The organism is Pseudopontixanthobacter vadosimaris (genome assembly GCF_012979275.1).
GTDB lineage: Bacteria > Pseudomonadota > Alphaproteobacteria > Sphingomonadales > Sphingomonadaceae > Pseudopontixanthobacter > Pseudopontixanthobacter vadosimaris.
In genome coordinates, this window is the sequence record NZ_JABASZ010000010.1 from 1 (window position 1) to 44,843 (window position 44,843).

A 44,843-nucleotide genomic window follows, 5' to 3' on the forward strand; every position below is an offset into this window, starting at 1 on the left:
GCTGTTCAACAAGCTGAAGAACTGGCGCCGGGTCGCCACTCGCTACGACAAAACCAAAGAATCCTACCTTGGCTTCGTCGCCCTCGCTTCAATCAAACTCTGGATACCCTTTGTCCACGAAACCTAGGGAGTCTCCGACGGCAGCCGGCATTCGGCATGGCCGGGCATGAGGGGCGGGGTGCGCGGGATCTCTGCAGGCGGGCAGACAGGCTCGCCGCGTGCCTGGCAGGCTTCGGAATCGGCCCGGACCTTCGCCGCGACCATCGCTTCCGCACGTTCCGCGGCAGCCCTTTTCTCAAGATATTCGGCGGAACAGACGGGGCGGCGGCGAACCTGTCCGATCACCAGCAAATCGCCTGCGCCGCACCGGACGGCATGGGCCGGAGGCGCCGCGATACGTTCGGGCGCGGAACAGCCCATCCCCTGCATGACGATGTCCGCCTCGCCGATGCGGATGCTTTCTCTCGCCGAATTGGCGGCATTGCCAAAGGCAAGATAGCCGGCACCGTCGCGGAACAGGTCCGGGGCAATCGTCGCGATCCCGAATTCATGTTCAGGCCAGTCGCCCTGCGGCTGAAACCGCAGACAGCCATTCTTCAGCACCAGCCGGCCCTGATATCGTGGCGGCATCTCGAGCGTGCAGGTCACCACGCCGTCCGCATCGGCCCTGCGCGGGATCACCACCCGTGGCAGCGACAGGACGGCAGAATCCGGTCCCGCGCTCAAGGGTGCAATACCGGTATCGGCATCGTCAGCGGGCGGATGATCCATCGGCAGGATGCGGGCAGGCGCTTCGAGCAGGGTGGCCCTTCCATCGGGCGCGTAGGTGACCCCTTGCAGCGGCAGATGCGCCACGGATGGCCTGCCCGCATCGTCGTCGAAGAAATATCTGTTCTCTGCAAGATCGGACCCGCGATCGGAGAGGAGGTAGAATACAGCGGGAAGGGCGCAGAATGCCAGCAGCAGGGCGATCGCGAGCGGCGGGATGCGCGCTGGCTGGCGTGGTTGTATCTGCGGCGACGCGGATCGCCGAACGGGCCGCCGTTCAGGCCGCTGCGGTGGTCGCATCGATCCAGCCGCCGCCGATAACCCGTTCCCCGGCATAGATCACCGCCGCCTGTCCGGGCGCGACGCTGAATTCGGGCCGGGCGAAATGCAGCCTTATCGCATTCCCGTCACCCATTTCGCCGTCGATGGTGACAGGTACGGGCCGGGACAGGGAGCGCACCTTGGCGGTTAACGGAGCGTAAGGCAGTGGGCCGATACGGTTCGTCTCGATAATCGATGCGCTGTTCACGGCCAGCATCGCCTTGGGCCCGACGCGGACCTGCGCCGCATCGGCATCAAGCCCGATCACATAGAGCGGCTCCGGCTGGCCGCCGATCTCCAGCCCGCGCCGCTGTCCGACGGTGAAATGGACGATCCCTTCATGCCGTCCCAGCACCTCGCCCGTTCCGGCATGTACGATTGCGCCGGGACGCGCGCCTTCCGGCCGCAGTTTCTTCACCACTGCGGCGTAATCGCCATCGGGCACGAAACAGATGTCCTGACTGTCGGGCTTCGCGGCGTTGCGCAGCCCGGCATCGTCGGCCAATGCGCGAACCTCCGTCTTGGGCAATCCGCCCAGCGGGAAGCGCAGGAAAGCCAGCTGGTCCTCCGTCGTGCCGTAAAGGAAATAGGACTGGTCGCGCGCCGGATCGCAGGCGCGGTGCAATTCGGGTCCGGCGGCACCGACGATGCGGCGCACGTAATGGCCGGTGGCAAGGCAGTCCGCGCCCAGTTCACGCGCCATGCGGAACAGATCGGTGAATTTCGGGCCCATGTTGCAGCGGATGCAGGGCACGGGCGTGCGGCCCTTCAGATAATCATCCGCGAAATTGTCGACCACCTCGTCGCGAAAGGCGCTCTCGTGATCGAACACGTAATGTGCAATCCCCAGCCGGTCCGCGACAGCGCGCGCATCGGCAATGTCGTCTCCGGCACAGCAGGCACCCTTGCGCCCGGTGGCGGCGCCATAGTCGAACAGTTGCAGGGTGATGCCGATCACCTCGGCACCGCTCCTCGCGGCAAGTGCCGCCACGACCGAGGAATCGACGCCGCCCGACATCGCGACGACGATACGGCAATCGGCGGGCGGGCGCGGCAGATCGAACAGGGCCGCGGGGTCTTCCATCCGGTCGCAGCCGGGATCCAGCGCCGGAAACGCGGCATCCGTCGTGAAAGGGGGTGCGTTCATGCAGGCGCTCATACACGCGCAGCGGCTGCAGCGAAAGGTGGGAGGCGTGCAGGGTCCGGCAAGCGAATGGGTCGCGCCGATCTCAGGGAAAGACCGGCTTTTACGGGTTGTTGACCATGTGGTCGCTAAGTGGATGCCATGTTGGAAACCAGAACCATCGAGCGGGCCGGCTTCGAACCGGCACAGCCCGCTAATCAGACCGGCACTTCGCCGGAATTGCGGCAGCTTGGCTGGGCTGAAATCATTGCACGGCTCGCCGCTGCCCGCGATCTGCGTCTTCTGCTGCGGGCTGCGGCAGAGGATCGCGATGACGAATCTGACTGTTCAGGCGCGGAACTGAAGCCTTCAGACCAAAAGTAAACCGCCCGTTAACCATTTCGCTTTAGAGCATGGCAAACCACGATGATGCAATGCTCAGTCACCGGTACGAGCGGACCGTGGCCACCGAGAGATACAATGATCGAAAATCAAGACATCAGACCGGCGCAGGTTATTGGCCCACTAGGCGAGCCGCTTACCGTGGCCGATCTGCCGCCGCCATCCACGAAACGCTGGGTCGTGCGCCGCAAGGCGGAAGTGGTGGCCGCCGTCAATGGCGGGCTGCTGACGATGGACGAGGTGCTGGAGCGTTACGACCTCACGCTGGAGGAATTCGCATCGTGGCAGCGCGCGGTCGACCGGTCGGGCATGCAGGGTCTGCGGGTCACCCGCATCCAGCATTACCGCGACCTGTACGAACGCCAGCTGAAATATTGATCCGGGCGAGGACGAAGCCGGGGCCTTCCGACCCGGCGGCATTCGTCGCGCTGAACAAATCATCCGGGAACCTTACAGCGCTGCCGATGGTTTGTCCTTCCGATGTCAAAAAATTGACGTGCAGGAGGAAGTAATGGGCTGGATCGCAACTATAATCATCGGTGGCATCGCTGGCTGGCTGGCCAGCCTCGTGATGAACCGTGATGCCTCTATGGGCATCTTCTGGAATATTGTCGTCGGAATTATCGGCGGAGTCATCGGTAGCGCGATCGGCGATGCCATCGGATTCCTTTCGGACGATGCCGGATGGTTTCTTTACCTGATTACCGCTTTTGTCGGCGCAGTAGTGCTGCTGGCAATCGTCAATCTCGTGACGCGGAAGCGGGTTCGCTAGTAACCGGTTAAGTCGCTGAAATTCGGGCGGGTGCGGCATGGCTGCACCCGCCTTTCTCTATTCTGAAACGGCAATCGGCACACCGGGATGTTGGTTCGTCGGCGCGTCAGGTCGTCCGTCGACCAGTCGATTGCGCTGACCACTGTGCCGGTATATGGAAGCGCGCAGATACGCGCCGTTTCCGTGCCTGCCACCCGAAGCTCTTGTCGACAGGTGCATTAGGCGTATAACACACCGCAATCTAGCGAAGGCGGGCTGATGAATTACGAGACGACGATCGAACCAGGCGCTGCGCGCAGGCGGGATCTGGAAATGCATGACAGTGGCTCCACCGGCCTGTCGGCACCCTTGCGCGCCGAGGGTCTGGGGCATGACGATCTGAGTGGTGACGAGTATCACGACGGCGATGTGGCAGTCGCGAAGAAACGCGCACGCAAGCGGTGGGTCATCTTCGCCATCATCGCCGCGCTGGTTCTGGCCGCAGTCGCCTATTTCCTGATGGCCGGGGAAGAGGAAGTCGCTCCCGAGGTGGAGCAGGTTCCCGTCGTCAGTGTCGTTTCGCCGGGCAATGCTACCATCGAAGGCTCCATTTCCGCGACCGGTACTCTCGCCGCGCGTCGTACCCTGCCGGTCGGCGTTGCGGGCGAGGGCGGGCGGGTCGTCGCCGTTCCCGTCGATGCCGGGGACTGGGTAAGCGAAGGCCAGACACTGGCGATCATCGACCGCTCGGTTCAGAACCAGCAGGCCGCAGGCGCATCGGCACAGGTGCAGGTGGCGCAGGCCGATGCCGATCTGGCCCAGTCCAATCTCGACCGTGCGCTACAACTGGTGGAGCGCGGCTTCATCTCCAAGGCCGATGTCGACCGCCTGACCGCGACGCGCGACGCCGCCGTCGCCCGCGTTCGCGTCGCCCGCGCACAGGCCGCCGAATTGCGGGCGCGCAACGAACGCCTCAACGTCACTGCGCCTGCCTCGGGCCTCGTGCTCGAACGCAATGTCGAACCCGGCCAGATCGTCGGTGCCGGTTCGGGCGCGCTTTTCGTCATCGCGCGCGGGGGCGAGATGGAACTGATGGCGCGCGTGGGCGAAGACGATCTGTCGCGTCTGTCGGTGGGCGCGTCCGCGCAGGTGACGCCTGTCGGCAGCGAGCAGACCCTCACCGGTCAGATCTGGCAATTGGCCCCGACGATCGACGAACAGACCCGCCAGGGTACCGCGCGCATCGCCCTGTCCTACGATCCGGCGCTGCGTCCGGGCGGTTTCGCCAGTGCCGTAATCAACAGCGGCACCGTGGTGGCGCCGGTATTGCCGGAAAGCGCGATCCTTTCGGACGAACAGGGCAGCTACGTGCTGATCGTCGGCGAAGGCAACCGCCTGGTGCGGCGCGCGGTTACGACCGGCAGCGTCACCGGGCAGGGCATTACCGTCACCGGCGGCCTGTCGGGCCGCGAACGCATCGTACTGCGCGCAGGCGGTTTCTACAGCGAGGGCGATGTCATCGACCCTCAACAGGTGAGGCAGGGGTCGTAAGGGCCTGATTTCATGAATCTGCGTAATATTTCCGCCTGGTCGATCCGCAATCCGATCATCCCCATCATCCTGTTCATCGGGTTGATGATCGCTGGCCTGCTGTCCTTCTCCGGCATGCAGGTGAACAACAATCCGGACATCGATTTTCCCGCCGTCAATGTGACCGTGGCCCAGCCGGGTGCGGCACCGACCGAGATCGAGACGCAGATTACGCAAAAGGTCGAGGCTGCGATCCGTTCGGTGAACGGCGTCGACGAGATCCAGTCCACGGCCAGCGAAGGGTCGAGCAACACATTCGTCCAGTTCACGATCGGCACCGATTCGAACGAAGCGGTTAACGAGGTGAAGAATGCGGTGGACCAGATCCGCGGCGATCTTCCCGATGGCATCCTCGAACCGCGCGTGACCAAGGTAAATGCCGGCGGCGGCGGTCCCATCGGCTATTACGCGGTGCAGGCGGACGACATGACGATGGAGCAGCTTAGCTGGTTCATAGACGATACCGTCGCGCGGCGGCTGCTCAGCGTCGAAGGCATGGCGGCGGTAAGCCGCGCCGGCGGGGTGGACCGCGAAATCCGGGTCGTCCTCGACCCTGCGCGGATGCAGTCGCTCGGCGTCACCGCCAGCCAGATCAATGCGGCACTGCGCCAGGTGAATGTCGACGCGGCCGGCGGGCAGGCGGAAATCGCCGGTTCGCGGCAATCGGTGCGCGTGCTGGGCAATGCCGATACCGCTTTCGACCTGTCGAACACGAGGATCAATCTCGGCGCCGGCAATACCATCAGGCTGTCCGACGTCGCCGATGTCAGCGACAGCTTTTCCGAACAACGGTCGATCGCCAAACTGGGCGGCCGGCAGGTCGTGACCTTCGGCTTCGAACGGGCGAAGGGTGCGTCCGACGTCACGGTCTACGATGCCGCCATCGCCGAACTGGAAGCGCTGGAGGAAGAGAACCCCGGCGTCACCTTCACTCAGCTTTTCACCACGGTCGATTACACCAAGAGCCAGTATGAAAGCTCGATGGCGGCCATGGTCGAAGGGGCGCTGCTCGCCATATTCGTGGTGTTCCTGTTCCTGCGCGACTGGCGAGCAACGATCATCAGTGCCATCGCCATTCCGCTGTCGGCAATTCCCGCCTTCTTCTTCATGGATCTGCTCGGCTTCACGCTGAACACTCTTTCGCTGCTTGCCCTGAGCCTGGTGGCCGGTGTGCTGGTCGATGATGCCATCGTCGAGATCGAGAATATCGTCCGCCACATGCGGATGGGCAAATCGGCCTATCAGGCCAGCATCGAGGCTGCGGACGAGATCGGTCTGGCCGTGGTCGCCACCACATTCTCGATTGTCGCGGTGTTCATGCCCGTCGGCCTGATGCCGGGCATCTCCGGGCAGTTCTTCAAGAATTTCGGGCTGACCGTGGTCATCGCGGTGCTCCTGTCGCTGCTTGTCGCCCGCATGATAACGCCGATGCTGGCGGCCTATTTCCTGAAGGCGCATGGTCATGCCAGCCATGGTGAGGGCCGCGCGATGGACCTTTACATGAAGGTTCTGGGCTGGACGCTGGAATCCAGGCATGGCCGTGCCATCCGCAGCCGCCTGCAACCGGCAAGGACCGGCTTTGCATCGCGTCTTGCTTTCGTGGCCGTGACCATCGCCACGATCGTGATCTTCGCTGCGGTGACCTTCTTTGCCTGGAGCTTTCTCGGCGAAGCGGGCGTACCTGCCCTGCTGACGATGATCGCGGCATTGATCGCCGGCGTGCTTGTCGCCTTCGCCTTCGCCACGCTTGTCAGTTGGATGCTGCGGAGAATGCCAGGGCAGTTCGGGCACGCTTACGCCTGGCTGTCCGGCCGGACGCATGCGCGAATGCACGACCACCGCCTGTGGATGTTCGGCATCGGCGTCGTCGCCCTGATCGGCACCTTTGCGCTGCTCGCCAATCTGCCGCAGCAGTTCCAGCCCACGATCAACGAGGATACCAGCCGCGTTACGATCGAGATGGTGCCGGGCACGACGATCGAGCAGACCGAAAGGGTTGCCGATACCGCGACCCGTCTGCTGGAGGCGCAGCCCGAAGTCCTGCGCGTCCTCGAAAGGGTGAACGAAGGCAGCGGCACGCTGTACATCACGCTGAACGCCGACCGGGAGGCGACGAGCATCGAATTCGAACGCCGTCTCGCGCCGGAACTTCAGGAGATTCCCGACGCCCGCATCTCCTTCGCCTCGCAATCCGGTGGGTTCGGCACCGGACGCGACATTTCCGTCATGCTGGCCGGATCGGACCCCGAAGTTCTCGACGCCACGGCGCAGACGTTGGTGCAGCAGATGCAGAGCCTGCCCGGTGTGCTCGCCCCGCGAGTCGATGCCGATCTGAAGCGGCCCGAACTGATTATCGAACCGCGCCTCGACCTCGCCGCGCAGCTTGGCGTCACGACCGCCGCCCTCAGTCAGACGATCCGCATTGCGACCCTGGGTGAAATCGACCAGAACGCGGCGAAGTTTTCCTTGAGCGACAGGCAGGTGCCGATCCGCGTCGTCCTGCCCGAAAGTTCGCGCCGCAACATCGGCACGATCGAGAAGCTGCCGGTTCCGACGACATCCGGCGGCTCGGTGCCGCTCGATCGCGTGGCGGAGATCCGCTTCGGCTCCGGCCCGACGCAGATCCAGCGCTTCAACCAGTCCCGCCGCATCTTCGTCGGGGCAGACCTTGCCCAAGGGGCAGTGAAGGGTCCGGTGAACGAAGCCATCCAGCAATTGCCGATCATGCAGGATCTGCCAACCGGGGTGTCGAACCGCCCTGTCGGTGAAGACGAATGGCAGGCGGAGATGATCAACAATTTCATGGTCGCCGTGATCACGGGCGTCCTGCTGGTCTTCGCCGTGCTGGTGCTGCTGTACAAGCGGTTCGTCTCGCCGCTGGTGAACATGACCTCGCTGCTGCTCGCGCCGCTTGGTGGATTGCTGGCGATATGGCTGATCGGGCAACCCGTATCCATGCCGGTCTACATCGGTCTGCTCATGCTGCTCGGCATCGTGGCCAAGAATTCCATTCTGCTGATCGATTTCGCGATCGAGGAGATGGAATCCGGCGTGCCAAAATACACCGCGATCATGGATGCGGGGCACAAGCGCGCGCAGCCCATCGTGATGACGACCGTGGCCATGACCGCAGGCATGGTGCCCACCGCCCTGTCGCTGACCGGCGACGCGGCGTGGCGTGCGCCGATGGGCGTGACGGTGATCGGCGGCCTGGTCGTGTCCACTTTCCTGACGCTGCTGATCGTGCCTGCCGGCTTCAGCCTTGCGGATGGGTTCGAAAAGCGCCTCGGTCCCTGGCTCCGCCGCACCTTCCTCACCTATGAGGAGGGGGACGAAGCCAGCTGGAGCGGTCCTGGCGAGGAGCCTCGCAAGTCCGGCGAGGTAACGGTGCCGGCCGAATAGTGAAGCCCGCCGCGAAACTTCCTTTCGTTCCGCAGCGTGCGGACCCGACGTCCGCAGCAGAGCAGCCCGACCGGGCGCGGCGGATGCGCGCTGCCGCGACCCTCATGCTGGTGCTCATGGCCGGCCTGTTCCTCCTCGCGCGCGAATTCGAGCACCAGCATGCCGCCTGGGGATATCTGCACGCCTTTGCCGAAGCGGCGCTGGTGGGCGGGCTTGCCGACTGGTTCGCCGTCACTGCCCTGTTCCGCCGTCCTTTGGGGCTGCCGATCCCGCATACTGCGATCATCCCCGAAAACAAGGACCGCATCGCCGACACGATGGCCGATTTCCTGCGGGCAAATTTCCTGACCCCCGCCGTCATCGCCCGCCGCATGCAGTCGATGAACCTTGCCGCAGGTGCCGGCGCCTTCCTGACCGGACCGGCGCAAGGCAGGGGCGAAAGCGGGGGCTTGCGCGGCCGCATTGGCGCAGGGGCCGGCGAACTCTTTGCCGAAGTGCTGGAATCGCTGGATCAGGAACGCCTCGGCGGCCAGGTACAGGCAGGGCTGAAGGCGCAGCTTGCCCGGATCGAGATCGCGCCGCTGATCGGACAGATGCTTGCCGCCGCCATTGCCGACAAGCGCCATTTGCCATTGATCGACGCCTTCATCCGCTGGGCAGGCGTGACGCTGGAGGAAAACGAGGCGCTTGTCCGCTCGATGATCCAGCGCCGGGCCAATGCCTTCCTGCGTTTTGCCGGTCTTGACGAAAGGCTCGCCAATTCGGTGCTGGACGGGATGTACCGGATGCTGGCGGAAGTACTTGTCGACCCCGAACACCCGCTGCGCCGCAAGGTGGAAGATGGGCTGGAAAAACTGGCGCATGATCTGGTCAATGACGCGGCGATGCGCGCGCGGGTCGAGGGGATGAAGGATGAATTGCTTGCCAATCCCGCGCTCGGCAATTGGTGGACAGGAGTGTGGGAGCGGATGCGGGCCAGCCTGATCGCCATGGCACGCGGCGGCGCTACTGGCAGCGGCAGCGCGGGCAAGTCGCAGATGGCGGGCTATTTCGCGGAATTGTCGGCCGAACTGGGCAAGGCGCTGCAGGATGATCGCCGGTTGCAGATCCAGATCAACCGCTTCGCCCGCCGCACGGCCGTGGGTGTCGCGACCCGCTATGGCGGGCAGATCGTGCGCCTGGTGTCGGAAACCGTCCGCCGCTGGGACGCGCAGACAGTCACGAGCCGGATCGAGGGCGCGGTCGGCCGCGACCTTCAATTCATCCGCATCAGCGGCACAATGGTTGGCGGTCTGGTCGGACTGACCATCCATTTTCTGGACGGGGTATTCTCCTGAACGGGAGCCGGTTAGTCGATCTCGCCTTGGCCGTTCTGCCAGCAGATCGTCATCGCCACTTTCGCCTGCGGGTCTGATCGTCATCATGCCGAACAGCAGGGGTGGACTTAGTTCGTCCAGCTTACCCCCTGAACAAGAAGGGCGGCTGCTGCGACTTCGCCAAGAAAAAGATGCTTCATCGGCATTACAGCGAAGAGGAAAGCTGCGTTGTCAATGAGCAAGACGCATCATTTACCTCGGAAGCGGGGGCGTATTCAGACAGGGAAATGCGCGCTGTCTGTGGCGGCAGGTGATGCGACAATGCTCGCGAAAAAGGGACCCGCCGCTTCCGGCAGACCCCCGCAATTTCTTCAAGACTGAGAGCCGCTTTACAGCTTCTCGGTCAGTTCCGGCAGGATCTTGAAGAGATCGCCGACAAGGCCGATGTCCGCGACCTGGAAGATCGGTGCATCCTCATCCTTGTTGATGGCGATGATGGTCTTGGAATCCTTCATCCCCGCCAGATGCTGGATCGCGCCCGAGATGCCGATGGCGAAATAGACATCCGGGGCGACGATCTTGCCCGTCTGGCCAACCTGGTAATCGTTGGGCACATAGCCGGCGTCCACTGCGGCACGGCTCGCGCCGATGCCAGCGCCCAGCTTGTCGGCGAGCGGGGTAATATATTGTTCGAAGGTTTCCGCATCTTTCAGCGCCCGGCCGCCCGACACGATGATGCCCGCACTGGTGAGTTCCGGACGCTCGCTTTCGGCCAGCTCCTGGCTGACGAATTGCGACAGGCCGGAATCGCCCTTGCCGGACACTTCCTCGATCGTGGCGGAGCCGCCTTCGGCCTCTGCCTTGTCGAACGCCGTGCCGCGAACGGTCAGCACCAGCTTGTCGTCGCTGGACTGCACGGTTGCGATGGCATTGCCTGCATAGATCGGGCGGGTGAAGGTCCTGTCGCCTTCGACCGACATGATGTCGGAAATCTGCATCACGTCCAGCAATGCGGCAACACGCGGGGCAATGTTCTTGCCGGTGGTGGTGGCGGGCGCAACGAAGGCATCGTAATCCGCCATCAGGCCGACCACGAGCGGCGCGACATTCTCGGCAAGCTGGTGTTCGTAAGCGGCATCGTCGGCCAGCAGCACCTTGCCCGTTCCGGCGATCTTGGCCGCTTCTTCGGCGGCGCCGCGGGCGTTGCTGCCGGCGACCAGCAGATCGACGTCACCAATGGCGGCTGCGGCCGTAACCGTGGCCAGCGTGGCATCCTTGACCGATGCATTGTCATGTTCGACGAGAACGAGAGTTTTCATGGGTTCTTCCTGTCAGAATCTTCGCGGCGGTGAGGGGGGCGGTTCAGGCGATCCCCAGCGCCTTTATCTTGGCGACCAGCGCATCGACATCAGCGACCTTTTCGCCGGCCTGGCGAACCGGAGGTTCGGAGACATTGGTCGTCGTCAGGCGCCTGGCCGTATCGACGCCGTAATCGGCCGACGTCTTGGTATCGAGCGGCTTCTTCTTCGCCTTCATGATGTTGGGCAGCGAAGCGTAACGCGGCTCGTTCAGACGCAGATCGGTGGTGACGATGGCAGGCATCGTCAGCTTGACGGTTTCGAGTCCGCCGTCGACTTCGCGCTTCACCGTCACGCTGTCGCCATCCACTTCGACGGTGTTGGCGAAGGTGCCCTGCGGCCGCTCCATCAGCGCGGCGAGCATCTGTCCGGTCTGGTTGGAATCATCGTCGATGGCCTGCTTGCCCAGCATGATCAGGCCGGGCTGTTCCTCGGCAGCGATGGCCTTCAGGATCTTGGCGACCGCCAGCGGTTCGACTTCGTCATCGGTCTCGACCAGAATAGCGCGGTCTGCACCCATGGCGAGCGCGGTGCGCAGCGTTTCCTGCGCCTTGGCCGGCCCGATGGACACGGCGACGATTTCTTCCGCCTTGCCGGCTTCCTTCAACCGGATAGCTTCCTCGACGGCGATTTCGTCGAACGGATTCATGCTCATTTTGACATTGGCGAGATCGACGCCCGACCCGTCCGCCTTCACGCGCGGCTTGACGTTGTAGTCGATCACCCGCTTGACGGGGACGAGAATTTTCATGGCTGCCTCTTCACTCGAAGTTGCGCGGCTATGTGCCGCGTTCATTTGGATAACGTTGCGCCCTGCCTTCGCGTTCCGAAGGCGGAAGGTCAAGAGGGGCGGGAATCTTGCATTTCGCTGCATCCGGCGCGGCGGCGGCGATGTCGTAACGTCCGGCTGCTTCCCCTGCGTGCAGGAAAAAGGGGCGGCACCTCGCGATGCCGCCCCTTTCGTGCTCATGCCTGTCGCTGCACGCGAATCAGGCGGCCTTCTTCACCTGCGCGACGATCTTCTTCGCCGCATCGCCGAGATCGTCGGCGCTGACGATGGGCAGGCCCGAATTGGCGAGGATATCCTTGCCCTGCTGCACATTGGTCCCCTCAAGCCGCACGACCAGCGGCACGGACAGGTTCACTTCCTTCGCCGCGGCGACGATGCCGTCGGCGATGATGTCGCACTTCATGATTCCGCCGAAGATATTGACCAGGATGCCTTCGACAGCCGGGTCCTTCAGGATGATCTTGAACGCAGCCGTGACCTTTTCCTTGGTCGCGCCGCCGCCAACATCGAGAAAGTTGGCGGGAAACGCCCCGTTCAGCTTGATGATGTCCATCGTCGCCATGGCGAGGCCCGCGCCGTTCACCATGCAGCCGATGTTGCCGTCCAGCTTGATATAGGCAAGGTCGTATTCGCTGGCTTCGACTTCGGCGGGGTCTTCCTCGCTTTCGTCGCGCATCGCTTCCACGTCCTTGTGACGGTAGAGCGCATTGCCATCAAAGCTCATCTTGGTGTCCAGCACCAGCAGATTGCCGTCCTTCGTCTCGACCAGCGGATTGATCTCCAGCATCTCGCCGTCAAGTTCCATGAAGGCGGTGTAAAGCTGTTTCGCCAGCTTCTGGCACTGCTTGTTGAGGTCTCCCTCCAGCTTCAGCGCGAAAGCCACGGCGCGGCCATGGTGCGGCATGAAGCCCTGCGCCGGGTCGATGGTGATGGTCGTGATCTTTTCCGGCGTCTCATGCGCCACGTCCTCGATATCCATGCCGCCTTCGGTGCTGGCGACCATGGCGACCTGCCCGCTGGCGCGGTCGACCAGCAGGGCGAGGTAATATTCCTGTTCGATGTCGACGCCATCGGTCACATACAGGCGATTCACCTGCTTGCCTTCATCGCCGGTCTGGATCGTGACGAGCGTGTTGCCGAGCATGTCTTTGGCATCGCTTTCGACATCCTCGATGGATTTGGCGAGGCGCACGCCGCCCTTGGCATCCGCGGGCAATTCGCTGAACTTGCCTTTGCCGCGGCCACCGGCGTGGATCTGCGCCTTCACGACATAGAGCGGCCCGGGCAGCTTCTTCGCCGCTGCGACCGCTTCCTCGACACTGGTTGCCGCATGGCCGGCGGGTATGCCGATGCCATATTTCGCGAGAAGTTCCTTGGCCTGATATTCGTGGATGTTCATGGCGTGTCCGGTCCTGTTGGCGGGTTGAGCCCTGCGGGCGAATGTTCATGGTGCCTCTGGCATATGCATGGGCGCTTGAAAAGTGCCCCGTCCGGGCGCACGGGATGCGCGCGCATGATCGACCACGACAGACTCCTCGAAATTACCCGCGAAGCAGGGCGAATCGCCCATGGCCAATGGCCGGGTGCGGGCCACGCCCTCGACGCCTGGGAGAAATCGCCCGGCAGCCCGGTGTGCAGCGCCGATCTCGAGGTGGATGCCTATCTGCGCCGCGAACTGGGCCGGCTCCTGCCCGCCGCCGGCTGGCTTTCGGAAGAAACTGCCGACAATCCCGACCGCCTTGGACGCGATCTGATCTGGTTGGTCGACCCCGTCGATGGCACCCGCGATTTCATCAGGGGGCGTAAAGGCTGGGCGGTCTCGGTCGCACTGATATCTTCCGGCCGTCCGCTGATCGGCATGCTGTGCGCCCCTGCGCGTAACGAGGAATGGAGCGCCGTCGCCGGGCGCGGCGCGTGGCGCAATGGCGCTCGCCTGCGGGCCAGCACGCGAAAGGATTTCATCGGCGCCCGCATCCCCGCCGACGCCCTGGCGAAGGAGGATTGCGATCTCGTGACGGTCGAAAAGCCGAATTCGATCGCCTTGCGAATCGCGATGGTTGCCGCGGACGAGGCGGATATCCTCGCTACCCTGCGCTGGGGCTTCGAATGGGACATCGGCGCAGCCGCCCTGATCGCGCGCGAGGCCGGGGCAGCGGTGAGCGACGCCTTCGGCAACAAGCTGGCCTATAACAAGCGCGATCCCCGCGCCTTCGGCCTGCTGGTCACCGCACCTTCCATCCATGCCGATGCGGTCGAGCATCTCGCGGGCAGGGCCGCCACGCTGAGCCGCCCCGCTGCCGAGGCTGCGGCCCGGGGCTGAAACGAAAAGGGGCCGGCAACGCCGACCCCTTCGTTCCTGTCATCAGGTCTGTGCGATCAGTAACCCTGCTGACGCCGGGCCGCTTCGACCTCTTCCTGAGTGAAGGGCACGATCTTGATTTCGACGCGCCGGTTCAGCGCACGCCCTTCCGCCGTCGAATTGTCGCCCACGAAGTAGTTGGGGTCTTCACCGAAGCCTTGCGAACGGATGCGCGCCGCGCTGACCCCGCGCGAGGTCAGGTAGTTCGACACCGCCTGCGCCCGCTGTTCCGACAGGCGCTGGTTGAACGTGTCGGAGCCGGTCGAATCAGTATAACCATAAACATCGATCGCGCTGTTGGTATATTGCTGCAGGTTGGCGGCAACCCGGTCCAGCGTATTGCGGAAGGTCTGGTTGATCTGATAGCTTCCGGTGGCGAAAGTCACGCCATCGGGCAGGTTCACCAGGATGGCCTCGCCATTGTCGACTTCGGTGACGTCGACGCCCGTGCCGCTGGTCTGTTCACGCAGTTCCTTGATCTGCTGGTCCATGCGGTAGCCGACATAGCCCGCCGCTGCGCCGCCGCCGACAGCGCCGATGATCCGGCCCGTCTTGCCGCCGATCAGGCCGCCGAGAAGGCCGCCGGCCAATGCCCCGCCAGCACCGCCGAGAACGGTGCGGGACACCTTCTGTTCGCCGGTGTTCGGGTCGGTCACACAGGCCGAAAGGCTGACGAGAGAAATGGCTGCGACGCTGGACATCAGAATACGCGATTTGATAAATGTCATTTGAGGTTCCTCATATTATGCGGTTCTTCGCCGCATGTTCACGGGCGCTCCCACCCGCGCCTATCCACATACAACCATTCGTCTCCCGCCCTGTTCCCGGCCTGAATGCATACCTGCCCTGATTGATGGGGCGATAAGGGTTACTAAATCGGTCAGTGCCGCAAAGGTCGTGGCGCAGGCGCAATAATCTGCTAGCGCGGCAGACGTGACCCCGTTTCCCTGGCCAGACCTGATCATCATTGCCGGCCTGATCGTCCTCAACGGCGTGTTCGCCATGTCCGAACTCGCCATCGTTTCGGCACGCACCGGCAGTTTGCGTGCAGCGGCGGACAGCGGCAGCAAGGCGGCGAAGACCGCACTTTCGCTCGCATCCGACCCTGGCAAGTTCCTGTCGACGGTGCAGATCGGCATCACCCTGATCGGCATCATTGCAGGCGCCTATTCGGGATCGAGCCTTGGCGGTCCTGTCGGCGAAAGGCTGGCCGCTCTCGGCATGTCGCCCGAATATGCCGCGGAAACAGGCTTCGTTCTCGTCATTGCGCTGACCACTTATTTCAGCCTTGTCGTGGGGGAGCTGGTGCCCAAGCAGATCGCCCTGCGCGCGGCAGAGCCGATCGCGCTCATCATGGCGCGCCCCATGCGGATCCTGGCACGGGTCGCTGCGCCGCTGGTCTGGCTGCTCGATTCCTCGTCCCGCGTGCTGATGCGGCTGCTGGGCATTCGCCCGTCCGGCGAATCGCATGTCACGGCGGAAGAACTGCACATGATCTTCGCCGAAGCGACCCGTTCCGGCGTGATCGAGCAGGAACAGCATGCCATCCTGGCCGGCGTGGTGCGACTGGCCGAACGCCCGGTGCGGGAAATGATGACGCCGCGCACCGAAGTCGACTGGATCGACATCGCCGCCGACGAGGCCGCCATTCGCAAGGCCATCGACGACAGCCCCCATTCGCTGCTGCCGGTCGCTGACGGGTCGCCCGACCGGGTGCTGGGCGTGGTGAAGGTGCGCGAGGTGCTGGCCGCGCTGGTATCCGGCAATGGAGTCAATCTGGCCGCGCTGACCCGCAAGGCCGAAGTCATCCCCGATCAGCTCGACGCCATGGACGCCCTGCGTACCCTGCAGGGCAGCGAAATCGCCATGGCCATGGTGCATGACGAATATGGCCACCTGGACGGTATCGTTACTCCGGTCGATCTGCTGACCGCGCTGGTCGGCAGTTTCGCCAGCGATCAGGACCAGGGCGAATCGCCCACCATCATCGAGCGCGAGGATGGCTCGATGCTGATTTCAGGCGCGCTCAATGCGGATACTCTGGCGGACAGGCTGGGCCTGACCTATTCCGAAGACCGGGAATTCGCCACCGCTGCGGGATTTGTGCTGTCGGTGCTGAAGCACCTTCCCGTGGAAGGGGAGAATTTCACCGATCAGGGATGGCGCTTTGAAGTGGCGGACATGGACCGCCGCAAGATCGACAAATTAATGGTCAGCCCGCTGGCTGAACGCTCCATTCCGGATGAAGGCGTGTAGAAGTCCGAAGCCGCCGCTACCATCCGGTGCGGCGGCTTTCGTTACAACTCAGCCCTGCGGGATGACAGCCTGTGCCGTGGCACCGTCGCCCTGCGGAGCGGCGACGATATCGCGCGTGACGCTGCCCTTGGCGACCGTGTTGGTCTGTGCATCCCCCACGGCCGAACGAATGCCGGGTTCGGCGCTGCCCGCCCGGTCGAGCGCGCTGCTTTCCACCTCGCTGCGCGGGGCAGCCCCGCCGAACAGAACGTCGAGTGCCTGTTCCGCCGCTGTCCCTTCGGACGGGCGCGGTGCGCCGGGCGCGGGCGGAACAAGGTTGAAATCGGGCGGCACAACCAGCGGTGCCTGCCGCTGCACGGCGAATTCGTCGGGCCGGTCACGGTCGAGAAATCCGCCGCCGCCACAGGCTGCCAGCATTGCGCAGGCACCGGATGCCAGCAGCAGCCTGGCAGAAGTAATTCGGGTCGGATTTCGCATGATCAGCTCTCCACGGCGCCTTGCGCCGGTTCTTTGTCGCTCGTGTCCCTGCCATGCAGGAGGAAGGACCGAACAAGGATGATGACGACGCCGATGGTAATGGCTGCATCGGCGATATTGAAGATGAGGAAGGGTCGGAAGCTGCCGAAATGAAGATCGGCATAATCGATGACATAGCCGAGTTCGTAACGATCCTTGATATTGCCGAGCGCTCCGCCCAGGATCAGCGATAGCGCGAGAATGTCGCCGAGCAGTTTTTCGCGCAACATCCAGACGGTGACGATAATTGCAATGCCGGCAGTCACCGCCACCAGGATCCAGCGCATCTCCATCGATTGCGCGGTGAACAATCCCAGCGACACGCCGAAATTCTGAGTCCAGCGCAGATCGAAGAAGGGCAGCCATTCGATGACGCCGCCCGGCTGGTTTCGCAAATCGAGCGGACCGACCATCAGATATTTGACATATTGATCGACCGTGAAGATCACCAGCACCACGGCCAGACCGATCAGCCGGTTACGAGTGACGGGACTGCTCATGCGGCGTCCGCCAATTCGACCACGGTTTCGCAGCGGTCGCACAAATCGCCGTCTTCCGCCACGGAAGGCAGCAGGCGCCAGCAGCGGCCGCATTTATCCTCGGATGTACGCTTCACCATGATGCCGTCCGCTTGCCCGCGCTGCACTGACGCGGTGATGAACAGCTCTGCCAGATCGTCATCCGAAAAGCCCGCCGGAACCATGTTTTCCGGGACCACGACATCGGCCTCGAGACCGGAGCGGACGGTCTTCTCGCGGCGCAGCGGTTCGATCGCCTCCATCACCCGCTCGCGCAAGGCTCGTAAATCGCTCCAGCGCTGCATGTCGGCATCGGCGGCGGGAACCTCCGGCCAGGTGAGCAGATGCACGCTGTCCGCTTCCGGATAGCGCGTCTTCCAGACTTCTTCGGCGGTGAAGACCAGCACCGGCGCCGCATAGCGCACCAGCGCATGGAACATCGTGTCCAGCACGGTGCGATAGGCACGGCGGCGGGCGAAATCCTGCCCGTCGCAATAGAGGCAGTCCTTGCGGATATCGAAAAAGAAGGCCGACAGATCCTCATTGCAGAAATCGCTCAGCAGGCGAGTGTAGGCGTTGAAGTCGAAATCCGCCGTCGCCTGCTGCAAGCGGCCATCAAGCCGCTCCAGCAGCGCGAGCATGTAACGCTCCAGTTCCGGCATTTCAGCAGCCGGCAGCGCCTCTGCGGCATCGTAATCCGCCAATGCGCCGAGCAGATAGCGGAAGGTGTTGCGCAGCTTGCGATACTGGTCGGCCACGCCCTTCAGGATTTCGTCGCCGATGCGGTGGTCTTCGGTAAAATCCACCGACAATGCCCACAGGCGGACGATATCGGCGCCATATTGGTCGACGATCTTCAGCGGATCGACGGTATTGCCCAGCGATTTGGACATCTTCTTGCCCTTGGCATCCATGGTGAAGCCGTGGGTCAGCAGCGTTTCATAGGGCGCACGGCCCCGCGTTCCGCAGCTTTCGAGCAGCGACGACTGGAACCAGCCGCGATGCTGGTCGCTGCCTTCGAGATAGAGATCGGCGGGGCTGCGCAGTTCCGGCCATTCGTCCGATTCGAGAACGAAGGCATGAGTCGAACCGGAATCGAACCAGACGTCGAGAATGTCGGTGACCATCTCGTAATCGGCCGGATCGCGCTGCTTCCCATCGGCATCTTCGCCCAGGAACCGTGCGGCGCTGCTTTCCACCCAGGCATCCACGGTGTCGGCGGCGATGGCCTGCTGGATGCGGGCGTTGACGGCAGGGTCCACCAGCAATTCGCCCGTTTCGCGGTGGACGAACAAGGCGATAGGCACGCCCCAGGCGCGCTGGCGGCTGATCAGCCAGTCGGGGCGGCCCTCGACCATGGCGGTCAGGCGGCGGCGGCCTTTTTCCGGCACGAAGCGGGTGTCCGCTATCGCTGCCATCGCGGTTTGCCGCAGGGTCTTGCCGCCGAGATGGTCCTGCGCCTCGTCGATGGCGATGAACCATTGCGGCGTGCAGCGGTAGATCACCTTGGCCTTGCTGCGCCAGCTATGCGGATAGGAATGGCGGTAATCCGCGCTGGCGGATAGCAGCGCACCCGCCTCGCGCAGATCGTTGCAGATCGGCCCGTCGGGCGCGTTGAAGGGCTTGTTGATGACGCTGCGGCGGCGTTCGTCATCGCCGCCGAGCCACGGCCAGTCGTCGCGGTAGCGCCCGTCCGCCATGACGGCGAAGACCGGCTCGATACCATGGGCCTTGCACAGCGCGAAATCGTCCTCGCCATGGTCGGGTGACATGTGGACGATGCCGGTGCCGCTGTCGGTGGTGACGAAATCCCCCGCCAGCATCGGGCGCGGCTTCGCATAGAAGCCGCCGAGATGGTGCATCGGGTGGCGGACGACAGTTCCGGCGAGGTCGGAGCCGTTGCCGGACCACTTCACTTCCCACGCCTGATTTCCAACAAGCCCAATTCGATCCTGCACCTGCGTCAACAAAGACTTTGCAATCAGCAAGGTTACGCCATCAGCGCCTTTTCGAAGGAAATCGTCACCGGGATCGCCTTGCGAGATCGCAACATACTCGATCTCAGGCCCGTAAGCCAAAGCCTGATTGACCGGGATCGTCCATGGCGTCGTCGTCCAGATTACCGCATGGGCACCGACCAGTTCTTCCACCGGCGAATCCGTGATCTCGAACGCCACGTCGATCTGCGGGCTGTCGGTCAGATCCTGATATTCGACCTCGGCATCGGCCAGGGCGGTTTCCTCCACCGGGCTCCACATCACCGGCTTGGCACCGCGATAAAGCTGGCCCGTCTCGGCGAATTTATGCAGCTCGCGCACGATCTGCGCCTCGGCCTCGGGCCGCATGGTCAGATAGGGCTTGTCCCAGCGGCCACCGATGCCGAGCCGCTTCAGCTGCTCGCGCTGCACGTCGACCCAGCGCGCGGCATAGGCGCGGCATTCGGCGCGGAATTCAGCAGGCGGAACCTCGTTCTTGTCGCGCTTCTTCTTGCGGTAGAGTTCCTCCACCTTCCATTCGATCGGCAGGCCGTGACAGTCCCAGCCGGGAACATAGGGCGCATCCTTGCCCAGCAGCGTCTGGGTGCGAACCACCATGTCCTTCAGCACGTGGTTCAGCGCATGGCCGACATGGATATCGCCATTGGCATAAGGCGGGCCATCATGCAGGATGAACTTTTCCGCGCCGTCGCGCGCTTCGCGGGTGCGCTCGTACAGCCCCTTCTCCTGCCAATCGGCAAGGATGCGGGGTTCCTTCTGCGGCAGGCCCGCCTTCATGGGGAAGTCCGTCTTCGGCAGGAAAACCGTGTCGCGGTAATCCCGCTTTTCGTCCGGCGCCTGCGTGCCGCTTTGCTGCTGTTCGTCGCTCATGTCGCGGCTGCGCTTAGGACACTCCTCGCTTCCTCGCAATCCCGCTCCATCTGCGTGGTCAGCGCGTCGAGCGAATCGAATTTCGCCTCACCGCGAAGATAGCGATGCAGCGCAACCTCGATCTCCTGCCCGTAGAGATCGCCCGAAAAGTCGAAGAAATGCGGTTCGAGCAGTTCCTTCGGCGGATCGAAACTCGGGCGGATGCCGATATTTGCAGCCCCTTTCAGTATCTGCCCGGTGGCCAGTATGCGTCCGGTGACCGCATAGATGCCGTAGGCCGGTCGCAGATAGGAATCGAGCGTCAGATTGGCCGTGGGATAACCGATGGTGCGCCCGACCTTGTCGCCATGTTCGACGATGCCGCGCAGGGCGAATGGGCGCGTCAGCAGCGCCGCCGCCCCTTGCGGATCGCCTTGCCGCAAGGCGTCGCGGATGCGGCTGCTGGAAACTGGCGCGCCGTCATGCATCACCGGGGGAACGGCGCGCGCGGCGATGCCATGCGCTGCGCCCAGACGTTCCAGCATGGCGCGATTGCCCCTCGCGCCCTTGCCGAAGGTGAAATCCTCGCCCGTGACGACACCCGCCACGCCGAGATGTTCGTGCAGCAGCCTGCCGACATAATCCTCTGCCGAGGTCGAAGCCAGCTCGGCATCGAAATGGAACACCAGCATCGCCGTCGCCCCGGCAGCGAGATAGAGTTCCTGCCGCTGTTCCAGCGTGGTCAGGCGGAAGGGCGGGGCTTCGGGGCGGAAATGGCGCACCGGGTGAGGGTCGAATGTGGCGATGATCGAAGGGCGGCCTTCCTCATGCGCCCAGCGGATCGCCTCGCCTGCCACGGCCTGATGCCCGCGGTGGAAGCCGTCAAAATTGCCGAGCGCGATGATGGCGCCGCGCAAGGGACCGGGCATCGCCTCGCGGTGGTCCAGCCATCTCATGATTCTCGCGTGCGCTCGTAAGTGACGAAGGCGTAGGCCGGGTGGTCGCCTTTGGCCGGGAATTCATCCCGCGCAACTTCCCGCCATTCGAGCCCGAGCGGCGGCATGACGGTGTCGCCGCCGTAATCCGCGTGAATTTCGGTTACCTCGGCACGCTGGCAATGCGGCAGGAACCTTGCGAACACATCCGCTCCGCCGATGATCGACACGGGGCCACCGCCTGCGATGCTGCGGGCCTGATCGGGCGTATGGGCGGTCTCCACGCCTTCCCGGTCCCAGTTCCTGTTGCGGGTCAGCACGATGTGGCGGCGGCCGGGAAGGAGGCCGGGCAGGCTGTCGAAGGTGCGGCGGCCCATGATCATCGCCGTGCCGAGCGTCAGCGCCTTGAAATGCCGAAGATCGGCCGGCAGGTACCAGGGCAGGGTGCCGCCCTTGCCGATGGTGCCGTTTCGCGCCCGGGCATAGATCGCGGTCAGGCGTTGCTTTTGCCCCTGCCCCTGTCCGGTGGACGACCCCCTGGGTAACGCGTCGGTCACGTCCGCGTCACGCGCGTTACATGGCCCATCTTGCGGCCGTCACGCATTGCCGCCTTGCCATAGAGGTGCAGATGATTGGCGGGGTCGGCCAGCAGCGAGAAAGCGGCTTGCGTTTCCTTGCCGATCAGGTTTCGCATCTCGACGCTGCCGACGGTGGCGGTGTCGCCCAGCGGCAGGCCGCAGATGGCGCGGATGTGGTTTTCGAACTGGCTGGTCGCCGCGCCCTCGATCGACCAATGCCCGGAATTATGCACGCGGGGGGCCATTTCGTTGAACACCGGCCCCTCCGCCGTGGCAAAGAATTCCAGCGTCAGCACGCCGACATAGTGCAGCGCATCGGCCACCTGCCGCGCAAGATCGCGCGCCGCTTCGACATGGGCTTCGACGTGACCGGGCGCGGGCAGGGTGGAGCGGGCGAGGATGCCGCCCTCATGTTCGTTGAGCGGGCTGTCCCAGAAGCGGATTTCGCCATCCTGCCCGCGCGCCAGAATGACCGAGAACTCCGCGTCGAACCGCACGAAACCTTCGTAAACGCAGGGCTGCGCCGGGGCGGGCAGGCCAGCGAGATCGCGGGCGGAATCTATCCGCCATTGGCCCTTGCCGTCATACCCGTCGCGACAGGTCTTGAGGATGGCGGGGGTGCCGATCCGGTCCGCTGCCTGCACGATGTCGTCTGCCGAATGCACCGCGGCATGGGGGGCGGGGCACCCGCCGAGCCCGGCTACGAAGTTCTTTTCGGCCATCCGGTCCTGCGCCACTTCGAGCGCGCGATAGCCGCAGGGCACGCGGCCGGGCGGCAGGGCCTTCACCGTATCGACCGGCACATTCTCGAATTCCCAGGTGATGACGTCGCATTTCTGCGCGAAAGCCGCCAGCGCGGGCCGGTCGTCCCAATCGTTGGTGAAGAAATCCGCGCAAAGCGGAGCGGCGACATTATCCCCTTCGGGCGCGTAGCCGATGCAGCGATAGCCCAGTTGCGCCGCCGCCATCGCCAGCATCCGGCCCAATTGCCCGCCGCCCAGAATGCCGATGGTGCCGCCCTGGGGCACAGTCTGCATCGTCATCGATCCCGGCCCTTTTCGTCGAAACTCAACGGACGGTCTGCCACGGCGGCGGAGCGCGCGCTGCGCCATTCGATCAGGCGGCTGCTCAGATCACCATCGGACAGGGCGAGAATGCTCGCTGCCAGCAGCCCTGCATTGGTCGCGCCCGCCTCACCGATCGCCAGCGTGCCGGTGGGAATGCCGGCGGGCATCTGGACGATGGACAGCAGGCTGTCGAGTCCGGCAAGCGCCTTCGACTGCACCGGAACGCCCAGCACCGGCAGGTGAGTGAGTGCCGCCAGCATACCGGGCAGATGGGCCGCACCGCCCGCGCCCGCGATGATGACACGGAACCCCATATCCGCCGCCGTCCGCCCGAATTCCACCATGCGTTCAGGCGTGCGATGGGCCGAGACGATGCGCGTGTCATGGCGCACGCGCAGTTCGTCCAGCACGTCGGCGGCGTTCTTCATCGTCGGCCAGTCGGACTGGCTGCCCATGACGATGGCGACCCGTGGAACGGACCCGCCCTGCCGCGCGCCGCCCGCCATCTCAGCGATCCTTCAGAAAGGCGCGTTCGCCCGCGCGCATGGCATCGTCGAATTCATAGACGATGGGCTGGCCGGTGGGGATCTCGAGTTCCGAGATATCCTCGTCCGAAATACCGGAGAGGTGCTTGACCAGAGCGCGCAGGCTGTTGCCATGGGCAGAGACGATAACCCTCTCGCCCTGTTCCAGCACCGGCAGGATCGCGCTGCGGAAATAGGGCAGCACCCGCTCGATCGTCATCTTCAGACTCTCGCTGGCGGGGACCGTCACCCCTGCATAGCGCGGATCCCGACCCATATCATACTGGTGGCCCCCTTCCATTTCGGGCGGCGGCGTGTCGAAGCTGCGGCGCCAGATATGCACCTGCTCATCCCCGTGCCGGTCGCGCGTTTCCTGCTTGTCCAGCCCGGTCAGCCCGCCGTAATGCCGCTCGTTCAGCCGCCAGTCCTTCACTTCGGGGATCCACAGCCGCCCGCATTCGGCCAGCGCCAGATGCAGCGTGCGAATCGCCCGCGTCTGTAGCGAGGTGAAGGCCCGCGTCGGCAGCAGGCCCTTTTCCGCCAGCAACGCGCCGGCCGCTTTCGCCTCGGCCACGCCCTGCTCGGTCAGATCGACATCCCACCAGCCCGTGAAGCGGTTTTCCAGGTTCCACTGGCTCTGGCCGTGGCGGATGAGGATGAGAGTGGGCATGGCGCAGGCTCCGTGAGTATGGGCAAGAGTTGCTGGAGCGTCGAGCCGTTAGCTTTTCGCATCGGGGTTGGAAAGGGTGGCATCGGCGGGCGGCACATCGCCTGCTCCGCCCGGATGTCCGGAACCCGGCACCATGGCGCGGGCCTGCGCCTTGCGGCGGCGCAGATTCTCGCGCAGTTTCGCGGCGAGGCGTTCTTCCCGCGAAGGAGTGTCCGGGGGGATGTTCGCTTTATCTGCCATACCGCAGGCGATTGCCGCAGCGGCGCGCGCTTGACAAGAGGGTGACCTGTAGCCAATAGCGCGCCCCTGCCCGCAAAGGGCGGCGGCACATGCCGCGAATCCAGCGAAATGGTGTGCTGCTGTAGCTCAGTGGTAGAGCGCATCCTTGGTAAGGCTGAGGTCGAGAGTTCAATTCTCTCCAGCAGCACCATTTCCCTTATCCGTCCGAGCGGTTATCGCTCCTGCCGAATGGCGGGAGACAAATTGCGATGCACTTTACCCTGAACGAGACGCAGGCGAGCCTGCAGGATGCGGCACGAACATTTGCCCGCAGCGAATTGCCGGCGCTGGCGCGCGAACTGGAAAGGGACGACCGCCCGGTTCCGTCCGATATGCTGCGCCGCTATGGCGAGATGGGCTTCCTCGGCATCAATCTGCCGCAGGCCCATGGCGGCATGGGGCTGGGGCATCTCGACGCGCTGATCGTGCTGGAGGAATTCGCCCGCATTTCCGCCGCCGTCGCCTTCCCGGTTTTCGAGGCGCTGACCGGCCCTGTCCGCATCGTCGAACTGTTCGGATCGGAAGCATTGAAGCAGCGCATCATCCCGCGGGTCATACGCGGGGAGGGCATCGTCGCCATTGCCATGTCGGAACCGGATGCAGGCACCGCGCTGACCGACCTTGCCACCACGGCGCGGACCGAGGGCAATACTGTCGTGGTGAACGGCACCAAGCGCTGGAGTTCGGGCGCAGGCCATTCCGATCATTACGTCACCTGGTGCCGCTTCGACGGTATCGAAGGGGCCAGGGGCATCGGCGCGGTGCTGGTGGACCGCGACACGCCGGGCGTGAGCTTCGGCAAGCGCGAGGAGATGATGGGCTTTCGCGGCATACCTTCCGCCGATATCTATCTGGAGGATGTGGCGGTGCCGCTGGACAATCTGATCGCCGGGCCGGGGCGGTTCGGCGACCTGATGCGCGCTTTCGGGCTGGAGCGCTGCGGGAATGCCACCATGGGCCTCGGCATCGCCGCCGCGGCGCTGGAGGATGCGCTGGAATATACGCAGTCGCGCCGGGCGTTCGGAAAGCCCATCGTCGATTTTCAGGCCGTGCAGATGCAGCTTGCCGACATGGCGATGCAGGTGGATGCCGCGCGCCTGCTGATCCACCGCGCGGCAGCGCAGGCGGATAGCGGGGATGAAGAGGCCAATCCGTTCGGCCTGCCCTCCACCTATGATTCCAGCATCGCGAAATGCTTTTCGAACGAGATGGTCCGCAAGGTTACGCAGGCAGGGGTGCAGGTGATGGGCGGCTACGGCTATTCGAAGGAATATGCGATGGAACAGCGGCTACGCGACGGTTTTGCCTGGGGAATCGCGGGCGGTACTACCGACGTGCAGAAAACCAACATCGCGGCGAGCCTCGTCGGCCGGCGTTTCAATCAGCGCACCTGAGGTGCACAGGATATTGCTGCATGTCCACCGATCACGTTGAAGAGGCCGAAAGCCCGGCGGCCAAGCCGGTCGGAATCGGTGAAACCACCGCGCCGGTGGAGAGGAAGGATGGATTGCGCCCGCTCCATCCGGATTATGCCAAGGTGCTCCGCATCTGGACTCTGGTGATCGCGCTGCCGGTCCTGATCGCGGCGCTGATCGTCGAATCGGCGCAGGCGATCTATCCGGGCGTCGTCCTGTTGCCGGTGCTCATTCTGCTGGGCCTGTTCGTGCTGCGCCTGCCGATGCGGCGGTATCATGCGCGGGGCTATGCCGTGAATGACGAACGGCTGCGGGTGGTGCGCGGCCTGCTGTTCCGGTCCGACACGGTGGTGCCGTTCGGGCGGGTGCAGCATATCGACGTCAATCGCGATCTCGTGGAACGCTATTACGGGCTGTCGACGCTGACGGTGCATACGGCGGGCAGCCACAATGCCAGCGTGCGTCTGCCGGGGCTGCTGGATGAGGAGGCACGCGCCATGCGTGAGGCGATTCGCGCACAGATCGGCCGCGAGACGCTGTGAGCCTTCACGATGATTCCGGCACCCGTCTGACAGATGCGGCAGAGCGAGCCGTGCCGGGCGGAACGGCGGAAGGCAGGCGGACGCACCCGCTCGGGTTCATCGTGGGGGGAATCGAGGGGGTGAGGAACGCCGTGCTGCCGATGGCCGCGCTGGTCTTCGCCAATGATGATCTCAGGCTCGGCCTCGCGGCTGCATTGGGGCTGGGGGTGGTCGTGGCGATCCTGTCGGCGGGCATCGGCTACCTGGCCTGGCGGCGGCTGACTTACCGGATCGGGATGGACGATATTCGCGTCGAAAGCGGCATATTGTCGCGTGCCGCGCGCTCCGTGCCCTTCGAGCGCATCCAGGACGTCAGCCTTGAACAGGGCCTGATTCCGCGCCTGCTGGGGCTGGTGGAGGTGCGGTTCGAAACCGGAGCGGGTGGCAAGGACGAACTGAAGCTCGCCTATCTGTCCCAAGCGGAAGGCGAAGCGCTGCGGGAAACGGTCCGCATCCGCAACAGCGCCCCTTCAGGGCCGGTTGCGGATGACGCAGGCGACGAAACGGCAGGATTGCGGGCGGCGCAAACCGAGGCTGCGCCGCTCTTCGCCATGGATGGCAAGCGATTGCTGACGTTCGGCCTGTTCGAATTTTCGCTGGCGGTGGTCGCGGTCCTTGCCGGTGCGGCGCAGCAATTCGACTTCCTGCTGCCTTTCGATCTGTGGGATTTCGATGGCTGGCAGCAGCGCCTCGCCGGGCCGGGCGCGTGGTTGCAGGGCCTCGGCTTCGCAGCGCAGGTGGCGGGCGCCCTGATCGCGGCGGCGATCCTGGCCGTCATCGGCATGGCCACCGGCCTGATTCGCACCGTGATGCGCGACTGGGGCTTCCGGCTGGACCGGACGGACAGGGGCTTTCGCCGCCGCCGCGGCCTGTTCACGCGAACCGACGTGGTGATGCCGATACACCGGGTACAGGCGATCGAAATTACTACGGGGATGATCCGGCGGCTGTTCGGCTGGCATGGGCTGAAATTCGTCAGCCTTGCACGCGATTCGGGCAGTGCCAGCCATGTCGTCGCGCCCTTCGCCAGACCGGCGGAGCTTGTCCCGATTGCGGGAGCAGCCGGTTTCTCCCTGCCCCAAACGGCGGATGATGCGCTGGACTGGCGGCGGACCAGTGCGAATTACCGGATCAACAGGGCGCTGATCGAAAGCGGTCTGCTGCTTGCCGTCACAGCCGTGCTGGCCGCTATCCTGCTGCTGAACGGCGAGGGCGTGAGCCAGCACTGGAGCCAGCACTGGAGCCAGCACTGGCCCCTGCTGTTCGTCGCCCCCGCCGCAGCCATTACTCACGCCATTCGCCAGATGTTTCTCTGGCGGCACGAGCGTCACGCGCTGGACGCGCACCAGATCTACGACCGCAGCGGCTGGCTGGCACCGAAACTGTCAGTCGGCAGCCGGGTGAAGCTGCAATCGGCGGAGATCGTCCAGGGGCCGCTTGCCCGCAGGCGCGGCTACGCCACGCTGCATCTCGGGCTTGCGGGCGGTAAGTTCGCGCTGCGGGGCGTCGAGATCGCCCGCGCGGGTGAACTGCGCCGGGCAATCCTCGCCAGCATCCATTCGCGCGATTTCAGCGCCCTGATGCAGGGCTGATCCGGCGGCTGATCACCATCTTCGCCCTCAGCTTTCCACCGGCGCGCGCAGATCGGCCCATTCGGGATGTTTGCGGAACTGCGCTTCGACATAGGAACATTGCGGGACGATGGTGAAGCCCTCCTTTCGCGCATCGGCCACCAGCGCCTTTACCAGTTCCAGCGCCACGCCGCGTCCGCCGATCGCCGGCGGCACCAGCGTGTGATCGGCGATGCGGGCGTTGCCGCGTGCCGTCCATGTCAGCCTGCCCTCCGCATCTGCACCTTCGACACTGGCGACATATTCGCCATGCGTGGTCTCGTCATGATGGGTAATATCGACATCGGTTTGCGGCTGGATATTGTCGGCCAAGGCGATTCTCCTGATAATAGCGTCTGCTTCTTGCCTTCAACGGGCCGGTCACTATGGGCGTTCCCATGACCGCAAAGCTGTTCCTGTCCGACAATGCCGCCCCCTGTCATCCGCGCCTGTGGGAGGCGATGCGCGCAGTGGACCAGGCCGACAGCCCCTATGATGGCGACCGGCTGTCGCAGGCGATGGACGAAGCCTTCTCCGCCGCTTTCGGGCGGGAGTGCGCGGCGCTGTGGGTAGCGACCGGCACCGCCGCCAATTGCCTGGCACTTGCCACCATGGTGCAGCCCCATGGCGGCGTGGTCTGCCACCGGGAGGCGCATATCGAGATGGACGAAGGCGGCGCGCCGGGGTTCTATCTGCACGGCGCCAAGCTGCTGCTGGCGGAGGGCGATAATGCGAAGCTGACGGTCGACTCCATCCGCGCCGTGGTCGATCCCATTCGCGACGATGTCCATCAGGTGCAGCCGCACGCCATCTCCATCACCCAGGCCAGCGAATATGGCTGCGCCTATCGCCCGCATGAAATCGCGGCAATTGCGGATTGTGCCCGCGCGAAAGGGCTGCGCCTCCATATGGACGGTGCGCGTTTCGCCAATGCGGCGGCGTTTCTGGATGTTCCGGCGGGCGAGGCGGCGGGATCGGTCGATGCGCTCAGCTTCGGCGTGGTGAAGAATGGCGGGATGAACGCCGAAGCAATCCTGTTCTTCGACCCGGCGCTGGCCGATGTCGCCCGCTATCGCCGCAAGCGTGCAGGCCATCTGCAATCCAAGGGCCGCTACATGGCGGCGCAATTGCTGGCGATGCTGGAGGGCGATCTGTGGCTGGAAAACGCCCGGGCGGCCAATGCGGCGGCGGCGGAAATCGCCGCATCCTGCGGCGACCGGCTGATGCGTCCGGTGGAGGCCAACGAATTATTCGTCCGCTGCAATGCGGCGGAACGCGATGCTTTGCGGGAACGGGGCTTCGCCTTTTACGACTGGGGGGGCGATGCCGCGCGCTTCGTCACCGCCTGGAACAGCCGGCAGGATGATGCCATGGACCTTGCCCGCGCGATCTCTGGCCTGTGAACGAAGCAGCGCCGAAGCACGGGCTGATGCGACCCGCCATCGTGCTGCCCTTCATCCTGACGGGCATCATCTGGGGCAGCACCTGGTGGGTCATCAAGGACCAGATCGACGGCGTGCCGCCAAGCTGGAGCGTGGCGTGGCGTTTCCTGCTGGCGACGCCGGCCATGTTCATCGTGGCGCGGCTGATGGGCAAGAGCCTGTCCATCGGGCGCAAGGGCCAGTGGCTGGCGCTGGCCATCGGAATCACCCAGTTCTGCGGCAATTTCAATTTCGTCTACCGGGCCGAACTGCATCTGACGTCCGGCATCGTGGCGGTGATGTTCACCATGCTGATCGTCCCCAACGCCATTTTCGGCCGCTTTCTGCTCGGCAATGCGGTCACGCGCAATTTCGTCATCGGCAGCGTGGTCGCGCTGTCGGGCATCGCCATGCTGCTGATTCACGAGGCGCGGCTGTCGCCCCTTGGCGGCAACATTGGCCTCGGCATTGCGCTGGCGGCCATGGGCATCCTGTCCGCCAGCATCGCCAATGTGGTGCAGGCGAACGAGACGGGCCGCGCGCTGCCGATGGTCAGCCTGCTCGCCTGGGCGATGTTGTATGGCACCATCGCCGATTTCGCGCTGGCATATTGGACGGCGGGCGCGCCCGAGATACCCACGCGGCCCAGCTATTGGGCGGGCATTGCGTGGCTGGCGCTGGCGGGGTCGGTGGTGACCTTCCCGCTGCATTACACGCTGGTCCGGACCATCGGTGCCGGGCGAGCGGCCTATAATGGCATCGTCACCGTCATAGTCGCGATGCTGTTGACGACCATGTTTGAAGGGTATGAATGGACCCCGCTGACAGTGCTCGGGGCCGTCCTCGCGCTGATCGGCCTGGTTCTGGCGCTTCGTGCCCGGCGCGTGACGGTGGCGCCGCCGGTCACCGCGGCGGAAGAAGCCGGGATCAGAACGGCGATCCCCTAATTCGTTTGCATCAATGCGCGAAGCCCGCTGCGATAGTCGGGGTAAGCGGGCCGCCAGCCCAGCACCCGCTTGGCTTTGCCATTGGCGACCCGGCGGTTTTCGGCGTAGAAGCCCCGCGCCATCGGCGACAGTCCGGCCTCGTCCATGCTCTGCAGCGGCGGCGGCGTGCGCCCCAGCAGGCGGCAGGCTTCCTCCGTCACCCGATTGTGGCTGGCCGGAAGATCGTCGGCGAGATTATAGGCACCGGGCGGCGCACCCAGACCGGCCATGATCCCGCGCACGATATCGTTCACGTGAATGCGGCTGAACACCTGATTCGGCATCTCGATCCGGTGCGCCCGCCCTTCGCGCACACGGTCGAGCGGGCTGCGGCCGGGGCCGTAGATACCGGGCAGGCGGAACACGCTTGCGCCCGCTTCCAGCCAGCGCGCATCGCATTGCGCCCGCGCCGAACGCCGCCCGTGTCCGGTGGGCGAGGCCTCGTCGACCCAGGCACCCTGCGCATCGCCGTAAACGCCGGTGGAGGAGAGGTAGAGCAGGCGCTTTTCGGCAAGCGCTGACCCGTAGCGGTCGAGCACGGGGTCGCTGCCATCGGCAGGAGGCACGCTCGAGAGGACATGGCTTGCTTGCGCCAAGGCACCATGCACCGCGTCCGGGTCATTGAAGACGATATCGCCGGCGCTGCCTGTCGCTTCCACGCGCCCTCCCGCTGCCCGAACGGCAGCGGCAATGCGGCTGGCGGTGTAACCCAGCCCGAAAATGAACATATGGACCATGTGGCGCGTTATAGCGCATGAACGCTCCAATGCACCCCGCTGCGCGACTCTCGCTGCGGCCAAACCGACCCGAGACAGGATCTTCTCATGGATATCGCCCCTACGCCGTCCACCGCCAGCGGCAATCACGAGATGGCGGACGCCGCGCCCGAACCGCAGCACCCCGCCACCATCCGGCGGCTGGATTACCAGCCTTTCCTCTGGAACGTGCCGGAAATCGCACTGGATTTCGGGCTGGGGCTTGAACGCACCCGAATCGTCGCGACGCTGAAGGTGAACCGCAAGATAGATGAGGCGAAGGGCGCCAATAACGCAGGCGAAGGTGCGCGCCACATCCGCCTCAACGGCGATGCGCTCGAACCCCTGTCGGTCGAGGTGGATGGCGCAATCACGCATGGGTGGACCATGGACGGGGCCGACCTGCTGGTCTCCCTCCCCGGCGACGAGCATGAAATCCGCATCGTCACCGAGGTGAACCCTGCGGCCAACAGTCAGCTGATGGGGCTGTTCGCATCGGCCGGCATGCTCTGCACCCAGTGCGAGGCCGAAGGTTTCCGCCGGATCACCTTCTTCCCCGACCGTCCCGATGTCCTGTCGAGCTACCGGGTGCGGATGGAAGGCGACAAGGCGCGCTTTCCCGTCCTGCTGTCCAATGGCAACAAGGTGGGTGAAGGGGACAATGACGACGGCACGCACTGGGCCGAATGGCACGACCCGTGGCTGAAGCCATCCTACCTGTTCGCCTTGGTCGCAGGCGATCTGGTCGCCAATCGCGGCAGCTTCATCACGATGAGCGGGCGCGAGGTCGACCTCGCCATCCATGTTCGCGAAGGCGATCTCGCGCGCACGGATCATGCCATGCAGTCGCTGAAGAAAAGCATGAAATGGGACGAGGACACCTTCGGCCGCGAATATGATCTCGACCTGTTCAACATCGTCGCCGTCAGCGATTTCAACATGGGCGCGATGGAGAACAAGGGTCTGAACGTCTTCAACACCAAATATGTGCTGGCGGACCCTGAAACCGCGACCGATGGCGATTACGATGCGGTCGAAGGCGTGATCGCGCATGAATATTTTCACAATTGGTCGGGCAATCGCGTCACCTGCCGCGACTGGTTCCAGCTCAGCCTGAAGGAAGGCTTCACCGTCCTGCGCGACCAGCTTTTCAGCCAGGATTGCCAGGGCGAGGCGGTCAAGCGCATCGAGGATGTCCGCATTCTGCGCAGCGTCCAGTTCCCCGAGGATTCTGGCCCGCTGGCGCATCCGATCCGGCCCGACAGTTTTCGCGAAATATCCAATTTCTACACCAGCACCATCTACAACAAGGGTGCCGAAGTCATCCGCATGATGCGGACCATGGCCGGGCCGGAAGCCTTTCGCAAAGGCACCGACCTCTATTTCGACCGCCACGACGGCGAGGCCGCGACCTGCGAGGATTTCATCCGCAGCATGGAGGACGGTGCCGGGCTGGACCTGGAAAAGTTCCGCCTGTGGTATTCCCAGGCCGGCACGCCGCAGGTGAAAATCGCCACGAGCCACGAAGGCGAAACCTTCACCGTGCATCTCGCGCAGACCGTGCCCCCCACGCCCGGCCAGCCGGCCAAGCACCCGATGCCTATCCCGCTGAAGATCGCCCTGTTCGACCGCGCCACCGGTACCCATGACGGTGAAAGGCTGGTCATGCTGGACAAAGCGGAAATGGAGCTCACCTTCGAAGGATCGGCGCAGCCGCCGGTATTGTCCGTCAATCGCGGATTTTCCGCACCGGTGCGGATCGCCCGCGACATCTCGCGCGACGACCTCACCTTCCTTGCCGCGCATGACGACGATGCCTTTGCACGATACGAAGCGATGCAGGATCTGATGCTCGGCCATCTGACCGCCAGCTTGCGCGAAGGGCTGGACGCCAGCGAGCGCGACAAGGGGCGCAGCGCGATCGCGGCTGCGCTGCGTTCGGTTCTGGAGGACGAACGGCTCGACGATTCGATGCGGGCGGAACTGATGACCATGCCCGGCCAGACCTATATCGCCGAACAGATGCTGATTGCGGACCCCGCACGCATCCATGCCGAACGCGAAGCCCTGAAGGGCTGGCTGGCCGCGCAGCTGGAAGGCGAACTTGTCGCCGCGCATGCACGGGCGAGCGGCATCGCCTTTTCCGCCGATGTCGCCTCGCGCGGTGCGCGCAAGCTGAAGACGCAGGCGCTTGTCTATCTGGCGGCCGGAAACCCGGAGCTTGCCGCAAGGATGGCGGCCGAACAATACGACCGGGCCGACAACATGACCGACCGCCAAGGCGCGCTGATGGTGCTGACCGGCATCGACAGCGCCGCGCGAACCGACCGGCTGATCGACTTCCACCGCCGCTATGACGGCAACGCGCTGGTCATCGACAAATGGTTCGCCTTGCAGGCATCCTCGCTCCATCCGGCAGTGCTCGACCATGTCAAGGCGCTGGCCAGGCATCCCGATTTCACGCTGACCAATCCCAACCGGGTCCGCAGCCTGTACATGGCCTTTGCCGGTAATCCGCACGGGTTCCATGCCGAGAGCGGCGAGGGGTACCGGATGATCGCGGATCTCATCCTCGAACTCGACCCAATCAACCCACAGGTCGCTGCGCGTTTCGTTTCGCCGCTGGGCCGCTGGCGGCGCATCGAACCCCGCCGCGCAGCCATGATGCGCGAACAGCTTGAGCGCATCGCCAAGGCTGCCAGACTGTCGCGCGACACGTTCGAGCAGGTCACCCGCAGCCTTGGCTGAGGGTAAGGGGGTTGAGGGAACGGGAGCGGAGCGGGCGGGGGTGCTGCACAATGTTCCCCACGCCTTCATGCACAAGGGCAGCAAGGTTTCCGACGAAGCCGCTGCACTGGCCGCCATGAATATGCCCGGTCCTTTGCTGATGGTTCGGCAGGTGCATTCGGGGCATGTGGTTTTCGCGGCCGATGCGGCGAGCCACGACCGCGATGTGACAGCAGACGCCCTGGTGACGGACCGGCCCGGCATCGCCATCGGCATCGTGACAGCCGATTGCGCGCCGGTGCTGCTTGCGGATGGGGAGGCCGGTGTCGTCGCTGCCGCCCATGCCGGATGGCGCGGGGCGCAAGGCGGCATCATCGGCAATACGGTCGAATGCATGGTGCGCGCGGGCGCACGGGCGCACCGGATCAGGGCAGCCATCGGCCCGTGCATAGCGCAACCAAGTTACGAGGTTGGCGAGGATCTGAAACGCCATTTCACACCGGGCGATGCGGCGCTTTTCGCTCCCGGACAGGATGGCCGCTGGCACTTCGACCTTCCCGGCTACGTCCTTCAAAGGCTGAAAGACGCGGGAGTGGGAAAGAGCGAGGTGCTGGCGATCGACACCTATCGCCATCCCGGCCGTTTCCATTCCTTTCGCCTTGCGACCCATCGCGGGCTGGCAACGGGCGGCCGCCAAATTTCCATAATCGCGGTTCCTGCCCCCTGAAGGGTCGGGGGCAACCGGCGCCGTAGCGGAAGGGCTGCTTCGCGCGTCGGGACTGCCCGCGATCGTGGCAAGAATCCGGTTGGCATTGGGCGCATTAGTCACTATCAGCGCGCCAAAACCGGTAGTGAATACATCGTCCTTGCAGGCGGTTTCGCGACCCGGCGTGCCGGGGTTCCCCGGTGCGAAGATACCGTCAAATACAACGCGACCGCCGCATGATCGGGTCGCGGCAGGCAAGGCAAGAGCTGATGGCTGACACAATTGGTACCGCATCCACCGACATTCCGGTCAGGCAGATCGATGACCCGGCGAATGACGGTATGGCCAATGACGGTGCCCCTCACGACGGCGTACGCCGTCGTGATTTCATCAATATCGCGGCCGTCAGTGCAGGCGGAGTCGGGGCCGTCTTCGTGCTTTATCCGCTGATCAGCCAGATGGCGCCATCCGAAGACGTTCTGGCCGAGGCGGTTACCGAAGTCGATGTTTCCGCGATCGAGCCGGGTCAGGCGATCAAGGCCGTGTTCCGCAAGCAGCCCTTATTCGTCCGCCGCCTGACTCCGGCGGAAATCGCGGAAGCGCAGGCCGTGCCCGTCAGCTCGCTTCGTGATGCCGAAACGCTGGACGAACGGACTCGCGAAGGGCATCTCGACATGCTCGTCACCATGGGCGTCTGCACCCATCTCGGCTGCGTGCCGCTGGGCGCTGCCGAGGGTGAGAACAAGGGTGAATTCGGCGGCTATTTCTGCCCCTGCCACGGGTCGCATTACGACACGGCGGGACGCATCCGCAAAGGACCGGCGCCGACCAATCTGCTGGTCCCCGAATATGCATTCACGACCGACACGACGATCACGGTGGGCTGAGGAAAGATAGCGACATGAGTTTTCCCTGGGCGCAAGCTTACGAACCCAAGACCGGCCTGACCAGGTTCCTCGATGAACGGCTGCCGCTGCCGCGTTTCGTCTATAATGCGGTCGGTGCGGGCTATCCGGTGCCGCGCAACCTCAATTACATGTGGAATTTCGGCGTTCTCGCCGGTTTCGCGCTGATGCTGCAGATCGTCACGGGCATAGTCCTGGCCATGCATTATGCGCCGAACGCTCTCGTCGCTTTCGCCACGACCGAACACATCATGCGCGACGTCAACTGGGGCTGGATGATGCGTTATGCGCATGCCAACGGCGCCAGCTTCTTCTTCGTCGTCATCTATCTGCATATTTTCCGCGGGTTGTTCTATTCCTCCTACAAGGCCCCGCGCGAGATGATCTGGCTGCTGGGCGTGGTCATCTTCCTGCTGATGATGGCTACCGCTTTCATGGGCTATGTCCTTCCATGGGGCCAGATGAGCTTCTGGGGCGCGAAGGTCATCACCGGCCTGTTCGGCGCCATCCCGCTGGTGGGCGAGCCGCTGCAGGTGTGGCTGCTGGGCGGTTTCGCGCCCGATAATGCCGCGCTCAACCGCTTCTTCAGCCTGCATTTCCTGCTGCCTTTCGTCATCGCCGGGGTGGTCATCCTGCATATCTGGGCGCTGCATATTCCCGGATCGTCGAACCCGACGGGTGTCGAGGTGAAGGGCGAGAGCGATACCGTGCCGTTCCATCCCTATTACACGGCGAAGGACGGCTTCGGGCTGGGGATCTTCCTGCTCGTCTTCATGGCCTTCGTGTTCTTCCTGCCGAATTACCTGGGCCATCCCGACAATTACATCGAGGCGAACCCGCTCTCTACGCCCGCGCATATCGTGCCCGAATGGTATTTCTGGCCTTTCTACGCCATTCTGCGCGCCTTCACGCAGGACATCTTTTTCATCCCCGCGAAGCTGCTGGGCGTGCTCGCGATGTTCGCGTCGATCCTGGTGTGGTTCTTCCTGCCCTGGCTGGACAAGAGCCCGGTACGGTCCGGCCATTATCGCCCGCTGTTCCGCAAGTTCTTCTGGTTCGGCCTGATCCCCACCATGCTGGTTCTGTTCTATTGCGGCGGCGCCCCTGCGGAAGAGCCGTTCGTGATGCTGAGCCAGATCGCGACCGCATATTACTTCCTGCATTTCCTGGTGATCCTGCCGATCATCTCATCCATCGAGAGGCCGCAGCCGCTGCCCTATTCGATTACCGAGGCCGTGCTGGGCTCCGACAAGAAACCCATGCTGGGCGAAAACGCCTCGCCCGCGGTGTGACGAACGCAGGAATTGGAAAGCTACTGACATGATCCGCATAATCGGTATCCTCGCCGGCCTGTTCTTCGCCCTGGGCGTGTTGTGGTCCTTCGCGACCGGCGCATTCACCGCCGCGACCGAAGGTTTCGGCGAGGAAACCGCCGAACACGCGTTCCACGAATATCCGGCCGAGCTTGATCTGGCGAGCGACGGTGTGCTCGGCACGTGGGACGTTCCGCAGCTGCAGCGCGGATTCAAGGTGTATCAGGAAGTCTGCTCAGCCTGCCACGGCCTGAAATTCGTCGCTTTCCGCGATCTTGCCGACCTCGAATATACCGAGGCCGAAATCAAGGCGATCGCCGCGCAATTCCAGGTTCCGGGCGTGGATCCCGACACCGGCGAAGCGGTCATGCGCGCTGCCGGGCCCACCGATTACATCCCCTCGCCCTATCCCAATGCCGTGGCTGCGGCTGCGGCGAACAACAACGCCATTCCGCCCGATCTGTCGCTGATCACGAAAGCCCGCCACGACGGACCCGCCTATGTCTATTCGCTCCTGACCGGATACAGCGCGATTCCCGAGGAACTGAAGGAAGAATTTCCCGACTTCTCCACCCCGCCGGGCCTGTATTACAATCGCTATTTTCCGAACCTGAACCTTGCCATGGCGCCGCCGCTGACCTCGGCCGGACAGGTGGCCTATGAAGGCGGATCGCCTACGATCGAGCAGATGTCCGAGGATGTCGCCGCGTTCCTGACCTGGACTGCCGAACCGACCATGGCCAAGCGCAAGTCGATAGGCTGGCCAGTACTGGGCTTCCTGCTGTTCGCCACGATCCTGGCGTGGCTGGCGAAGAAGCAGATCTGGTCCGGGATCAAGCCGGTGCGTAAGGACTGATCCCGTCATTAGCGATCGGATGAGCCTGGCCGATGTAAGCGCGCTCATCCGCACGGTGCCGGATTTCCCGGTAAAAGGCGTCCAGTTTCGCGACGTCACGACGTTGATCGCCGATGGAGCGGGTCTATCCGCCGCCATCGGGCATCTGACGGATCGTCTGACCGGGCATGATCTGGCCGCAATCGCCGGCATGGAGGCGCGCGGTTTCATTTTCGGTGCCGCCGTCGCAGCCGAACTGAAGATCGGCTTCGTGCCGATCCGCAAGCCGGGCAAATTGCCGGGCCGTACGATCTCGGTCGATTACGCGCTGGAATATGGCGATGATCGGCTGGAACTCGACCCCGATACGATCCGCATCGGATCACGAGTGGCTGTCATCGACGACCTTATCGCCACTGGCGGCACGGCCCTGGCCGCGGTCACCCTCCTGCGACAAGCGGGCGCAATTGTCTCGCGTGCCGAATTCGTCATCGACCTGCCCGATCTGCGCGGTGCCGACCGCTTGCGGAGCGCCGGGGTGCAGGTCGACGCGCTCGTCAGTTTCGCGGGTGACTGAACCATGCGCATCGGTCCGGATGCCGCTGATCCCTGGTGCGCCGGAGCTGATATGAATTTCGATCAGCCATTCTTTGCCCCGCAGCCATTTACCGCCTAGAAGCGTGACGATGGAAGAACAGGCACTTGTCATCGCCCTTGTCGGGGTTCTGGGGATCGGGGCACAGTGGATCGCCTGGCGCACCGGCTGGCCAGCCATCGTGCTGATGCTCGCTGCCGGATTCCTGGCCGGACCAGTCCTGCATATCTTCAATCCCGAAGAAATATTCGGCGATCTGCTCGAACCCATGATCGGCATCGGCGTCGCGCTGATCCTGTTCGAAGGCGGTCTCAGCCTCGATTTGCGGGAATTGAAACATTCGGGCGATTCGGTCTGGCGGCTCGCCACGGTCGGCGTGATCATCGGCTGGGCGCTGGGCGCGGGCGCGGGGTACTACATAGCCGGCCTCGTCTGGCCTGTGGCCATCCTGTTCGGCGGCATCCTGGTGGTGACCGGCCCCACTGTCGTCCTGCCGCTGCTCCGGCAGTCGAGCGTTCAGGCCCGACCCGCTTCGGTGCTGAAATGGGAATCCATCGTCAACGATCCGACCGGTGCCCTGCTGGCGGTGATCGCCTATGAATATTTCCGCCTGTCGGCAGATGGTGCGACCGTGTTCGAAGTGGTTCCTCCGCTGCTGATCGCAGCCGTGATCGCCGGTCTGATCGGTTATGGCGCGGCCTGGGTCATCGCCTGGACCTTCCCGCGCGGAGCGGTGCCCGAATATCTGAAAGTGCCGGTCCTCTTCACCACCGTGATCGGTGTTTTCGTGCTCTCCAACCAGATCGAGCATGAAGCCGGCCTCGTCGCGGTCACGGTCATGGGCGTGGCACTGGCCAACATGAATGTCTCCAGCCTGCGGTCGATCCACCCGTTCAAGGAAAATATCGCCGTCCTGCTGGTGTCGGGCATCTTCATCCTGCTGTCAGCCTCGCTGGAAGTGGAGGAACTGTCCTATCTCAACTGGCGGTTCGGCCTGTTCCTGCTCGCGCTACTGTTCATCGTCCGCCCCGTTACCGTGCTGCTCAGCCTGCTCGGCACGTCGATGCCGTGGAACGAACGGCTGTTCGTCGCCTGGATCGCACCGCGCGGCATCGTGCTTGTCGCCATTTCCGGCCTGTTCGCTCTGCGGTTGAGCGAGCTTGGCTATGCCGATGGCAATGTCCTGATCGGCCTCAGCTTCGCCGTGGTGGTCACCACCATTGTCGCCCATGGCTTCACCATCGACCTCGTCGCGCGCTGGCTGAAGATCAAGGGCAACGAACGGCCTGGCCTGCTGATCGTCGGCTCCAATTCCTGGACTATCGCGCTGGCCGAACAGATGCACGAGTTGAAAACACCGGTGATGATCGTGGATTCGAGCTGGCAACGCCTCACTCCGGCGCGCCAGAAGGGCCTGCCCTTCTATCACGGCGAGATCCTGAACGAGGCGACAGAACATAATCTCGACCTCAACCCGTTCCAGGTGCTGGTGGCTGCGACCGAGAACGAGGCTTATAACGCGCTTGTCTGCAATGAATTCGCTTACGAGATCGGCCGGGATTCGGTTTATCAGCTAGGTGACGTGAACGAAGCGGATCCCCGTGCCTTGCCCGAGAGCCTGCGGGGGCGGGCCCTGTTCGAATCGGGCTTCGGGGTGGAGGATGTGAACGAGCGACAGGCGGAAGGGTGGGTCTTCCGGAAAACGAAGCTGTCCGACCAGTTCGACTTCGATGACGCGCAGGAAAAGCTGCCCGATACGGCACATATGCTGCTGCTGCTGCGGGAGAGCGGACGCATGCGCTTCTTTACGCATGCATCACGCCCCGAACCGCGCGCGGGTGACCTCATCCTCAGCTATACGCCGCCGGTGACCCGCACCGCGGAGGAAAAGGCAGCAAAGAAAGCGGCGCGCCGCGGACCGAAGCCGCAGCCGACGTAAATGGCAGCGCGGGGCCGATGGCAACCCGCACACTGCAGCCGGCCAGTCCGGCACGATAGCAAGAAGGGACATTTAGATGATGCGTTGGGGAACCGCCTTGATTGCCTCGATGGCGCTGGCTGGATGCGACAATGACACAATTGCGCCTGCTTCGGAGGAGACGGCGATCGCCGAACAGGACGGCGCAATGGCGACCAATTCCATTATCCGCCCCGACATCGAGGTCGTGCGCGAAGAGCCGGCGATGCAGGATTTGAAAGCGGTGATCCCCTTTGCCGAAGGCGGCGCTGCATTGGGCCCGGCAGCCGAGGCCATGCTGGCGGAAATTCTCGAATCGCCGCAGGTTGCGATCGGCGGTCCCATCGTCCTGCGCGGACATAGCGACTCGGTCGGACGCGACGAGGCCAATCTTCGCGCTTCGCTTGCAAGGGCCGAAGCCGTGCGCGACTATCTGGTGCAGAATGGTATAAGCGAAAGCCGCATACGCGTGATCGCGCTGGGTGAAATGCGGCCCATCGCCCCGAATGCAACCGAGGAAGGCGAGCCTTACGAGGAAGGCCGCGCCGCAAACCGGCGTGTCGAACTGTTCGTGGACGTGCCGGACGGCCCGCCGGCGGAGCCTCCAATCGAACCCCTGATTTCCACGACAGACGAACCTTCGCGCGAAATCGGGGGAGCGATCAACTGATTGCGGATTCTACAGCAGATCGGGCGACGAGCGCGAGCACGCGATCGGCATATTCCTGGCGGCATATGAGCAGATCGGGGATGAAGGTGTCGGCATTGTTGTAGCGCATGGCTGCCCCGTCGATGCGCGAACAATGCAGACGATGTGCCGCCGCCACGGCAACCGGCGCGCAGTTGTCCCATTCATGCTGCCCGCCGGAATGCAGGTAGATTTCCGCTTCGCCCCGCACCACGGCCATGGCTTTCGCCCCGGCAGAACCCATCGGGATGCACTGCGCCCCCAGCATTTCCGCCACGACGGCACCTTCGGCGGCAGGACGGGTGCGGCTGACGACCATGCGCGGAGAAGCCGGTAAAGGCGGAAGGGGCAGAGGGTGGTCCGACCGCAGCACCGGCGATCCGGCCGTGCCAGGCAAGGCTACGGCGCCGATCACGGCGCGGCCGCCGATGGCGAGTGCGACATGCACTGCCCAGTCGCTGCGCCCTTCGCCATATTCGCGCGTGCCGTCCAGCGGATCGACGATCCAGACCCGTTCCCGGTTCAGCCGATCCGGATTGTCGGTAGATTCCTCGGACAGGATGCTGTCACCCGGCCGGATGTCGCGCAAGGATTCGACGAGCAGCGTATTGGCGGCTGCATCCGCCGCATCGCCTAGTTCGCGCCCCGTCAATCCGGTGCGATCGCGCAGCTCCAGCAAGAGCTGGCCCGCCTCTGCCGCAAGCACGGCGGCGAGTTCGGCATCCTGCGCGTTCATGGCAGCCCGATCGGCTTCGTTCACAGCTGCGGTACCCAGACGCCGAGGATGCGGGCAGCAATGGCCGCCGCAGCTTCGTCAGGCGTGGTGTTCATCGTGTCGATGACCATTTCGGCATTCTCCGGGCGTTCATAGGGGCTGTCGATTCCGGTAAAGTTCTTCAGTTTGCCGCTGCGCGCCTTGGCGTAAAGGCCCTTGGCATCGCGGCGTTCCGCTTCCTCCAGCGGCGTGTCGACGAAAATCTCGCAGAACTCGCCTTCCGGCAGCATTGCCCGGACCAGCTCGCGTTCGGCACGGAAGGGGCTGATGAAAGCCGTGAGCACGATCAGCCCGGCATCGGTCATCAGGCGCGTCACCTCGCCCACCCGGCGGATGTTCTCGATCCGGTCGGCATCCGTGAACCCGAGGTCGCGGTTCAGCCCGTGGCGGATATTGTCGCCATCGAGCAGGAACGTATGCTTGCCCGCCGCGTGCAGCTTCTTTTCCACCAGATTGGCGATGGTCGATTTGCCCGAACCGGAAAGGCCGGTGAACCATAGCACCTGCGGCTTCTGCCCCTTGGCAAGGGCGCGGGTCTCGCGGTCGATGTCGAGCGCCTGCCAATGCACGTTCTGCGCCCGGCGCAACGCAAAATTGATCATGCCCGCGCCCACGGTTGCATTCGTCAGCTTGTCGATCAGGATGAAGCCGCCCAGCGTCCGGTTCTCTTCATAAGGCGCGAATGTCAGCACCCGGTCGCATTGCACTTCGGCCACACCAATCTCGTTCAGCTCGAAGGTGGTCGCGGCGAGACGGTCGAGCGTGTTGACGTTGATACTGTATTTCGGCTGCTGGACGGATGCGGTGATCGTCTGGGTTCCCAGCTTCAGCCAATATCCGCGCCCCGGCATCAGCGCCTCGTCACTGAGCCAGACGATCGAGGCGTCGAACTGGTCGGCGCTTTCGGGCGGATCGCCGGCGCTGGCGATCACATCGCCGCGGCTGCAATCGACATCGTCTGCCAGCACCAGAGTGACGGACTGTCCCGCGACCGCTGCCTGAAGATCGCCCCCGAACGCCGCGATGCGCGCGATCCGTGTCGTCCGGCCGGAGGGCACGATGCGCACTTCGTCGCCCGGGCGCACCGTCCCTGCCGCGATCCGGCCTGCGAACCCGCGAAAATCGAGATCGGGCCGGTTGACCCATTGTACGGGCATCCGGAATGACTTGTCCTGAAGAATGGATGTGCCGATATCGACCTGTTCGAGATGGGTGATCAGGCTCGGCCCGGAATACCACGGCGTCTGCGGCGATGGGGCGGAGGCGATGTTGTCGCCCCGAAAACCGCTGATCGGTATGGCGGTGAAGGCAGCTATGCCGATCCTGTCCGCAAAACCCGCATAGTCACGGCAGATTACGTCGAAGATGGCCTGATCATATCCGACCAGATCCATCTTGTTCACCGCTAACACGATGTTCCTGATGCCGAGCAGATGCGCGACATAGGAATGGCGCCGGGTCTGCGTCAGCACCCCCTTGCGCGCATCGACCAGGATAACGGCGGCATCCGCCGTCGACGCACCGGTGACCATGTTGCGGGTATATTGTTCATGGCCGGGCGTGTCGGCGACGATGAATTTGCGTTTCTCGGTCGAGAAGAAGCGATAGGCGACATCGATGGTGATGCCCTGCTCCCGTTCTGCCGAGAGCCCGTCGACCAGCAAAGCGAAATCGAGGTCCGTTCCTTGCGTGCCGTGGCGGCGCGAATCGCTTTCCAGGGCCGCCAGCTGATCTTCGAAGATCATCCGCGAATCGTAGAGCAGCCGACCGATCAGGGTCGATTTGCCGTCATCCACACTGCCGCAGGTAATGAAGCGCAGCAGCCCCTTTTCCCGGTGACTGGCCAGATAAGCGTCGATGTCCTCTGCCGCCAGAGCGTCGGTGGCGTAGCCGGACCGGGCGATCGTATCGGATGAAGCATGGGGCGGCACCATCAGAAATACCCCTCCTGCTTCTTCTTTTCCATGCCTGCGCCGTCATCGTCACGGTCGATGGCGCGGCCCTGCCTTTCGCTCGTGGTGGTCAGCAGCATTTCCTGCACCACGTCGCGCAACGTGGCCGCCTCGCTCTCGACGGCGCCGGTCAGCGGGTAGCAGCCCAGCGTGCGGAAGCGGACGGAGCGCATCTCCGGTTCCTCGCCCGGTGCTAGCGGGAAGCGTTCATCATCGACCATCACCAGCATGCCGTCGCGTTCCACCACCGGACGGGGAGCGGCAAGATAGAGCGGCACGATCTCTATGCCTTCGGCCATGATATATTGCCAGATATCCAGCTCGGTCCAGTTGGACAGGGGAAAGACCCGGATGCTCTCGCCCTTCGCCAGACGGGTATTGTAGAGGTTCCACAATTCGGGCCGCTGGTTCTTCGGATCCCATCCATGGCGAGTGGTGCGGAAGGAAAAGACCCGTTCCTTGGCGCGGGCCTTCTCCTCGTCGCGCCGCGCACCGCCAAAGGCCGCATCGAACCCGTAATGGTCGAGCGCCTGCTTGAGCCCTTGAGTCTTCCACATGTCGGTGTGCATCGGGCCGTGGTCGAAGGGATTGATGCCGCGCTGCCGGGCTTCCTCATTCTGCCAGATCAGCAGGTCCATGCCCGCATCCTTCGCGATACGATCGCGCAAGGCATACATCTCGCGGAACTTCCAGGTCGTGTCGACATGCAGCAGCGGGAAGGGCGGCGGCGCGGGGTAAAAGGCCTTGCGCGCCAGATGCAGCATGACCGCGCTGTCCTTGCCCACGGAATAGAGCATGACCGGATTGCTGCATTCGGCCACCACCTCGCGCATGATGTGCATGCTTTCGGCCTCGAGCCTGTCGAGATGGTTGAGGCGCAAGGACATCGGATCGGGCGCCTTGTCTTGCGATTCCTGAGCGGGGGCAGAATGGGACATGCTGCCCGGCTAGCTAGGGCGGGGCAGGGCAAAGGCAAACAAAGAATGCGTTGGCGCGTTTAAAGCATGTTGACGCAGCCCTGCAGATGGTGGCAATCGCAACCGCAGCGGGCGGGTATAGCTTAGTGGTAAAGCCCTAGCCTTCCAAGCTAGTGATGCGGGTTCGATTCCCGCTACCCGCTCCAGTTGAGGTGGTCCCGGAAATCTGGACAGGGTGCTAAGCTAATCCCGACCTGAGGAATGGACGGGAATGAAGACGACGAGAAAGCGCTACAGCGCGGAGTTCAAGGCCAAGGTTGCGCTGGAGGCGATCCG

General features: G+C 64.0%; 41 protein-coding genes, 2 tRNA genes and 1 pseudogene. 24 read left to right on the forward strand and 20 right to left on the reverse strand.

The window, feature by feature from the left end:
* Window positions 1–127 (forward strand): annotated as a pseudogene (locus tag HG250_RS01610) (IS5 family transposase); the annotation flags it as partial.
* Here HG250_RS01610 and HG250_RS01615 read toward each other — a convergent pair.
* Window positions 124–1,068, reverse strand: a complete 945-nt coding sequence (locus HG250_RS01615; RefSeq protein ID WP_170002187.1) for a hypothetical protein — start codon at window positions 1,066–1,068, stop codon at window positions 124–126. The pseudogene HG250_RS01610 and the gene HG250_RS01615 overlap by 4 nt on opposite strands.
* Window positions 1,046–2,173, reverse strand: a complete 1,128-nt coding sequence (gene mnmA, locus HG250_RS01620; protein WP_170002246.1) for a tRNA 2-thiouridine(34) synthase MnmA — start codon at window positions 2,171–2,173, stop codon at window positions 1,046–1,048. The genes HG250_RS01615 and mnmA overlap by 23 nt, the downstream gene beginning before the upstream one ends.
* A gap of 201 nt (window positions 2,174–2,374) precedes the next feature.
* On the opposite strand from mnmA, the gene HG250_RS01625 reads away from it, so the two are divergent.
* From HG250_RS01625 to HG250_RS01650, 6 genes are all read left to right on the forward strand, one after another.
* Window positions 2,375–2,596 carry a hypothetical protein gene (locus HG250_RS01625; RefSeq protein ID WP_170002189.1) on the forward strand — a complete coding sequence of 74 codons (222 nt, stop codon included), beginning with the start codon at window positions 2,375–2,377 and terminating at the stop codon, window positions 2,594–2,596.
* Window positions 2,597–2,692: 96 nt separating this feature from the next.
* Window positions 2,693–2,992, forward strand: coding sequence for a CtrA inhibitor SciP (gene sciP, locus HG250_RS01630; protein ID WP_170002191.1), 300 nt, complete (start codon window positions 2,693–2,695; stop codon window positions 2,990–2,992).
* A gap of 133 nt (window positions 2,993–3,125) precedes the next feature.
* Window positions 3,126–3,386 carry a GlsB/YeaQ/YmgE family stress response membrane protein gene (locus tag HG250_RS01635; protein ID WP_170002193.1) on the forward strand — a complete coding sequence of 87 codons (261 nt, stop codon included), beginning with the start codon at window positions 3,126–3,128 and terminating at the stop codon, window positions 3,384–3,386.
* A gap of 258 nt (window positions 3,387–3,644) precedes the next feature.
* Window positions 3,645–4,916, forward strand: a complete 1,272-nt coding sequence (locus HG250_RS01640; protein ID WP_170002194.1) for an efflux RND transporter periplasmic adaptor subunit — start codon at window positions 3,645–3,647, stop codon at window positions 4,914–4,916.
* 12 nt (window positions 4,917–4,928) lie between these two features.
* Complete coding sequence (locus tag HG250_RS01645; protein ID WP_170002196.1) at window positions 4,929–8,357, forward strand: efflux RND transporter permease subunit; 3,429 nt, start codon at window positions 4,929–4,931, stop codon at window positions 8,355–8,357.
* Window positions 8,358–8,440: 83 nt separating this feature from the next.
* Entirely contained in the window at window positions 8,441–9,694 is a 1,254-nt protein-coding gene (locus HG250_RS01650) for a DUF445 domain-containing protein (RefSeq protein WP_170002248.1), read from the forward strand.
* 368 nt (window positions 9,695–10,062) lie between these two features.
* Here the strand turns inward: HG250_RS01650 and HG250_RS01655 are convergent, their stop codons facing one another.
* From HG250_RS01655 to sucC, 3 genes are all read right to left on the reverse strand, one after another.
* Window positions 10,063–10,992, reverse strand: a complete 930-nt coding sequence (locus tag HG250_RS01655; RefSeq protein WP_170002198.1) for an electron transfer flavoprotein subunit alpha/FixB family protein — start codon at window positions 10,990–10,992, stop codon at window positions 10,063–10,065.
* A gap of 43 nt (window positions 10,993–11,035) precedes the next feature.
* Window positions 11,036–11,782, reverse strand: a complete 747-nt coding sequence (locus HG250_RS01660; protein WP_170002200.1) for an electron transfer flavoprotein subunit beta/FixA family protein — start codon at window positions 11,780–11,782, stop codon at window positions 11,036–11,038.
* A 238-nt stretch (window positions 11,783–12,020) separates the two neighbouring features.
* The gene (gene sucC / locus HG250_RS01665) at window positions 12,021–13,220 is read right to left on the reverse strand and encodes an ADP-forming succinate--CoA ligase subunit beta (protein ID WP_170002202.1); all 1,200 of its coding nucleotides are present in this window, start codon (window positions 13,218–13,220) and stop codon (window positions 12,021–12,023) included.
* A 114-nt stretch (window positions 13,221–13,334) separates the two neighbouring features.
* Between sucC and HG250_RS01670 the strand changes: the two genes are divergently transcribed.
* Window positions 13,335–14,141 carry a 3'(2'),5'-bisphosphate nucleotidase CysQ gene (locus HG250_RS01670; protein WP_170002204.1) on the forward strand — a complete coding sequence of 269 codons (807 nt, stop codon included), beginning with the start codon at window positions 13,335–13,337 and terminating at the stop codon, window positions 14,139–14,141.
* A gap of 56 nt (window positions 14,142–14,197) precedes the next feature.
* Here the strand turns inward: HG250_RS01670 and HG250_RS01675 are convergent, their stop codons facing one another.
* Window positions 14,198–14,908 (reverse strand): YiaD family glycine zipper/OmpA-like lipoprotein, encoded by a 711-nt coding sequence (locus tag HG250_RS01675; RefSeq protein ID WP_170002206.1) that lies wholly within the window; start codon window positions 14,906–14,908, stop codon window positions 14,198–14,200.
* A gap of 205 nt (window positions 14,909–15,113) precedes the next feature.
* Here HG250_RS01675 and HG250_RS01680 point away from each other — a divergent pair, with 205 nt between their 5' ends.
* Window positions 15,114–16,436, forward strand: a complete 1,323-nt coding sequence (locus tag HG250_RS01680; RefSeq protein WP_170002208.1) for a CNNM domain-containing protein — start codon at window positions 15,114–15,116, stop codon at window positions 16,434–16,436.
* 48 nt (window positions 16,437–16,484) lie between these two features.
* On the opposite strand, the gene HG250_RS01685 is transcribed toward HG250_RS01680, so the two are convergent.
* The 9 genes from HG250_RS01685 to HG250_RS01725 form a co-directional block, all read right to left on the reverse strand.
* The gene (locus HG250_RS01685; RefSeq protein ID WP_240956846.1) at window positions 16,485–16,853 is read right to left on the reverse strand and encodes a DUF3035 domain-containing protein; all 369 of its coding nucleotides are present in this window, start codon (window positions 16,851–16,853) and stop codon (window positions 16,485–16,487) included.
* A gap of 62 nt (window positions 16,854–16,915) precedes the next feature.
* Window positions 16,916–17,452 (reverse strand): signal peptidase II, encoded by a 537-nt coding sequence (lspA, locus tag HG250_RS01690; RefSeq protein WP_170002212.1) that lies wholly within the window; start codon window positions 17,450–17,452, stop codon window positions 16,916–16,918.
* On the reverse strand, window positions 17,449–20,337 hold the full coding sequence (gene ileS, locus HG250_RS01695; RefSeq protein ID WP_170002214.1) for an isoleucine--tRNA ligase: 2,889 nt from the start codon (window positions 20,335–20,337) through the stop codon (window positions 17,449–17,451). Before ileS ends, lspA begins: the two co-directional genes overlap by 4 nt.
* On the reverse strand, window positions 20,334–21,272 hold the full coding sequence (locus HG250_RS01700; RefSeq protein ID WP_170002216.1) for a bifunctional riboflavin kinase/FAD synthetase: 939 nt from the start codon (window positions 21,270–21,272) through the stop codon (window positions 20,334–20,336). The genes ileS and HG250_RS01700 overlap by 4 nt, the downstream gene beginning before the upstream one ends.
* Window positions 21,269–21,808, reverse strand: a complete 540-nt coding sequence (locus HG250_RS01705) for a dihydrofolate reductase (RefSeq protein ID WP_420821301.1) — start codon at window positions 21,806–21,808, stop codon at window positions 21,269–21,271. Before HG250_RS01705 ends, HG250_RS01700 begins: the two co-directional genes overlap by 4 nt.
* Window positions 21,805–22,866 carry a 5-(carboxyamino)imidazole ribonucleotide synthase gene (locus HG250_RS01710; protein ID WP_170002252.1) on the reverse strand — a complete coding sequence of 354 codons (1,062 nt, stop codon included), beginning with the start codon at window positions 22,864–22,866 and terminating at the stop codon, window positions 21,805–21,807. Before HG250_RS01710 ends, HG250_RS01705 begins: the two co-directional genes overlap by 4 nt.
* A gap of 2 nt (window positions 22,867–22,868) precedes the next feature.
* The gene (gene purE / locus HG250_RS01715) at window positions 22,869–23,402 is read right to left on the reverse strand and encodes a 5-(carboxyamino)imidazole ribonucleotide mutase (protein WP_240956848.1); all 534 of its coding nucleotides are present in this window, start codon (window positions 23,400–23,402) and stop codon (window positions 22,869–22,871) included.
* A gap of 1 nt (window position 23,403) precedes the next feature.
* Window positions 23,404–24,090: a 2,3-diphosphoglycerate-dependent phosphoglycerate mutase gene (gene gpmA / locus HG250_RS01720; protein ID WP_170002218.1), complete on the reverse strand. Its 687-nt coding sequence runs from the start codon at window positions 24,088–24,090 to the stop codon at window positions 23,404–23,406.
* Window positions 24,091–24,138: 48 nt separating this feature from the next.
* Complete coding sequence (locus HG250_RS01725; RefSeq protein ID WP_170002185.1) at window positions 24,139–24,330, reverse strand: hypothetical protein; 192 nt, start codon at window positions 24,328–24,330, stop codon at window positions 24,139–24,141.
* A 115-nt stretch (window positions 24,331–24,445) separates the two neighbouring features.
* Here HG250_RS01725 and HG250_RS01730 point away from each other — a divergent pair.
* From HG250_RS01730 to HG250_RS01745, 4 genes are all read left to right on the forward strand, one after another.
* A tRNA-Thr gene (locus HG250_RS01730) sits at window positions 24,446–24,520 on the forward strand.
* A 58-nt stretch (window positions 24,521–24,578) separates the two neighbouring features.
* Window positions 24,579–25,763: an acyl-CoA dehydrogenase family protein gene (locus HG250_RS01735; protein ID WP_170002220.1), complete on the forward strand. Its 1,185-nt coding sequence runs from the start codon at window positions 24,579–24,581 to the stop codon at window positions 25,761–25,763.
* Between the two features lie 20 nt (window positions 25,764–25,783).
* Window positions 25,784–26,326, forward strand: a complete 543-nt coding sequence (locus HG250_RS01740; protein WP_170002222.1) for a PH domain-containing protein — start codon at window positions 25,784–25,786, stop codon at window positions 26,324–26,326.
* On the forward strand, window positions 26,323–27,957 hold the full coding sequence (locus HG250_RS01745) for a PH domain-containing protein (RefSeq protein WP_338103817.1): 1,635 nt from the start codon (window positions 26,323–26,325) through the stop codon (window positions 27,955–27,957). The genes HG250_RS01740 and HG250_RS01745 overlap by 4 nt, the downstream gene beginning before the upstream one ends.
* Before the next feature lie 27 nt (window positions 27,958–27,984).
* Here HG250_RS01745 and HG250_RS01750 read toward each other — a convergent pair whose 3' ends face one another.
* Window positions 27,985–28,308, reverse strand: a complete 324-nt coding sequence (locus tag HG250_RS01750; protein WP_205763491.1) for a GNAT family N-acetyltransferase — start codon at window positions 28,306–28,308, stop codon at window positions 27,985–27,987.
* 65 nt (window positions 28,309–28,373) lie between these two features.
* On the opposite strand from HG250_RS01750, the gene HG250_RS01755 reads away from it, so the two are divergent.
* Both HG250_RS01755 and HG250_RS01760 read left to right on the forward strand, forming a co-directional pair.
* Complete coding sequence (locus tag HG250_RS01755) at window positions 28,374–29,378, forward strand: threonine aldolase family protein (protein ID WP_170002224.1); 1,005 nt, start codon at window positions 28,374–28,376, stop codon at window positions 29,376–29,378.
* Complete coding sequence (locus tag HG250_RS01760) at window positions 29,375–30,343, forward strand: DMT family transporter (RefSeq protein ID WP_338103818.1); 969 nt, start codon at window positions 29,375–29,377, stop codon at window positions 30,341–30,343. Before HG250_RS01755 ends, HG250_RS01760 begins: the two co-directional genes overlap by 4 nt.
* Here the strand turns inward: HG250_RS01760 and HG250_RS01765 are convergent.
* Window positions 30,340–31,119: a Rossmann-fold NAD(P)-binding domain-containing protein gene (locus tag HG250_RS01765; RefSeq protein ID WP_170002226.1), complete on the reverse strand. Its 780-nt coding sequence runs from the start codon at window positions 31,117–31,119 to the stop codon at window positions 30,340–30,342. The two genes, HG250_RS01760 and HG250_RS01765, sit on opposite strands and share 4 nt — an antisense overlap.
* Window positions 31,120–31,206: 87 nt before the next feature.
* Between HG250_RS01765 and pepN the strand changes: the two genes are divergently transcribed.
* The 8 genes from pepN to HG250_RS01805 all read left to right on the forward strand — a co-directional run bounded on the left by pepN (window position 31,207) and on the right by HG250_RS01805 (window position 40,845).
* A complete protein-coding gene (gene pepN / locus HG250_RS01770; protein WP_170002228.1) occupies window positions 31,207–33,885 on the forward strand; it encodes an aminopeptidase N in 2,679 nt (892 codons plus the stop codon).
* On the forward strand, window positions 33,878–34,591 hold the full coding sequence (locus tag HG250_RS01775) for a purine nucleoside phosphorylase YfiH/LACC1 family protein (RefSeq protein WP_240956849.1): 714 nt from the start codon (window positions 33,878–33,880) through the stop codon (window positions 34,589–34,591). The genes pepN and HG250_RS01775 overlap by 8 nt, the downstream gene beginning before the upstream one ends.
* Window positions 34,592–34,911: 320 nt before the next feature.
* Complete coding sequence (gene petA, locus HG250_RS01780; protein ID WP_240956852.1) at window positions 34,912–35,457, forward strand: ubiquinol-cytochrome c reductase iron-sulfur subunit; 546 nt, start codon at window positions 34,912–34,914, stop codon at window positions 35,455–35,457.
* Between the two features lie 14 nt (window positions 35,458–35,471).
* Entirely contained in the window at window positions 35,472–36,767 is a 1,296-nt protein-coding gene (locus HG250_RS01785) for a cytochrome b (protein WP_170002232.1), read from the forward strand.
* A 28-nt stretch (window positions 36,768–36,795) separates the two neighbouring features.
* On the forward strand, window positions 36,796–37,644 hold the full coding sequence (locus HG250_RS01790; protein WP_170002234.1) for a cytochrome c1: 849 nt from the start codon (window positions 36,796–36,798) through the stop codon (window positions 37,642–37,644).
* Window positions 37,645–37,663: 19 nt separating this feature from the next.
* Window positions 37,664–38,200 carry an adenine phosphoribosyltransferase gene (locus HG250_RS01795; protein WP_170002236.1) on the forward strand — a complete coding sequence of 179 codons (537 nt, stop codon included), beginning with the start codon at window positions 37,664–37,666 and terminating at the stop codon, window positions 38,198–38,200.
* Window positions 38,201–38,309: 109 nt separating this feature from the next.
* Entirely contained in the window at window positions 38,310–40,157 is a 1,848-nt protein-coding gene (locus HG250_RS01800) for a cation:proton antiporter (protein WP_170002238.1), read from the forward strand.
* Between the two features lie 76 nt (window positions 40,158–40,233).
* Window positions 40,234–40,845: an OmpA family protein gene (locus tag HG250_RS01805; RefSeq protein ID WP_170002240.1), complete on the forward strand. Its 612-nt coding sequence runs from the start codon at window positions 40,234–40,236 to the stop codon at window positions 40,843–40,845.
* Here the strand turns inward: HG250_RS01805 and HG250_RS01810 are convergent.
* The 3 genes from HG250_RS01810 to cysD are packed head-to-tail and all read right to left on the reverse strand — an operon-like array spanning window position 40,838 to window position 44,528.
* A complete protein-coding gene (locus HG250_RS01810) occupies window positions 40,838–41,599 on the reverse strand; it encodes a 3'(2'),5'-bisphosphate nucleotidase CysQ (RefSeq protein ID WP_170002264.1) in 762 nt (253 codons plus the stop codon). The genes HG250_RS01805 and HG250_RS01810 overlap by 8 nt on opposite strands.
* A 20-nt stretch (window positions 41,600–41,619) precedes the next feature.
* A complete protein-coding gene (cysN, locus tag HG250_RS01815; RefSeq protein ID WP_170002242.1) occupies window positions 41,620–43,572 on the reverse strand; it encodes a sulfate adenylyltransferase subunit CysN in 1,953 nt (650 codons plus the stop codon).
* Window positions 43,572–44,528 (reverse strand): sulfate adenylyltransferase subunit CysD, encoded by a 957-nt coding sequence (cysD, locus tag HG250_RS01820; protein ID WP_170002244.1) that lies wholly within the window; start codon window positions 44,526–44,528, stop codon window positions 43,572–43,574. Before cysD ends, cysN begins: the two co-directional genes overlap by 1 nt.
* A 111-nt stretch (window positions 44,529–44,639) precedes the next feature.
* On the opposite strand from cysD, the gene HG250_RS01825 reads away from it, so the two are divergent.
* Window positions 44,640–44,713: transfer RNA gene (locus tag HG250_RS01825), tRNA-Gly, on the forward strand.
* Window positions 44,714–44,843 lie beyond the last annotated feature (130 nt).

Coding starts and splice junctions, on each gene's coding strand:
- HG250_RS01800 (WP_170002238.1), top strand. CDS start 38,310: ATGGAAGAACAGGCACTTGTCATCGCCCTTGTCGGGGTTCTGGGGATC.
- HG250_RS01640 (WP_170002194.1), top strand. CDS start 3,645: ATGAATTACGAGACGACGATCGAACCAGGCGCTGCGCGCAGGCGGGAT.
- HG250_RS01795 (WP_170002236.1), top strand. CDS start 37,664: ATGAGCCTGGCCGATGTAAGCGCGCTCATCCGCACGGTGCCGGATTTC.
- HG250_RS01755 (WP_170002224.1), top strand. CDS start 28,374: ATGACCGCAAAGCTGTTCCTGTCCGACAATGCCGCCCCCTGTCATCCG.
- mnmA (WP_170002246.1), bottom strand. CDS start 2,173: ATGGAAGACCCCGCGGCCCTGTTCGATCTGCCGCGCCCGCCCGCCGAT.
- HG250_RS01805 (WP_170002240.1), top strand. CDS start 40,234: ATGATGCGTTGGGGAACCGCCTTGATTGCCTCGATGGCGCTGGCTGGA.
- cysN (WP_170002242.1), bottom strand. CDS start 43,572: ATGGTGCCGCCCCATGCTTCATCCGATACGATCGCCCGGTCCGGCTAC.
- HG250_RS01700 (WP_170002216.1), bottom strand. CDS start 21,272: ATGAGATGGCTGGACCACCGCGAGGCGATGCCCGGTCCCTTGCGCGGC.
- petA (WP_240956852.1), top strand. CDS start 34,912: ATGGCCAATGACGGTGCCCCTCACGACGGCGTACGCCGTCGTGATTTC.
- HG250_RS01660 (WP_170002200.1), bottom strand. CDS start 11,782: ATGAAAATTCTCGTCCCCGTCAAGCGGGTGATCGACTACAACGTCAAG.
- HG250_RS01670 (WP_170002204.1), top strand. CDS start 13,335: ATGATCGACCACGACAGACTCCTCGAAATTACCCGCGAAGCAGGGCGA.
- HG250_RS01650 (WP_170002248.1), top strand. CDS start 8,441: ATGCGCGCTGCCGCGACCCTCATGCTGGTGCTCATGGCCGGCCTGTTC.
- sciP (WP_170002191.1), top strand. CDS start 2,693: ATGATCGAAAATCAAGACATCAGACCGGCGCAGGTTATTGGCCCACTA.
- pepN (WP_170002228.1), top strand. CDS start 31,207: ATGGATATCGCCCCTACGCCGTCCACCGCCAGCGGCAATCACGAGATG.
- HG250_RS01735 (WP_170002220.1), top strand. CDS start 24,579: ATGCACTTTACCCTGAACGAGACGCAGGCGAGCCTGCAGGATGCGGCA.
- HG250_RS01790 (WP_170002234.1), top strand. CDS start 36,796: ATGATCCGCATAATCGGTATCCTCGCCGGCCTGTTCTTCGCCCTGGGC.
- ileS (WP_170002214.1), bottom strand. CDS start 20,337: ATGAGCGACGAACAGCAGCAAAGCGGCACGCAGGCGCCGGACGAAAAG.
- HG250_RS01685 (WP_240956846.1), bottom strand. CDS start 16,853: ATGCTGGCAGCCTGTGGCGGCGGCGGATTTCTCGACCGTGACCGGCCC.
- HG250_RS01710 (WP_170002252.1), bottom strand. CDS start 22,866: ATGCAGACTGTGCCCCAGGGCGGCACCATCGGCATTCTGGGCGGCGGG.
- HG250_RS01625 (WP_170002189.1), top strand. CDS start 2,375: ATGTTGGAAACCAGAACCATCGAGCGGGCCGGCTTCGAACCGGCACAG.
- HG250_RS01655 (WP_170002198.1), bottom strand. CDS start 10,992: ATGAAAACTCTCGTTCTCGTCGAACATGACAATGCATCGGTCAAGGAT.
- HG250_RS01785 (WP_170002232.1), top strand. CDS start 35,472: ATGAGTTTTCCCTGGGCGCAAGCTTACGAACCCAAGACCGGCCTGACC.
- HG250_RS01740 (WP_170002222.1), top strand. CDS start 25,784: ATGTCCACCGATCACGTTGAAGAGGCCGAAAGCCCGGCGGCCAAGCCG.
- lspA (WP_170002212.1), bottom strand. CDS start 17,452: ATGAGCAGTCCCGTCACTCGTAACCGGCTGATCGGTCTGGCCGTGGTG.
- HG250_RS01765 (WP_170002226.1), bottom strand. CDS start 31,119: ATGGTCCATATGTTCATTTTCGGGCTGGGTTACACCGCCAGCCGCATT.
- purE (WP_240956848.1), bottom strand. CDS start 23,402: ATGGCGGGCGGCGCGCGGCAGGGCGGGTCCGTTCCACGGGTCGCCATC.
- HG250_RS01615 (WP_170002187.1), bottom strand. CDS start 1,068: ATGCGACCACCGCAGCGGCCTGAACGGCGGCCCGTTCGGCGATCCGCG.
- HG250_RS01725 (WP_170002185.1), bottom strand. CDS start 24,330: ATGGCAGATAAAGCGAACATCCCCCCGGACACTCCTTCGCGGGAAGAA.
- sucC (WP_170002202.1), bottom strand. CDS start 13,220: ATGAACATCCACGAATATCAGGCCAAGGAACTTCTCGCGAAATATGGC.
- cysD (WP_170002244.1), bottom strand. CDS start 44,528: ATGTCCCATTCTGCCCCCGCTCAGGAATCGCAAGACAAGGCGCCCGAT.
- HG250_RS01810 (WP_170002264.1), bottom strand. CDS start 41,599: ATGAACGCGCAGGATGCCGAACTCGCCGCCGTGCTTGCGGCAGAGGCG.
- HG250_RS01645 (WP_170002196.1), top strand. CDS start 4,929: ATGAATCTGCGTAATATTTCCGCCTGGTCGATCCGCAATCCGATCATC.
- HG250_RS01635 (WP_170002193.1), top strand. CDS start 3,126: ATGGGCTGGATCGCAACTATAATCATCGGTGGCATCGCTGGCTGGCTG.
- HG250_RS01675 (WP_170002206.1), bottom strand. CDS start 14,908: ATGACATTTATCAAATCGCGTATTCTGATGTCCAGCGTCGCAGCCATT.
- gpmA (WP_170002218.1), bottom strand. CDS start 24,090: ATGCCCACTCTCATCCTCATCCGCCACGGCCAGAGCCAGTGGAACCTG.